Source organism: Pseudomonas sp. GM74, assembly GCF_000282455.1.
Lineage (GTDB): Bacteria > Pseudomonadota > Gammaproteobacteria > Pseudomonadales > Pseudomonadaceae > Aquipseudomonas.
The window spans coordinates 1-42969 of sequence record NZ_AKJG01000118.1 but is presented as its reverse complement, the minus strand read 5'-3'; the positions used below and the strand labels follow the sequence as shown (position 1 = coordinate 42969).

Sequence of the window (42969 nt, the reverse complement as noted above, 5' to 3'; positions counted from 1 at the left end):
GATGAACACCTCCACTCAGCCTGCCGAGGGGGCGGGTAGATCAAGATCAAGAGCTGCAGGCGAGCTAACGCTCGACCTGATGAGTGGTGAGAAGCGGGTGTTCGCAACTCTGCTGTTCTGTGGGAGCTTGCCAGCGATGGCGGCCTGTCAGCCGACCTGATTCTCTCGGATGCCCACCATCCCTGTGGGAGCGGGCTTGCCCGCGAAGGCGTACTGACAGTCAACAACGTTTATCGCCCAAGCCAACCATTCAGACCATTCCCACAAGACTTTCAGGTTGCCTGTCGGAAGCACGATCACTAGCCTCTGACGGTCGCTGCCAATTCAGCGACCGGGACTGCAAGCCCGCCAATAGTTTGTTAGGCGCCAACTTTGGGAGCTTCGCAATGATCAATGACAGTCCAGATCCCTCCGCCTCTGAGTCCGAAAAACAAGCGTCACGCCGCCCCTGCCCAATTTTCACCATCCACCCAGGCGTCGATTCCGAAACCCTGCTGGTCCATGCCTATGAAACTCTCGCTTCAGCCAATGTAATGGCAACCGAACTGTCGTCCATCCTGACCGGCCCAACCTGCAATCTGACACTCGGCATTCAGCAGATGATTGTCTTGGCGCAGCTATCGGTGAATCGCGTGCTGGATCAATTGGATTCGCCTCGATAGCACAACGAAAAAGCCCGCTGAACCTTTGAAGGTCAGCGGGCTTCGGTTGTTGCCGTCAGCTAAAAGTTACAAGGTCCCAAACACCTTCTTCGCCAAACTGGTCGCCGCAGCCTCCGGGTTCTGGCGGATGGTTTCTTCCTGTTTGCCGATCATTTCGAACAAGCCGTTAAGCGCCTGCTCGGTGACGTAATTTTCGACGTTGGCGTTTTTCGCATCCACTACGCCCATGGTCGCCGCTTGCCCTGCGAACGAGTTGTACTGCTGGGCCAGGCCAACCTTGTCGGTGGCTTGCTTGACGATCGGCAGGAACTTGGCGCGGATCTGCTCGCGGCTGGTCTTGTTCAGGTATTGGGTGGCCGAGTCGTTGCCGCCGCTGAGGATGCCCTTGGCATCTTCCACGGTCATTTTCTTCACGGCATCGACGAGGATTGGCTGGGCCTGGGTCACGGCGGTTTCGGCGGCCTTGTTCATGCTGGCTTCCAGTTCATCGACCTGGTCACCCATGCCGAACTGTTTCATTTTGCTGGCGACCTTGCCCAGTTTGCCCGGCAGTTCGATTTTCACCTCCGGGTTGTTGCTGAACCCACCCGGGGTACCCAGTTGTTTTACGGCCAGTTGCGCGCCTTGGGTCAGTGCGTCCTTGAGCCCACCGGTGGCGTCTTTCTGCGACAGGTCGGTGAGGGACAGTGCCAGGGTGTTGGCACAGATCATCAAGCCAGCGCACAGGCCGGCAAAGCGGAGGGTAGGGCGGAGCATGGCAACTTCCTTTTTCAAAGGTATTTAGCGGGCCGCGTCAACGCGGACCTTCAGCGGTTGTGGATCGGTGCCGTCCAGGCGTACAGCGTGATTTTCGGTGGTAATGAACATCAGCTTGCCGTCGACTTCGATACGCGCGCTGACTGAGTAACGATGACCCGGTTTGACCTGTGCCGGATCGTAACTCAGATGGAACGGTAGCGGCACTTGGCCTTTGACCGGGCCGTTCTGTTCGTCGAGGACAATGGCCGGTGCGTCGGCCAGAGACACGTCCTGCAAGCTGACGCTCAGGGTGGCGGTGGGCGGCAGGGCGCTGCGTTGCAGGTAGAAGACTTCACCGTCGAGGCTGGTTTTCGCCGCAGGTTGAATCGACTGACAGGCACCGAGCAGGGTGCTCATTGCCAGGATAGAGAGTTTTTTCATCGGAGATCTCCGTATCGAAGGCGCCGGAAGCAGCCTGGCGCCTGTAGATGTGGGAGCAAGCCCGCTCCCACAGGTTCTGCATCAGGCCTGTGGCGCCGGGACCGCTTGATCCGCCGCATCTTCACTGCGATGCAGCGCCACCTGACGGATCGACAAACGAATCTCCGCCGGTAATACGCGCTTGGCCGCGCCTTCGGCCAGTTCACCGAGCAGTTCGTGGTAGCTCAACTTGCCCGCTTCATCGCGCTTGAGCACGTCGAGGTCGAGCATGGTCTGGATGAAGTGGCGGAACAGGCTCTTGTCGAAGAATTCCGGGGCGTTCAGGCCGTGCAGGATCGACAGGCGCTGGGCCATGACCGTGCACAGGTCTTCCAGTTCTTCGGCGCTGATGCTGTTCTGGCCGCTGTTGAGCAGCAGTGACACGGTCATGTAGAAGCGCTGCAGGGTCTGGGCGATGCTTTTCGATAGCAGCGTCAACAGCACGAAATGCCGCGAGCTTGGCGCCGGGCGCAGGTACACGTTGTTCTCGAAACGCAGCAGGCCTTGCTCGACGAATGCCTCAAGCCATTGGTCGATCACCCCATCCAGTTCGTCCAGCGACCAGCGAATGAACAGTTCCGCTTGCAGGTAGGGATACAGCGCGCGGGTGTAGCGCAGGATCTGTTCGCGGCTCATGCGCGAGGCGCTCTGGAAGAAGCTCGCCAGCAGCGCCGGCAGCGCGAAGATGTGCAGCACGTTGTTGCGGTAGTAGGTCATCAGGACGGCGTTCTGTTCGTCCAGATACAGGATCTTGCCCAGGGCATCGCTCTGTTCGGACAGCAGGTCCATGTCCTTCACGTGCTCGATCAGCGCCCGGCCATCGCCTTCCGGCAGGGTGGTGTGCGGCGAGTACGGCACCTTGCGCAACAGCGCCAGGTACAGATCGAGCACCCGTGCCATGGCGCGGTCGTCCAGGGCCAGGCGGCTGGTGGACAGCAGGGCCAGGGCAACGAGGTTGACCGGGTTGATCGCCGCCGCTTCGTTCAGATGCCGGGCGACCTTCTCGCCGAGGCGGTTGGTGGTTTCGTTGAGCCAGGCGGGTCTGAATTGCGGGCCGAGTTCCTGTTGACGCCAGTCCGGTTGTTCGCCGTCGAGGAATTCCGCCAGTTTGATCGGCTCGCCGAAGTTCACCGCCACCTGGCCGAAGCGCTGTTTGAGCGCGCCGATGACTTTGAAAATATCGAAAATCGACTCCTTCTTCTTGGCCGCACCGCGCAATTCGCCGAGGTAAGTCCGGCCTTCCAGCACGCGCTCGTAGCCGATGTACACCGGCACGAAGACGATGGGCATGCGCGACGAACGCAGGAAACTGCGCAGGGTGATCGCCAGCATCCCGGTCTTCGGTTGCAGCATGCGCCCGGTGCGCGAACGGCCGCCTTCGACGAAGTATTCCACCGGAAAACCCTTGGTGAACAGGGTGTGCAGGTATTCGTTGAACACCGAGGTGTAGAGCGGGTTGCCCTTGAACGTTCGGCGCATGAAGAAGGCGCCGCCGCGACGCAGCAGGCCGCCGATCACCGGCATGTTCAGGTTGATCCCGGCGGCAATGTGCGGCGGGGTCAGGCCGTTACGGAACAGCAGGTAGGACAGCAGCAGATAGTCGATGTGGCTGCGGTGGCACGGCACGTAGATCACTTCGTGACCTTGGGCGACCTTCTGCACGCCTTCGATGTGGTTGACCTTGATGCCGTCGTAGATCTTGTTCCAGAACCAGCTCAGCACCACTTCCATAAAACGGATCGCAGTGTAGGTGTAGTCCGAGGCGATTTCGTTGCCGTAGCGCAGCGCCTGGGCCTTGGCTTTCTCCGGCGAGATGTTCTCGCGCTCGGCTTCGTCGAGGATCGCTTGTTTGACCTGTGGCTGGTTGAGCAGGCCTTTGACCAGGTTACGGCGGTGGGAGATGTCCGGGCCGATCACCGCCGCCTTCAGGTTGCGGAAATGCACCCGCAGGATGCGCTGGGCCATGCGCACGGTGCGCTCGTGGCCCTTGTTGTGCTCGATCAGTTCGCGCAGGTGGATCGGCGCGGAGAACTGCACGCGGGTCTTGCGTCCCAGCACGATGACGCTCAGCAAGCGCCGCAGGCGCCCGGTAACCGCCCAGCTGTCGGCGAACAGGAGTTTCCACGGGCTGTTTTCGCTGTCCGGCGACTGGCCCCAGAACACGCTGACCGGAATGATCTGCGCGTCTTCGGCGGCGTTCTGGCTCAGGGCGCTGACCAGGCGGGTCAGTGTCGGCGGTGCGCCGCGCTTGTCCTGGCGGCCGAGCCAGTCCGGGTCGGGCGTCAGGTAGAAGAACGCGGCCGGTTCCAGCAGGTTGCCCACCGATACCGGCAGTACCGGGCGTGGCAGGCCGGCCTTGCTGCACTCGGTGTCGACCACGGCGAGGTCGGTCAGCGAAGGGTTTTGCAGGACGTAGAACACCGGACGACTGCGGTCGAGGTTGAGGGTGAACGACGACTGGTTGATCGTCTCGGAGCGAACCCAGAGGTACAACAGTCGGCGCAGGGTGCCAAACACAAGACGGCGGAACGGGGAACGGGTCATACGGCTTCTGCATAAGTGAATAAAACCGAGCGTTTGCTCGGGCGCTGGGTAGTGTGCCGGATTCGTCGAAAATCGGCAAAAAAGCGGCGAAGTAAACTGCTATTGAGAGTTTCAGCGTCTGTCATATACTCGGCGCTCTGTCGCCGTTGCCCTCATGGGACCGGTATGCGCAGGCTGACGTTCCCGAGGCTTTCCTGCGAAAAGCCCGATCAATAATAAAAAGGGAGTATGAACAAATGGCAACACGCGAAACCGGCAATGTGAAGTGGTTCAACGACGCCAAGGGCTACGGCTTCATTCAGCGCGAGGACGGGGTGGACGTGTTCGTGCACTACCGCGCGATTCGCGGTGAAGGCCACCGTTCGCTGACCGAAGGCCAGCAGGTTGAATACGCGGTGGTGGAAGGGCAGAAGGGGTTGCAGGCTGAGGATGTTGTAGGTCTGTAACCAAAATCTTCAGAACACCCAAAAATACTGTGGGAGCGAGCTTGCTCGCGATAGCGGGCTGACATTCAACATTGATGTTGACTGAAAGGGCCTCATCGCGAGCAAGCTCGCTCCCACAGGTTCGGTGTGTAGGCTTTTACGCCGTTTTCCAGGTGATCTCTTCTTCACCATCAACGCTGATGCGAATCCAGCGATCGGCAGTCTCTTCACCTTCTTCCTCGACCCAGGTGCCCGGTGCGCAACGCACTTCCACGTTCAGCGCGGCAAACGCGGCGCGGGCGCAGGCGATGTCGTCGTCCCACGGGGTCTGGTCGCTTTCCAGGTACAGGCTGTTCCACTTGCCGACGGCTTTTGGCAGCCAGGTCACTGGCACATTGCCGGCCTTGCACTTGTAGGTCTGGCCCTTCTGGACCCAATCGGTGCACGGGCCCAATGCCGCGCCGAGCCAGGCGGAAATGGCCTTGTGGTCGACGTCGGCGTCTTTCAGGTAAATCTCGATATCGGGTTGGCGCATGGATGTCCTCACTGCGGGTCTGAAAAATCCATTCGCGGATTTAGCCGGTCTCGGGCACTCGCCCGAGACCAAAAGGTTATTGAAGAACGAAATAATCGTAGCGCATCGACACGGTGGTCTCGAACGGCTCGGCCTGTTCGATCACCGCTGCACGACGCTCGGCACTGGCACGCCAGCCGTGGGGTGTCATCGCTAGCAGGTTGGCGCGGTCCTGAGGCTTGTCCAGCGTCAGCTTGAACGTCAGCGTCTCGCTGTGCGCCAGTGCCATGCCTTCGGGCACCAGGTCCAGATGCTTGTCGTCAATGTACTCGCGCACTTCGTCGTACAGCCGTTCACGCAACTCCATCAGGTGGCCGCTGGTCGGTCCGACTTTCATCAGGCCGCCGCCGACGCTGAGCAGACGTTTGGCTTCTTCCCAGTCCAGCGGGCTGAAGACGCTGGCGAGGAACTGGCAACTGCCGGAGGCCAACGGCACCCGCGCCATGCTGGCGATCAACCAGGTGAGCTGCGGGTTGCGTTTGCAGGCGCGTTTGACCGCTTCGCGGGAGATGTCCAGGGCATAACCTTCGGCATCCGGCAAAGCCTCGGCGATTTGCGCGGTGTAATAACCCTCGCCACAGCCGATGTCCAGCCAGCGCCGGGGTGCATAACCAGCAGCCAGCTGCGCCAGACGCTTGGCCACCGGGGCGTAGTGCCCGGCGTTCAAAAAGTCTCGGCGGGCTTCGACCATCGCCTGGTTATCCCCAGGGTCGCGGCTGTTTTTGTGCTGCACCGGCAACAGGTTCAAGTAACCCTGGCGCGCGCGGTCGAAACGATGCCCGGCGGGGCAGGCCACGCCATTGTCCACCGCATTGAGCGGCTCACTGCAGATCGGGCACGCAAGCATCAGGCGAGCAACTTGATCAGGGTCTGGTAGTAGATTTCGGTCAGCACGTCGAGATCGGCTGCCAGCACCCGCTCGTTGACCTGGTGGATGGTCGCGTTGACCGGGCCCAGTTCAACCACTTGGGTGCCCATGGTCGCGATGAAGCGACCATCGGAGGTACCACCGCTGGTGGACGCCTTGGTTTCACGACCAGTGATGTCCTTGATACTCGCCGACACTGCGTCGAGCAGCGCGCCCGGTTCGGTGAGGAACGGCAGGCCGGACAGCGCCCAGTCGATGTGCCAGTCCAGGCCATGCTTGTCGAGGATGTCCGCCACGCGTTTTTGCAGGCCTTCGACTGTCGACTCGGTGGAGAAACGGAAGTTGAACACCGCCACCAGGTCACCCGGGATCACGTTGGTCGCGCCGGTGCCGGAATTGACGTTGGAGATCTGGAAACTGGTCGGCGGGAAGAAATCGTTGCCGTGGTCCCAGTGCTCGGCAGCCAGTTCGGCCAGGGCCGGGGCGGCGAGGTGGATCGGGTTCTTCGCCAGGTGCGGATAGGCCACGTGACCTTGCACGCCGCGCACGGTCAGCTTGGCGCCAAGGGAGCCGCGACGGCCGTTCTTGACCACGTCACCCACCAGGGTGGTGCTCGAAGGCTCGCCGACGATGCACCAGTCCAGACGCTCCTTGCGTGCGGCCAGGCGTTCAACCACCGCCTTGGTGCCGTGGTGCGCCGGGCCTTCTTCGTCGCTGGTGATCAGGAACGCGACTTTGCCCTTGTGATTCGGGTAGTCGGCGACAAAACGCTCGGAGGCGACGGTCATGGCGGCGAGGCTGCCTTTCATGTCGGCGGCGCCACGGCCGCAGAGCATGCCGTGTTCATCGATCAGTGCGTTGAACGGCTCGATCTGCCAGGCCGCCACCGGGCCGGTCGGGACCACGTCGGTGTGGCCGGCGAAGCACAGCACCGGACCGTCGTTCTGGCCGTGGGTGGCCCAGAAGTTATCCACATCTTCGATGCGCATCGGTTCCAGGGTGAAACCGGCATCGCCCAGGCGCTGCATCATCTGCTTCTGGCAATCGGCGTCGATCGGCGTCACGGACGGACGGCGGATCAGGTCGATGGCGAGTTGGAGGGTCGGCGAAAGGTCGGCGTGGGCCGTCATGGAAAACTCCGGAATCATGAGATATGGGCTTGGGCTTTTAATGTGGGAGCGGCGGTTCGACGCTTCGACTTGCTCGCGAATGCGGTGTGTCAGTCAACATACTCCTCGACTGTTACAAAGCATTCGTCGGAATGCCGCCCAGAGCAAGCCCGCTCCCACAGGGATAGGGCCAAGCCCCGCAAAATGGCGGTTATCTTAAAGCAAAACGGCGACCATTGGCCGCCGTTTAGTACATCCGCAGAGATTTAGACCGCTGGTGCCGTTTCAGGCTCGGCGGCCGGTTTCGGTAGCGACGACAGGAACGCCATGATCAGCGCCGCCACGTATGGCAGCGACTGCACCAGCAGCATGGTGACCCAGAAGCGCATGTCGTTGCTCGGCAGGCCCTGCACCAGGAAGATCCCCAGCGCCGCGCCCCACAACAGCAGCATGATGAACATCTCTTCCCGGGCTTCGGAAATCGCCACCCAGAAGCCGTGGTTATCGGCGTTTTTCGGCGTCCGGAAGAACGGAATGCTGCTGGTGAAGAAGCCGTACAGCACCGCTTTGGCGATGGTGTGGGACAGCGCCAGACCGGCCAGCGCCGCGCAGAAGGCATCCTTCAAGTTCACTCCAACCGCACGACGGTAGAGGAAGATGATCTTGGCGACCTTGAACACGAACAGCGCCAATGGCGGGATTGCGAAGATCAGCAGCGGCGGATCGACCCGGTGCGGCACGATGATCATCGCCGCCGACCACAACAGCGCGCCGACGGTGAAGAAGATGTTCATGCCGTCCGCCACCCACGGCAACCAGCCCGCGAGGAAGTGGTAGCGCTGGCCACGGGTCAGCTCGGTGTCCTTGCCGCGCAGCAGGCTGGCGGTGTGGCGCTTGATGATTTGAATCGCTCCGTAGGCCCAGCGGAAACGCTGTTTCTTGAAGTCGATGAAGGTATCGGGCATCAGGCCTTTGCCGTAGCTGGTGTGGTAATACGCCGCCGACAAGCCTTTTTCGAATACCCGCAGGCCCAGCTCGGCGTCTTCACAGATGCACCAGTCGGCCCAGCCCAGTTCTTCGAGCACCGAGCGGCGGGTCATGGTCATGGTGCCGTGCTGGATGATCGCGTCGCGGTCGTTGCGGGTCACCATGCCGATGTGGAAGAAGCCTTTGTATTCCGCGTAGCAGAGCTTCTTGAAGGTGCTTTCGTTCTGGTCGCGATAATCCTGCGGCGATTGCACCACGGCGATTTTCGGGTCGGCGAAGTGCGGCACCATGTGCTTGAGCCAGTTCGGGTGCACGCAGTAATCGGAGTCGATCACCGCGATCACTTCGGCATCCTTGGCGGTGTGCGGGATCAGGTAGTTCAGCGCGCCGCCCTTGAAGCCGGCCAGCGGTGCCACGTGGAAGAACTTGAAGCGCGGGCCGAGGGTTGCGCAGTAATCGCGCACCGGTTCCCAGACCGCCGGGTCCTTGGTGTTGTTGTCGATGATCAGGACTTCGAAGTCCGGATAGTCGAGGTTGGCCAGGGCGTTGAGGGTCTGTTTGACCATCTCCGGCGGCTCGTTGTAGCAGGGCACATGGATCGACACTTTCGGACGGTAGCTGGAGTCGCCTTCCACCGGCAGGAACTCGCGCCGGCGCTTGTGCACCCACACCGCTTCGGCCAGTTCATGGGCTTCGGTCAGCAGCACGATAAACACCCCGAGCGCACCGAGGGCGAGCAAGAAGCCCACCGTCAGGCTGAACCAGGTGCTGTATTGCTGGCTGTAGTCGTAACCGATCCACACCAGCACCGAACCACACAGGAACGCAATGAAGGTCAGGAAGGTACGGCCACGCTGGCGCAGGGCCGAGCCGTCGATCATCAGCAGGGTCAGCGACAACAGCGCCAATACCACCGAGCCAATGGCCAATACGCGCCATTGCGGAATCGCCACCACCGGGCCTTCGAAGTTGAATTTCTGCTGGCGCGCGGCGTTGAACACGCCCCAGTAGGCACCGACGGAGCCTTCGTCGCTGGCTTTCCACGGCTGGTCAAACGCTTCGATCACGAAGTAGTTGAAGCCCTGGCGGTTGAGCTTGTTGACCAGGGTTCGCAGGTAGATCGCCTGGTCCGCCGGGGAGGCATCGGCGCCACCGCGCATGCGGCCGTTGCTCGGCCAGCCCACCTCGGACAGCAGCAGTGGTTTTTTCGGGAACATCTTTTTCAGGTCGCGGGCGCGGTCGAGGACGAACTGCCCGGCCTTGTCCATCGGGACGAACTCCCAGTAAGGCAGGATGTGCGCGGCGATCAGGTCGACGTGCTTGGCCAGTTCCGGATGTTCTTCCCACACGTGCCACTGTTCGGACGTGGTCACCGGCACTTTCACGGCAGCGCGCACGCGATCGAGCATGACGCTGAGTTCCTGGGCGGTGATTTCCTTGCGGTAAATCGCTTCGTTGCCGACCACCACGCGAACCACGCTGCGCGAGGAGTTGGCGATTTCAATGGCGCGGGTGATTTCCCGTTCGTTGCGTTCCTGGTCCGGGCTGATCCAGATCCCCAGGGTCACCCGCAAGCCGAACTCTTCCGCCAGCTTCGGGATGTTTTGCAGCGTGCCATCGACCGAGTAGATGCGGATGTTGTCCGTCAGCTTGCTCATGATCTCCAGGTCGCGACGCATTTGATCGTCGGTCGGGTACTGGTCCTTCTGCGGGAACTGGCCCTGCTGGAATGGCGAGTACGAGAAGCCGGAGATCTGTTCAGGCCAGTTGGGGGCGGTGACCGGGCGGTTGATCAGCGCCCAGAAGCCGGTAAACAAGGCAGCGATGGCGAGCACCACGACCAGGTTGAGTCCAAATTTACGCGATGACATAGTTATTTCGGGTTCCAAAGACTGTGGAACGAAGGAACGGTTGGCGGTCGCCAAGGGGCGCGCATCCTACACCGGGCATTCTCTGGTCGTACAGCGGACAGGGAATTGCCGGACATTGGGCAGTTAACTTTCACATAAGTTCTTACACTTGCAGCTTGAAGCTTAAAACTTGTAGCTGCGTAGCCCTATAATGCGCGCCGGTTTTTGGGGTAATGGTCATGAGTACAGAAGATCCGCGGTTTGCTGGCATCGCCCGTTTGTATGGCATCGAAGGCCTTGAGCGTCTGCGCGCGGCCCATGTGGCGATCGTCGGCGTCGGTGGTGTCGGCTCCTGGGCGGCGGAAGCCATGGCCCGTTGTGGCGTGGGCGAGATTTCGCTGTTCGATCTGGACGACGTCTGCGTCAGCAATGCCAACCGCCAGTTGCACGCGCTGGACAGCACTGTGGGCAAGCCCAAGGTCGAGGTGATGGCCGAGCGTCTGCGCGGGATCAACCCGGAATGCACGGTGCACGCTGTGCCTGACTTCGTCACCCGCGAGACCATGGCCGAGTACATCACGCCGAACATCGATTGTGTGATCGACTGCATCGACAGCGTCAACGCCAAGGCCGCGCTGATCGCCTGGTGCAAGCGGCGCAAGATCCAGATCATCACCACCGGCGGCGCGGGCGGGCAGATCGATCCGACGCTGATTCAGGTTTGCGACCTCAACCGCACGTTCAATGACCCATTGGCTTCGAAAGTGCGTTCCACGCTGCGCCGCGACTACGGCTTCTCACGCACCGTGACCCGCCATTACAGCGTGCCGTGCGTGTTTTCCACCGAACAACTGCGCTACCCGAAACCGGACGGCAGCATTTGCCTGCAGAAGAGTTTTGTCGGTGACGGGGTGAAGCTCGACTGTGCCGGCGGGTTTGGCGCAGTGATGATGGTGACGGCGACGTTCGGCATGGTCGCGGCGACCAAGGCTGTGGACAAGATTGTGGCGGGTGTGCGGCGGCCGGCGGAGCGGGTCAAGCCTCAAGATTGAGGTTGCTGCTGATGGCCTCTTCGCGAGCAAGCCCGCTCCCACATTTGGAATGCATACCCCTGTGGGAGCGAGCTTGCTCGCGATGGGCTGCGAAGCGGCCCCGTTACTGCGCCAACTCCCGCATCCGCTGAAGCACCGCATTCAAGCCATTACTACGGGATTCAGACAACTGCCGCCCCAACCCAAGCTGATTGAACCAGTCCGGCAGATCCACCTGCTGCAACTCAGCCGCGGACAAGCCGTTGACCCGCGCCAGCAGCAACGCCACCAACCCGCGAATCAACCGCGCATCGCTGTTGGCGCTGAATTGCCAGTGGCGATCGCGCAATTCGCCCACCAGCCACACCTGGCTTTCACAGCCGTGCACCCGGTTGGTATCGCACATCTGTGCATCACTCAACGCCGGCAGGCGCTCGCCCCATTGCATCAGCAGGCGTGCGCGTTGTTCCCAGCCGGCGGCTTTCTGAAAGGTGTCCAGTGCCGTCACGGCGTCGGCGGGCAGGTTCATCGCAATAGCTCCAGCGCCTGATCCAGGGCTTCAAAGAACCGCTCCAGGTCTTCGGAATCGTTGTACAGCGCCAACGACACCCGAATCGCTCCGGCCAGTTCGAAGCGTTTGAGTAGCGGCATCGCACAGTGATGGCCGGCACGCACTGCGATCCCTTGTTCGGTCAGCAAATGCGCGAGATCGGAGTTATGCACACCCTCGACGGTGAAACTGGCCAGCGCCACTTGCGGCTTGCCCAGCAGGCGAATGCCGTTGCGCGCCTCCAGGCCCTTGAGCAGACAGGCATGCAGCGCCGCTTCATGGGCGGACACGGCGTCCTGATCGAGCCCGGCGAGATAGTCCAGGGTCGCTCCCAGGCCGATCACGCTGGCAATTGGCGGCGTCCCGGCCTCGAAGCCCAGCGGTGCCGGGCGAAAGCGTGCGTCGTGGTAATTGGCATCGAGCACCATTTCGCCGCCGAATTGCCAGGGACGCAGTTGTTTCAGCGCCGTATGGCGCCCGAACAACACGCCCAGGCCATCGGGGCCGTAAAGCTTGTGGCTGGAGAACACATAAAAATCGCAGCCCAGCGCTTGCACGTCGTGGCGGCCATGGACCACGCCCTGGGCACCATCGATCACGGTCAGGGCGTTGTGCGCCTTGGCCAATGCCAGTAATTCAGGCAGTGGCTGCCATGCGCCAATCACGTTGGACAACTGGCTGACGGCCAACAGACGCGTGCGTGGACTGATCAAACCGGCGGCGGCTTCAAGGTCGATCACGCCGTCGGCATCCAGCGGCAGGATCACCAGTTTCAGCTCGCGACGGTGCGCCAGTTGCTGCCACGGCAGCAGGTTGGCGTGATGCTCCAGGGCGCTGATGACAATCTCGTCGCCCGGATTGAAAAGATGTTCAAGGCCATAGGCCAGGAGATTCAGCGCGGACGTCGCGCCGTGGGTAAAGATGATCTGCCCGCTATCGCCGGCATTGAGCCATTGCGCGACTTTGCGGCGACTGTCTTCGAATGCCTGGGTGGCGTGGGCGCCGGGCAAGTGTTGCGCCCGATGTACGTTGGCCGCGCCGTTGGCGTAGTAATGCGCGAGGGCATCGAGCAGGGCCTGAGGTTTTTGCGTGGTGGCGGCGTTGTCCAGATAGGTCTGGTCTTGCCGTTGCAGGGCGGCGATGGCCGGAAAATCGGCACGCCAGGGAGAGAGAATCATCATGTTATCGGGCCCTGGTGAGGGTACGCCGTACCCTGTGGGAGCGGGCAAGTCGAATCGTCGCACCGCCGCTCCCACAGGTGGTCAATGTGCTGCTTAGTTGTGAGCGTGCAGCGCTTCGTTCAGTTCGATGGCCGATTTGTGGGTTTTGCATTCCACGGCACCGGTCTGCGAATTGCGACGGAACAGCAGGTCGGTCTGGCCGGCCAGATCACGGGCCTTGACCACTTTGACCAGTTGATTGTTCTCGTCCAGCAGCGCGACTTTGGTGCCGGCGGTCAGGTACAGGCCCGACTCGACGGTGTTGCGGTCGCCCAACGGAATACCGATACCGGCATTGGCGCCGATCAGGCAGCCTTCGCCGACCTTGATCACGATGTTGCCGCCGCCCGACAGGGTGCCCATGGTCGAGCAGCCGCCGCCCAGGTCCGAACCCTTGCCGACGAATACGCCAGCGGATACGCGGCCTTCGATCATGCCCGGGCCTTCGGTGCCGGCGTTGAAGTTGATGAAACCTTCGTGCATCACGGTGGTGCCTTCGCCCACGTAAGCGCCCAGGCGCAGACGCGCAGCATCAGCGATGCGCACGCCGGCCGGAACCACGTAGTCGGTCATTTTCGGGAATTTGTCCACAGAGAACACTTCCAGCAGCTCGCCGCGCAGGCGGGCTTCGAGTTGCAGTTCGGCCAGTTCGCTCAGGTCGACCGCGCCCTGGCTGGTCCAGGCCACGTTTGGCAGCAGCGGGAAGATCCCGGCCAGGTTCAGGCCGTGCGGCTTGACCAGGCGATGGCTCAGCAGGTGCAGCTTGAGGTAGGCCTCAGGGGTGGACGACAGCTGGGTGTCTTCAGCCAGCAGGGTCGCGACCAGCGGCTTGTGGCTCTCGGCCAGGCGGGTCAGCAGTGCAGCCTGGGCAGCGTCGACGCCTTTGAGCGCTTCAGCCAGTTGCGAGGCCTGTGCGGTACTGAACGCGATGGCCTGATTGCCTTCGGTGTAGCCCAGGATCGGTGCGATAGCGGCCAGGACTTCAGCCGATGGCTTGAGGACCGGGGCGGCGTAGAACACTTCCAGCCATGCGCCTTGACGGTTTTGAGTGCCGACGCCGAAGGCCAGGCTGAACAGGGTAGCGGACATGTGTATACCTCTAACAAAATTGAACGGGCTGCTTACTTGAGCGCGGCCGCGTAGATATCTGGCTTGAAGCCAATCAGGGTTCGGTCACCGAGATCGAGCACCGGGCGCTTGATCATCGAGGGTTGTGCGAGCATCAGTTCGATGGCTTTCGTCTGGTCGAGATCGGCTTTGCGTTCGTCGTCGAGCTTGCGAAAGGTCGTGCCTGCACGGTTCAACACCACTTCCCAGCCGTGCTCGTTGCACCATTGGGTCAGGTGTTCACGGTCGATACCGACCGCTTTGTAATCATGAAAGTCATAGCTGACAGCGTGTTCATCGAGCCAGGTGCGCGCCTTTTTCATGGTGTCGCAGGCTTTGATGCCGAAAAGGTGCAACGTTTTGCTTGAAACGGTCAAGGAATTGCCCCCTTTGCAGGTGCCGTAAATATAAAGGTGACGGATTATGCCATGGGCATTGAGTTAAAACGCAAAACCTGTGGGAGCTAGCTTGTTCCCACAGGGATTGGCGCGATCCGGGTGCGACATAGGTGCAAGGGCCACTGTTAGTCTAAGCGGCTAATATGGCACTTCAATGCTGTCGATTGCCTGAGAATCCCGCTTTATGCAAACCGCCTACACCGTCCTGATCCTGTTGATGCTGGTCGGCGTTTCGCGCCTGATCGGACGGGTGGTTCCGCTGCCGTTGCCGTTGGTGCAGATTGCCGCCGGTGCCCTGCTTGCCTGGCCGACGCTCGGCCTGCATGTAGCCCTCGATCCCGAACTGTTCCTGTTTCTGTTCCTGCCGCCACTGTTGTTCTCCGACGGCTGGCGCATGCCCAAGCGCGAATTCTGGCACCTGCGTGGCCCGATCCTGACCCTGGCGGTGGGCCTGGTGCTGTTCACGGTGGTCGGCGCCGGGTATTTCATTCATTGGCTGCTGCCTGGTGTGCCGTTGCCGGTGGCGTTTGCCCTCGCGGCCGTGCTGTCACCGACGGACGCGGTGGCGGTGTCGGCCATTTCCCGCAATCGACTGCCGGCCCCGTTGATGCACATCTTGCAGGGCGAGGCGCTGATGAACGATGCCTCGGGCCTGGTAACGTTCAAGTTTGCCCTGGTGGCAGCGGTTACCGGCGTGTTCTCGCTGGCCAATGCCAGCCTGACGTTTGTACTGGTCGCGGTGGGCGGGCTGACCGTCGGGGTGGCCTTGAGCTGGCTGGTCGGTCGTATGCGGGCGTGGATGATCGCGCGGGGCTGGGATGATCCGGCGACGCACGTGGTGTTCATGTTGCTATTGCCGTTTGCGGCCTACGTGCTGGCCGAGCGCATGGAGGTGTCAGGCATCCTGTCAGCGGTGGCGGCGGGGATGATGCAGAGCTGGCTCGACCTGCTGCCGCGCCAGACCAACACACGATTGCTCAATCGAAGTGTCTGGTCATTGCTGGAGTTCGCCTTCAACGGTTTGATCTTCCTGCTGTTGGGGTTGCAGTTGCCGGACATCATCAAGGCGGTGGCCAGCCACGAAACTTCGCTATGGCCGACGTTGCTGTATCGCGGGCTGGACGTGGTGGCGATTTTCCTGGTGCTGCTGGTTTTGCGGTTCGTTTGGGTACAGAGCATCTGGCGGCTGTCAATTCTGCTGCGGCGCTGGCGCGGCAAAGCTGAGCTGACACGGGTGCCCAGCGCGCGTTCCTGCTGGTTGCTGACCGTCGGCGGCGTGCGTGGTGCGGTGACGCTGGCGGGTGTGATGTCGGTGCCGATGCTCATGGGGGCCAGTGCGTTTCCCGAGCGCGACCTGCTGATTTTCATCGCCGCCGGGGTGATTCTGCTGTCGTTGATTGCGGCCTGCATTGCGCTGCCACTGTTGTTGCGCGGCATCGAGGCCAGTCCGGACGACAAGCGACGCAATGAAGTGCGCGACGCCTGGCGCAAGACCGCCGAAGCGGCCATCCATGCGCTTGAGACAGAAGAGGTCAACCCGCAGGACGCCGCCCAGTCCGCGCTGGCCGCCGAACTCAAGGCGCGGATCATGTCCGAGTACCGACACCAGTTGGAGGTGTTCAATGATTCCGCCGAGGCGCAAGCCCTGGCGTTCCAGATGGACTTGCTGGAACGGCGTTTGCGCTTGAAGGCGCTGCGCGCACAACGTCTGGAGTTGTACAGCCTCAGTCGTCATCACCAGATTGGTGATGACGTGTTGCGTGAGGTGTTGGGGGAACTGGATTTGAGTGAAGCAAAGTTAGGGAGGGTTAATTAGCTGGCTGAGCGCTAAAGACTTTATTTTTTGGGGTAGATTGAGCTTATGAAATTGATGTCTTTCTCTGTTAGGGAGAAATTGAACGGCATATCGATTTTGTTCCAGATGAAAGCCTTGGAAAAGCCGTAGTGCATGATTGATTTCGGGTCGTAGGGGGCTGTTGTTGATTTGCTTTTGTCGTTTTTTTTAAAGATATTGAAGTAAGTCTTTTCTTTAGGCCAGCCTAATTGTTTTTCGCATTCCCGATATACCGCGGGTGTATTCCAGTCGATGTTGGCCTCTGGGTGCTGATGCTCGTGTTCCAAACCAAATGCATGACCAAATTCGTGTAAAATAGTGGCTATCCAATGCTCGGTTAGAAACTTTGCGTTCAGGTCGAAGTGCATAGTGGCCTGGTTGCTGGGTACTGACAATGCATCCGTCCCAACATATGACCAGTGTCCGCTTGTCTTGCTGCTAAAGGATATTCGTATGTCTGCTTCTTCGACTTTTTCAACGAATTTAATGTTGAGGTTGATATGGGGTGTCCAGAGCTTTAATGCGGTTTCAATAAATTTCATGAGTTGGGTGTGTTTGGAGAAGTAACCTATCTTTAGTGTTCTATGTTGAGCCCAGAATTTACTGTGCGTGCCGATGCTTTGTATGTTTATTCCGCCCTTTACGCGGTTTGGCTTGTTGGAGTTGTCTTCCTGGGTGGCAAGCTCATAAGAGACTTTGTTGTCGACTGGGTTTATCCCTCCGCACAAATGTAAGGTGTCCATATGGGTAATGTCCCTATAATTAAATTGGGTGCCCTGCGCGATGGCGCAGGCATCATAAGTCGGGTGGTGATGGATTGTTGAAGGTTTCGAGTTGCAGCGAGTCGTGTCTGTTTTGAAAAGAACTACAGGTCGCTTAAAAAGAATAGGGTATTAATATAATAAGTGGCAAGCTAAAGGTAAGTTGCTTGTATTGCTTTTTATTTGTGTGCAGCCGCACGGCATTGCGCCGTGCGGGCATTGGACTTTAAGAACTATGGTGGGTGATAAATTCCCGAATGCGTTCAGCTGCCTCGACACATTCCGTCAGCGGTGCAACCAGTGCCATGCGCACTCGTCCGGCGCCCGGGTTGACGCCATCCACTTCACGGGACAGGTAGGAGCCAGGCACTACCGTCACGTGTTCTTCGGCAAACAGATTCCGACAGAACGCGGCATCATCACCCTTAACGTTCGGCCATAGGTAGAAGCTGCCATCTGGGCGCTGCACATCCATGACTGGTTTCAGAATCTCCAGCACAGCATCAAACTTCTCGCGATACAGCGCCCGGTTGGCGCGTACGTGTACTTCGTCATTCCACGCTGCAACGCTGGCCAGTTGCGTCTGAACCGGCATCGCGCAGCCGTGGTAGGTGCGGTAGAGCAGGAAGCCCTTGAGGACGTCGGCATCACCGGCTACAAAGCCAGAGCGCAGACCTGGCAGGTTCGAGCGCTTGGACAGGCTGTGGAACACCACGCAGCGCTTGAAGTCCTTGCGACCCAGTTCCGCGCAGGCGCTGAGCAGGCCCGGCGGCGGGGTCTGCTCGTCGAAATACAGTTCGCTGTAGCACTCGTCCGCGGCGATCACGAAATCGTGTTCATCGGCCAGGGCAATCAGCTTTTTCAGGGTCTCGACCGGGATCAGGGCACCGGTCGGGTTGCCCGGCGAGCACAGGAACAGAATCTGGCAGCGTTTCCAGATGTCCGCAGAAACCGCGTCGAAGTCCGGGTTGAAGCCGTTTTCGTCCAGGCATGGCAGGTAATGCGGCTTGGCGCCGGCGAGAAAGGCCGCGCCTTCGTAGATCTGGTAGAACGGGTTCGGACTGACCACCAGCGCGTCATCGCCACGGTTGACCACGGTCTGGGTGAAGGCGAACAGGGCCTCGCGGGTGCCGTTGACCGGCAGCACGTTGCGCGCCGGGTCGATCCAGCCCTTTGGGACATCGAAGCGACGTTCGCACCACGCAGCAATGGCTTCACGCAGCTCCGGGATGCCGAGGGTGGTCGGGTACACGGCCATTTTTTCCAGATTGCTGGCCAGGGCCTCGGCGACAAAGCTCGGCGAACGGTGTTTCGGCTCGCCGATGGACAGCGCAATCGGACGTTTGTCCGGGTTGGGCGTCACGCTGCCGAGCAGGGCGCGGAGTTTCTCGAACGGGTAGGGCTGGAGCTGGGACAGAGCGTTGTTCATGGGGGGCCTCGTTCAATGTGGGAGCGGGCTTGCTCGCGAAAGCGGTGTGTCAGCAATGTGGATGTCGACTGACACTTCCGATTCGCGAGCAAGCCCGCTCCCACAGGGGGATTTGTAGATTCAGATGCTGATGCGCGACAGTTTGATATCGGGTTCCTGGTTGACGCTCAGTTGTTCGACGATCGCATCCTGCAGGCGGCTGCACAGCAACGGGTCGGACAACGGCTGATTGTTGGCGTCGGTGATGAAGAACACGTCCTCCACGCGCTCGCCGAGGGTGGCGATCTTGGCGTTCTGCAGCGACAGGTCGAACTCCAGGAAGATCGTGCCGATCCGCGCCAGCAGGCCCGGGCGGTCGGGAGCGGTGAGTTCGAGCACCGTCACCTGGCGCTGGGCATCGTTGTGGATCGTCACCTGTGGCGCAAAGGCGAAATGCTTGAGCTGACGTGGCACCCGGCGCTGGATGATGGTCGGGTAGTCGTCAGGGTTGCGCAGGGCTTCGGTCAGGCCTTCGCGGATCTGTTTGACCCGCGCCGGGTTGTCGCCAATCGAGTCGCCGTCGGTGTCGAGCACGATATAGGTGTCGAGGGTGAACTGGCTGCTGGAGGTGATGACCCGGGCGTCGTGGATGTTCAGGTTGAGCTGGTCCATCGCGGCCACGGTCACGGCAAAGAAGTCGTGCTGGTCGGGGGCATAGATGAAGATCTGCGTGCCACCTTCGAACTCGCGCTGGGTGGTCTCCTTGATCAGCACCAGCGGCCCGCCGTCGGCCGGTTGCTGGAGGATCGCGTCACTGTGCCAGGCCACGTCGCCGGCGGTGTGGCGCAGAAAATAGTCATCACCCAGTTGCGCCCACAACTGCTCGACATCGTCCGGGTCGGTGCCGCCGCGCACCAGGATATCCAGGGCGGCGCTCTGGGTCTGGCGGATCTGCTCTTCGCGATCCACCGGGTTCTCCAGGCCGCGACGCAGGGCGCGCTTGGTCTCGGTGTAGAGCTGACGCAGCAGGCTGGCGCGCCAGGAGTTCCACAGGGTCGGGTTGGTGGCGTTGATGTCGGAGACGGTCAGCACATACAGGTAGTCGAGGCGGGTTTCGTCACCGACGATCTGGGCAAAGTCGTGGATCACCTGCGGGTCGGACAAGTCCTTGCGCTGGGCGGTGGTCGACATCACCAGGTGGTTCTGCACCAGCCACACAATCAGGCGGCTGTCCCACACTGGCAGCTGATGGCGCTGGCAAAACGCCTCGGCATCGACTGCTCCGATGTCCGAGTGGTCGCCATGTCGGCCTTTGCCGATGTCGTGGTAGAGGCCGGCCATGTAGATCAGTTCGGGTTTGGGCAGTTTGCCCATGAGCTTGCTGGCCAGCGGAAATTTTTCCGACACCTGGGTGTACTGCAACTTACGCAGGTGCTTGATCAGGTTCAGGGTATGGGCATCGACTGTATAGATGTGGAACAGGTCATGCTGCATCTGCCCGACGATAAAGCCGAATTCGGGCAGGTAGCGCCCCAGGATGCCGTAACGGTTCATCCGCCGCAGGTTGCGGTGGATGCCGATCTTGCACTTGAACAGCTCGATAAACAGGCTGGTGTTGCGAATATCGTTGCGGAAGTCGTCGTCGATCAGGTGGCGGTGTTCCCGCAGCAGACGAATGGTGTCGGCGCGAACGCCCTTGATTTCCGGCTGCTGGGCCATCAGCACGAAGATTTCGAGCATGGCGAACGGGGTACGGCGGAAAACGTTGTCGTTGCGTGCCTCGATGTAGCCGTCATGCAGCTGGAAACGCGAGTTGATTGGCTGCGGTGGTGATTCGTCTTCAGGTGCGAGGATGACTTCCTCGAAGTGCTGGATGATCAGGTCGCTGAGTTGGGCGATGCTCATGACCACCCGGTAATACTGCTGCATGAAGTTTTCGATGGCTTGCTTGGCGTCGTCGCCTTTGAAGCCTAGCAGTCCGGCAATGGTGCGCTGGTGATCGAACAGCAGGCGATCTTCGGAACGACCGGCGAGCATGTGCAGGGCATAGCGAACCTTCCACAGGAACTCCTGGGAGGAGGCGAGCAGGGCGTTTTCACTTTCGACCAGGAATCCTTCCCCAGCCAGTGCCCGCAGGTTCAGGGTGCCGTACTCGCGACGGGCCACCCACAGAATCGTCTGGATATCCCGCAGGCCGCCGGGTGAGCCTTTGACGTTGGGTTCCAGGTTGTATTCGGTGTCGTTGTACTTGTGGTGGCGGGCCTTTTGTTCGGCACGCTTGGCCAGGAAGAAGTCCTTGCTCGGCCACATGTGCCCGGTGCCGGTGACGTCCAGCATGCGCTGGCGCAGATGCTCGGGGCCTGCGATGGTGCGGCTTTCCATCAGGTTGGTGACGACCGTCAGGTCGGCGCGGGCCTCGACGGCGCATTCGTCGACCGAGCGAACGCTCTGGCCGACCTCCAGGCCAATGTCCCACAACAGCGTCAGAAAACGCTCGATGGAATCGCGGAAAACCTCGTGGTCGGCGCTGTCCAGCAGGATCAGCAAGTCGATATCGGAATAAGGGTGCAATTCGCCACGGCCGTAGCCGCCGACCGCAACCAGCGCGATGTCGGCGTCCTCGCTCCAGCTGAACTGCTCCCAGGCCTTTTGCAGGATGTTATCGACGAACCAGGCGCGATCCTCGATCAGCCGGCGAATGTCCCGGCCATTGCGAAAGCGCGTATCGAGCACTTCGCGGGCCTGGCGGATCGCCTTCTTGAAGGCCGAGATCGGGCTTGCCTTCAGGGCCAGTTCAGCCTGGAACTGGCCGCGGTCGAAGAGTTCGGGATCCACCTGCGGCATCGATTGGCTTTCCTTTCTATAGGCGAGGTTCGGTGGCGGGATCAGGCCGAAACGCGAGGGATGGTGTCATCGCTGCGCAAGGTGAAGATCTCGTAACCGGTTTCGGTCACCAGCAGGGTGTGTTCCCACTGTGCCGAGAGCTTGCGGTCCTTGGTGATCGCGGTCCAGCCGTCGCCCAGTACCTTGGTGTCGGCACGGCCCTGGTTGATCATCGGCTCGATGGTGAAGGTCATGCCGGCCTTGAGTTCCATGCCGGTGCCCGCGCGGCCGTAGTGCAGGATCTGCGGCTCTTCGTGAAATACCTTGCCGATACCATGGCCGCAGAATTCGCGAACCACCGAGAAGCCGTTCCTTTCCGCGTGCTTCTGGATGATTTCGCCGATGTCGCCCAGGCGGCAGCCGGGTTTGACGATCTCGATCGCCTTGTACATGCACTCCTGGGTTACCTGGGACAGACGCTCGGCCCAGACTGGCACGTTGCCGACGTGGAACATGCGGCTGGTGTCGCCGTGGTAACCGTCCTTGATGACAGTGACGTCGATGTTCAGGGTGTCGCCATCCTTGAGCGGCTTGTCGTTCGGGATGCCGTGGCAGACCACATGGTTGATCGACGTGCAGATCGACTTTGGATAGCCCTTGTAGTTGAGCGGGGCAGGGATGGCTTTCTGCTCATTGACGATGTAGTCGTGGCAGATCTGGTTCAGTTGATCGGTGGTAACGCCCGGCTTGACGTATTCGGCAATCATTTCCAGCACATCGGCGGCCAGTTTGCCGGCGATGCGCATCTTGGCGATATCCTCGGGGGTTTTGAGGGTGACGGTCATACAGGCTCTCTCTGCGCCAGGCGGCGCTTTCCAAACGAAAAGGGCATTGCGCGATCGAACTTCGCGGCCCTGAAAAATGCGATTCTACCAGACGATCAGCGCAAATCTGCGCCTGTGTGCATCGCTTCTCTCTATAGAATGGTGCATTCTTGGCGGATTCCAAGGGAAGGAGCAAAACGCTCGCTAGGATTTCAGAATCCGGGTTTCGTTTTGCCTCGTCTTGTGGTATAAAATGCGCCGCTTTCCGGGGATGTCCCGTAAAGCCTAAATCCACACACGTGTCGACACGATGACCTGGGTGCCTTCAGCTGATGCTGCTGGTTGGTCATTGGGATACGTGGAGGCCAAACCCGACTTATTAAGGAACTATCATGTCCCAAGTCAACATGCGCGATATGCTGAAGGCCGGTGTGCACTTCGGTCACCAGACCCGTTACTGGAACCCGAAAATGGGCAAGTACATTTTCGGCGCGCGTAACAAGATCCACATTATCAACCTTGAAAAAACCCTGCCAATGTTCAACGAAGCTCTGACTTTCGTAGAGCGTCTGGCCCAGGGCAAAAACAAGATTCTGTTCGTCGGAACCAAACGTTCCGCTGGCAAGATCGTTGCTGAAGAAGCAGCACGCTGCGGTTCGCCGTACGTCGATCACCGCTGGTTGGGCGGCATGCTGACCAACTTCAAAACCATCCGTGCTTCCATCAAGCGTCTGCGTGACCTTGAAGTTCAAGCCGAAGACGGTACTTTCGCCAAGCTGACCAAGAAAGAAGCGCTGATGCGCACTCGTGACCTGGAAAAGCTGGATCGTTCCCTGGGTGGTATCAAGGACATGGGCGGTCTGCCAGACGCTTTGTTCGTTATCGACGTTGATCACGAGCGCATCGCGATCACCGAAGCCAACAAGCTGGGCATCCCGGTTATCGGCGTAGTCGATACCAACAGCAGCCCGGAAGGCGTTGACTACATCATCCCAGGCAACGATGACGCAATCCGCGCTATCCAGCTGTACATGGGTTCGATGGCTGACGCTGTTATCCGTGGTCGCAACAATGTTGCCGGCGGCACTGTAGAGTTCGCAGCTGAAGAAACTCAGGCTGCAGCTGAGTAATTGACGCCTTGGCGTTGACTCAGTAAGCAAAAAGGGGGCTTGGCCCCCTTTTTGCCACCTCGAAAACCATTTGTCGGCGCCCACTGCTCTATCTGTAACGTGCGGCAGCTAACAAGGGTGGTTCGGGAAGAATTGATCGCCCGTTCGATCGGGTGGAATGGTTGAAAACCTATCCAAGAGGATTTTGAAATGGCAGAGATTACTGCAGCGTTGGTCAAAGAACTGCGCGAGCGTACTGGCGAAGGCATGATGGATTGCAAAAAGGCCTTGACCAAGGCTGGCGGCGACATCGAGAAAGCCATTGATGACATGCGTGCTTCGGGCGCCATCAAGGCTGCCAAGAAAGCCGGCAACGTTGCTGCTGAAGGCGCTATCGCCATCAAGGCTGACGACAAGGCAGCCGTGCTGCTGGAAGTCAACTCGCAGACCGACTTCCTGGCCCTGCAAGACGACTTCAAGAACTTCGTTGCTGCCTGTGTAGAAAAAGCCTTCGACGAAAAACTGACCGACGCAGCTCCGCTGATCGCCGCTCAGGAATCGGCTCGTGAAGCACTGGTTGCCAAAGTAGGCGAGAACGTCAACATTCGTCGCCTGGTACGCGTAGAGGGCGACGTTGTCGGCACCTACCTGCACGGTAACAAGATCGGTGTTGCTGTTGTTCTCAAGGGCGGCGATGTTCAGCTGGCCAAAGAGATCGCCATGCACGTGGCGGCAAGCAACCCTGAGTTCCTGCTGCCATCGCAGGTTTCGCCAGAAGCCATCGAGCGCGAGAAGGGTGTTTTCCTGACCCTGAACGAAGACAAGATGAAAGGCAAGCCAGCTGAAATCGTCGAGAAGATGATCGCCGGCCGCATCACCAAGTTCCTGGCCGAAGCCAGCCTGGTCGAGCAAGCTTTCGTCATGAACCCGGAAGTCACCGTAGGTGCCCTGGCCAAGAAAGCCGGCGCTGAAATCGTTTCCTTCACTTACTTCAAAGTAGGCGAAGGCATCGAGAAGCCAGTGGACAACTTCGCAGAAGAAGTTGCTGCCCAGCTGGCTGCCGCCAAGCAATAAGACGGTTTTTTAACTGTCGCCCAGAAGAGGCTGCCCGCTCACGCGCGCAGCCTCTTTTCAGATGGGGGATCAATTTTTATTTGGTTTCCCTTTGGAACTGGCTTACAAAGCCATGTTCCGATGGCGCTGAAGCAGCGCCAAGCTAGATTGAACGCCAGCTGTAAACAGCTCGCAAAGAATTTTTAAAATACGCCGCAGGAGAGATTCGCAATGGCTCAGCAGGGCAGTGGTTATCAGGCTCGCTATAAACGCATTCTACTCAAGCTTAGCGGCGAGGCCCTGATGGGCTCGGAAGAGTTCGGGATCGATCCGAAAGTTCTGGATCGCATGGCATTGGAAGTTGGCCAGTTGGTCGGCATCGGTGTTCAGGTCGGTCTGGTTATCGGTGGTGGCAACCTGTTCCGCGGTGAAGCGCTGAGCAAGGCTGGCATGGACCGGGTCACCGGCGACCACATGGGCATGCTGGCCACTGTGATGAACGCCCTGGCCATGCGCGACGCCCTCGAGCGCGCCAACATCTCGGCCATCGTGATGTCCGCTATTTCCATGGTTGGCGTGACCGATCACTACGATCGTCGCAAAGCCATGCGTCACCTGAACTCCAAGGACGTGGTGATTTTCGCGGCCGGTACCGGCAACCCGTTCTTTACGACGGATTCGGCTGCCTGCCTGCGTGCAATCGAAATCGATGCCGATGTCGTGCTCAAGGCGACCAAGGTCGATGGCGTCTACACCGCTGACCCGTTCAAAGACCCGCATGCCGAGAAGTTCGATCATCTGACCTACGATGAAGTGCTGGATCGCAAGCTGGGTGTGATGGACCTCACGGCCATTTGCCTGTGCCGCGACCACAAGATGCCGCTGCGCGTATTTAACATGAACAAGCCCGGCGCCCTGCTGAACATCGTGCATGGCGGCGCTGAAGGAACCCTGATCGAGGAAGGCCAACAATGATCAACGAAATCAAGAAAGACGCTAAAGAGCGCATGCAGAAGTCCGTGGAATCGCTGGCGCACAACTTCGGCCGCATTCGTACCGGTCAAGCGCACCCGAGCATCCTGGAAGGCGTGATGGTGCCGTACTACGGCTCCGACACCCCGATCAAGCAAGTGGCCAACATCACCGTCAAAGATGCCCGTACCCTGCAAGTCGTTGCCTTCGAGCGCAACATGCTGGGCGCCGTCGACAAGGCGATCGGCAGCGCAGGTCTGAACCTGAACCCTACCAACCTTGGTGAGCTGCTGCTGATCAGCATGCCGGCCCTGACCGAAGAAACCCGTCGCGGTTTCACCAAGCAGGCTCGTGATGTCGCTGAAGATGCCCGTGTTGCCGTGCGCAACATCCGTCGCGATGCAAACAGCTCGCTGAAGGATCTGGTCAAGGAAAAGGAAATCAGCGAAGACGAAGAGCGTCGCGCCACTGGCGAGATCGACGACCTGACCAAGAAGTTCGTAGCTGAAATCGACGCTAAGTTGGCGGAGAAAGAAAAAGACCTGATGGCCGTATAAGGGTCGCGTTTTCATGGAAAAGACCAAGCAGTCTGCACCGTCCGCGGTGCCGCGCCATGTCGCGATCATCATGGATGGTAACAATCGCTGGGCGAAAAAACGCTTTATGCCGGGTGTCGCCGGGCATAAAGCGGGCGTGGATGCGGTTCGTGCCGTCATTGAAGTTTGTGCCGAGGCCAAGGTCGAAGTGCTGACCCTGTTCGCCTTTTCCAGCGAGAACTGGCAGCGTCCGGCCGATGAGGTCAGCGCTTTGATGGATCTGTTCTTCAAGGCGCTGCGTCGTGAAGCCAAGCGCCTCAACGACAACAACATCAGCCTGCGTATCATTGGCGATCGCTCGCGCTTTCATCCCGAGTTGCAGGCTGCCATGCGTGAAGCCGAGGCCATGACGGCCGGCGCCAATCGTTTTGTCCTGCAGATCGCCGCCAATTACGGCGGCCAGTGGGATATCGCGCAAGCTGCGCAGCGACTGGCGCGAGAGGTCCAGGCCGGACACCTGCGTCCGGAAGACATCACGCCTGATCTGCTGCAGACCTGCCTGGCCACGGGCGACCTGCCGCTGCCGGACCTGTGTATCCGCACCGGTGGCGAGCACCGCATCAGCAACTTCCTGCTCTGGCAGCTGGCCTATGCCGAGCTGTATTTCTCCGACCTGTTCTGGCCGGACTTCAAACACGATGCCATGCGCAATGCGCTGGCCGATTTCGCTTCCCGCCAGCGCCGCTTCGGTAAAACGAGCGAGCAGGTCGAGGCTGGAGCCCGGGTTTAATGCTTAAACAACGAATCATCACCGCACTGGTCCTGCTGCCGATTGCCCTGTGCGGGTTTTTCCTGCTTGAAGGTTCCGGTTTTGCACTGTTCATCGGGCTGGTCGTGACCCTGGGTGCCTGGGAATGGGCGCGTCTGGCGGGTTTCGCCGGTCAGGCGTTCCGCGTGGGCTATGCCGCCGTGGTCGCTCTGGCGCTGTTCCTCATGTACATCCTGCCCGGTCTCGCGCCTTGGGTGTTGGGCGCGTCAGTGCTGTGGTGGGCTGTGGCGACGTATCTGGTGCTGACCTATCCGCGTTCGAGCGAGCACTGGTCCGCTGCGGCGACCAAATTGGTGATCGGCCTGTTGATTCTCCTGCCGGCCTGGCAAGGCCTGGTGCAGATCAAGCAATACCCGCTGGGTAACTGGCTGATCATGGCGGTGATGGTGCTGGTCTGGGGTGCCGATATTGGCGCTTACTTCTCCGGTCGTGCTTTCGGCAAGCGCAAGCTCGCACCGCAGGTCAGTCCGGGAAAAAGTTGGGAGGGCGTGTACGGTGGTCTGGCGCTGAGTCTGGTGATTACCACGATCGTTGCTCTGGTACGCGACTGGACGGTGGCCGAGCTGTTCAAAGGGTTGATCGGTGCCGCGCTGATCGTGTTCATTTCGGTGGTGGGTGATCTCACTGAAAGCATGTTCAAGCGTCAATCCGGGATCAAGGACAGCAGCAATCTGCTTCCGGGTCACGGCGGTGTGCTGGATCGTATCGACAGCCTGACGGCAGCGATTCCGGTGTTTGCGGTACTGCTGTGGATGGCGGCCCCATGAGCCGCCCGCAACTGATTACCGTTCTGGGCGCGACCGGCTCGATTGGCCTGAGTACGCTCGACGTCATCGCCCGTCACCCCGATCGATATCAGGTCTTTGCTTTGACTGGCTTCACTCGCTTGAGTGAATTGCTGGCGCTCTGCGTGCGCCATGTGCCGCGATTTGCCGTGGTGCCTGAAGTCGCAGCTGCCCGCGCCTTGCAGGATGATCTGCGTGCGGCAGGCCTTTCGACCCGTGTTCTGGCGGGTGAAGAGGGTTTGTGTCAGGTCGCTTCCGATCCGGAAGTCGATACGGTTATGGCGGCGATCGTCGGTGCCGCGGGATTGCGTCCGACACTGGCGGCGGTCGAGGCCGGCAAGAAGATCCTCCTGGCCAATAAAGAAGCGCTGGTGATGTCTGGCGCGCTGTTCATGCAGGCTGTACGCAAGAGCGGCTCGGTGTTGCTGCCGATCGATAGCGAGCACAACGCCATTTTCCAGTGCATGCCGCTGGATTATGCGCGCGGCCTTGAGGCGGTCGGTGTGCGCCGGATTTTGCTCACGGCTTCCGGCGGTCCGTTCCGGCAGACGCCCATGGCTGACCTGGCGCATGTTTCTCCCGATCAGGCGTGTGCTCACCCGAACTGGTCCATGGGGCGAAAAATCTCCGTTGACTCGGCCAGCATGATGAACAAGGGGCTTGAGTTGATCGAAGCCTGCTGGCTGTTCGATGCCAGGCCTTCGCAGGTCGAGGTGGTGATTCACCCGCAAAGCGTGATTCATTCGCTGGTCGACTATGTCGATGGTTCTGTCCTCGCGCAGTTGGGTAATCCGGACATGCGCACGCCCATCGCCAATGCCTTGGCGTGGCCTGAGCGGATCGATTCGGGTGTGGCGCCGCTGGATCTGTTTGCCATTGCGCGACTGGACTTCCAGGCGCCCGATGAGGAGCGTTTCCCTTGTCTGCGTCTGGCCCGTCAGGCGGCCGAAGCGGGTAACAGTGCGCCGGCCATGCTCAATGCGGCGAACGAAGTGGCGGTGGCGGCATTTCTCGACGAACGGGTTCGTTACCTGGAAATCGCGAGTATCATCGAGGAAGTACTGAATCTGGAGCCCGTAGTGGCTGTGGATGATCTCGATGCAGTGTTCACGGCGGACGCGAAGGCGCGATTGCTGGCCGGACAATGGTTGAGCCGTCACGGGCGGTAGATGCTGCGGATGGTTGGCCCAGGCAGCAGCGGATAGGATTGCGGAGAAAGTAGATGAGCGCGCTCTATATGATTGTCGGCACCCTGGTTGCACTGGGTGTGCTGGTTACCTTCCACGAGTTCGGCCATTTTTGGGTCGCGCGTCGCTGTGGGGTCAAGGTGCTGCGCTTCTCCGTAGGCTTCGGCATGCCTTTGCTGCGCTGGCACGACAAGCAGGGAACCGAATTCGTCGTTGCCGCCATTCCGTTGGGCGGTTACGTCAAAATGCTCGACGAGCGCGAAGGTGAAGTGCCGCTCGATCAGCTTGGTCAATCCTTCAATCGTAAGTCCGTTCGTCAGCGCATTGCCATCGTAGCGGCGGGACCGATTGCCAACTTCCTTCTGGCATTGGCGTTCTTCTGGGTGTTGGCAATGCTCGGCAGCGAGCAGGTGCGCCCGGTCATCGGTGCTGTCGAGTCCGGCAGTATTGCGGCCAAGGCAGGTTTGAGCCCCGGCCAGGAAATCGTGGCCATTGATGGTGAGGCGACTTCCGGTTGGGCGGCGGTGAACCTGCAACTGGTGCGTCGTCTGGGTGAAAGCGGGTCGTTGCAGATACTGGTGCGCGAGCAAGGCTCCACGACCGATTCTCCTCGTGAACTTGTGCTGGACAAATGGCTCAAAGGGGCCGATGAGCCCGATCCTATCCAATCGTTGGGGATTCGTCCGTGGCGTCCGGCATTGCCGCCGGTCCTGGCCGAACTCGATCCAAAGGGACCGGCCAAGGCTGCCGGCCTGAAGACCGGTGACCGGTTGCTGACACTCGATGGTCGTGCGTTGGATGACTGGCAGCAGGTTGTCGATACCGTCCGTATGCATCCTGATACCAAAATCATGCTGCGGGTTGAGCGCGACGGTGCTCAAATCGACGTCCCGGTAACGCTTGCCGCTCGCGGCGAGAGCAAGTCACCCAGCGGTTATTTGGGGGCAGGGGTGAAGGCGATCGACTGGCCGCCGGAGATGATCCGCGAGGTCAGTTACGGGCCATTGGCAGCAATTGGCGAGGGGGCTCGACGCACCTGGACCATGAGCGTGCTGACCCTCGATTCACTGAAGAAAATGTTGTTCGGCGAGCTCTCGGTAAAAAACTTGAGTGGACCGATAACCATTGCTAAAGTGGCGGGCGCTTCGGCCCAGTCGGGTGTCGCTGATTTCCTGAATTTCCTTGCTTATCTGAGTATTAGCTTGGGCGTTCTGAATTTGTTGCCCATTCCGGTACTGGATGGGGGGCATTTGTTGTTTTATCTGATCGAGTGGGTGCGTGGTCGTCCCTTGTCAGATCGGGTGCAAGGTTGGGGGATACAGATCGGCATCAGTTTGGTGATCGGGGTGATGTTGCTTGCTCTGGTCAATGATCTGGGTCGACTGTAACGCTTCGCTGAATTGCGAATCTGCCGCATTTTGCGGCAGTTTGTTTATTGCCAGTTGGAATAAGAAAGGACTTCATGAAACGTCTGCTGCTAACTGCGGTTCTCACCGTATTGATGATCGCCGAAGTTCACGCCGAGTCCTTCACTATCTCTGATATTCGCGTCAATGGCCTCCAGCGGGTCTCCGCGGGTAGCGTCTTTGGTGCTTTGCCGTTGAACGTCGGTGAACAGGCGGACGATCGTCGCCTGGTGGAATCCACTCGTGCGTTGTTCAAAACCGGTTTCTTTCAAGATATCCAGCTGGGCCGCGATGGCAACGTCCTGGTCATCACGGTAGTCGAGCGCCCGTCGGTCGCCAGTATCGAGATCGAAGGTAACAAGGCGATCTCTACCGAAGACCTGATGAAAGGCCTCAAGCAATCCGGTCTGGCCGAAGGCGAGATCTTCCAGCGTGCCACCCTTGAAGGTGTGCGTAACGAACTGCAACGCCAGTACGTCGCCCAGGGTCGCTACTCGGCTACCGTCGACACCGAAGTGGTGCCACAGCCGCGTAACCGCGTCGGCCTGAAGGTCAACATCAACGAAGGCACCGTTGCGGCTATCCAGCACATCAACGTGGTGGGCAACACGGTCTTCCCTGATGAAGACCTGATCGACCTGTTCGAACTCAAGACCACCAACTGGTTGTCGTTCTTCAAGAACGACGACAAGTACGCCCGTGAAAAACTGTCCGGTGACCTGGAGCGCCTGCGTTCCTATTACCTGGACCGTGGCTATATCAACATGGATATCGCTTCGACCCAGGTCTCCATTACGCCGGACAAGAAGCATGTCTACATCACCGTCAACGTCAACGAAGGCGAGAAGTACACCGTTCGTGACGTCAAGCTCAGCGGTGACCTGAAAGTCCCAGAAGACCAGGTCAAGTCCCTGCTGCTGGTGCAAAAAGGCCAGGTGTTCTCGCGCAAGCTGATGACCACCACCTCCGAACTGATCACCCGTCGCCTGGGTAACGAGGGTTACACCTTCGCCAACGTCAACGGCGTGCCTCAACCGCACGATGAAGATCACACCGTGGACATCCTGTTCGCGGTCGATCCAGGCAAGCGTGCTTACGTAAACCGCATCAACTTCCGCGGCAACACCAAGTCCGAAGACGAAGTGCTGCGTCGTGAAATGCGTCAGATGGAAGGCGGCTGGGCTTCGACCTACCTGATCGACCAATCCAAGACCCGTCTCGAACGTCTGGGCTTCTTCAAGGAAGTCAACGTCGAGACCCCGGCCGTGCCAGGTGTCGATGACCAGGTAGACGTCAACTACAGCGTTGAAGAACAAGCCTCCGGTTCGATTACCGCCAGTGTCGGTTTCGCCCAGAGTGCCGGTCTGATCCTCGGTGGTTCGATCACCCAGAACAACTTCCTGGGTACCGGTAACAAGGTCAGCGTCGGTTTGACCAAAAGCGAATACCAGACCCGTTATAACTTCGGCTTTGTCGACCCCTACTGGACCGCCGACGGCGTGAGCCTGGGTTACAACGCGTTCTACCGCACGACTGACTACGATGAGCTCGATACCGACGTCGCCAGCTACGCCGTGGACAGCCTGGGTGCCGGTGTGAGTGTCGGTTATCCAATCAGCGAGACTTCGCGTCTGACCTTCGGCCTGAATGCGCAGCAGGACACGATCAAGACTGGCGTTTACACCGTCGACGAGATCTTCGACTTCGTTAACCAGGAAGGTGACAAGTACCTGAACTTCAAGGCTTCGGCCGGTTGGTCCGAGTCCACCCTGAACAAAGGCGTTTTGGCGACTCGTGGTCACTCCCAAAGCTTGACGGCGGAAGTCACCGTGCCGGGTAGTGACTTGTCGTTCTTCAAACTCGATTACCGTGGTCAGTTGTTCCAGCCGCTGAGTGAAAACTACACCATGCGCCTGCACACCGAATTGGGTTATGGCGACGGCTACGGTTCGACCGAAGGCTTGCCATTCTATGAAAACTACTATGCTGGTGGTTTCAACTCGGTTCGTGGCTTCAAGGACAGTACACTGGGGCCGCGTAGTACTCCGAGCCGCGGCGCACTCGAAACGGGTAACCCGGGTACTCTTGCTGACCCGGACCAGGATCCACTGCCGTTCGGTGGTAACGTCCTGATCCAGGGTGGTGCAGAAATCCTGTTCCCGCTGCCGTTCGTCAAGGATCAACGATCCCTGCGTACCTCGGTATTCTGGGATGTGGGTAACGTATTCGACTCCAAGTGCGAGCAGACGACCAATACCAACCCAGCGTCGAAGTCCAATACGCAGTGTAACGATGTCAGTCTGAGCAACATGGCCAGTTCCGTCGGTGTGGGAGTGACCTGGGTCACCGCACTGGGGCCTCTGAGTTTCGCCCTGGCCATGCCAGTCAAGAAACCGGATGACGCTGAAACCCAAGTGTTCCAATTCTCTCTCGGCCAGACGTTCTAAGCGTCTGACCCAAGATAACGACAATGAATTTTGTAGGAGTGCATCGTGCGTAAGTTGACTCAATTGGTTCTCCTGGCCAGCGTACTGGTCGCTGGTCCGGCATTCGCCGACATGAAAATTGCTGTTCTGAACTATCAGATGGCTCTGCTGGAGTCCGACGCGGCCAAGAAATACGCCGTGGATGCCGAGAAGAAGTTCGGTCCTCAGCTGACCAAGCTCAAGACGCTGGAAAGCAGCGCCAAGGGCATTCAGGATCGTCTGATGGCCGGTGGCGACAAAATGCAACAGGGCGAGCGCGAGCGTCTGGAGCTTGAATTCAAGCAAAAGGCCCGTGACTTCCAGTTCCAGTCCAAGGAACTGAACGAAGCCAAAGCCGTTGCCGACCGTGAAATGCTGAAGCAGCTCAAGCCGAAACTGGACAGCGCTGTGGAAGAAGTCATCAAGAAAGGTGCTTTTGACCTGGTCTTCGAGCGTGGCGCAGTGATTGATGTCAAGCCTCAGTACGACATCACGCGCCAGGTTATCGAGCGCATGAATCAGCTGAAGTAACCCATGACCGTGACCATTAAGCTCGGCCAATTGGCCGAGTTCCTCGGCGCCACGCTACGTGGCGACCCCGAGAAAGCAATTACTGGGCTAGCCACCTTGCAGGAGGCTGGCCCAGCTCAGTTGAGCTTTCTCGCAAACCCCCAGTATCGTAAATACCTGGCAGGCAGTCAGGCTGCAGCACTGTTGCTCAAAGCTGCTGATGCCGAAGGCTTTTCCGGTAATGCGTTGGTGGTGCCAGACCCGTACGCAGCCTACGCCCGTATTTCTCATTTGTTCGATCCCAAGCCCAAAGCGGCTGCCGGTGTTCATCCGACGGCGGTGATCGCGGCGGATGCGGTGGTTGACCCGACGGCGAGTATCGGTGCTTTTGCAGTCATCGAAAGCGGGGCGCATATTGCTGCCGGTACCGCCGTTGGCGCGCACTGTTTCATCGGTGCCCGTTGTGTGATCGGCGAAGGTGGCTGGCTCGCTCCACGCGTGACCTTGTATCACGACGTGCGCGTCGGCAAGCGTGTGGTGATTCAGTCCGGTGCCGTACTCGGTGGTGAAGGTTTTGGTTTTGCCAACGAGAAAGGCATCTGGCAGAAAATCGCCCAGATTGGTGGCGTTTTGATTGGCGACGATGTGGAAATCGGCGTGAATACCGCCATTGACCGTGGCGCGCTGGCCGACACCATCATTGGTAACGGCGTGAAGCTCGACAACCAGATTCAGATCGCCCACAACGTCCAGGTCGGTGATCACACCGCCATGGCCGCGTGCGTGGGGATTTCCGGCAGCACCAAAATCGGCAAGCACTGCATGCTTGCCGGTGGCGTAGGTCTGGTGGGGCATATCGATATTTGCGACAACGTGTTCATCACCGGGATGACCATGGTGACTCACTCGATCACCGAGCCGGGCGCCTATTCATCCGGTACGGCGATGCAGCCAGCGGCCGAATGGCGCAAAAGCGCGGCACGTCTGCGTCAGCTCGATGACATCGCGCGACGTTTGCGACAGCTGGAAAAGCAAGCAGGGGAAGTGACCCCTGGCGGTAAAGCTTCATCAGATGGCTGATACCATTTCCATATCAAGTGTGCACAGCCGCTAGACTGCGTCCTTGATTTGCTAGAGGAGCGCGCGCCAGTTGCGCGCCCCCAATCTTTACATAGGCTTCCCCCCGAAATGATGGACATCAACGAGATTCGCGAATACCTGCCTCACCGTTACCCGTTCCTGCTGGTGGACCGGGTAGTGGAGCTGGATGTTGAAGGCAAGCGCATTCGCGCCTACAAGAATGTCAGCATCAACGAACCGTTCTTCAATGGTCACTTCCCTGCGCATCCAATCATGCCGGGCGTATTGATCATCGAGGCAATGGCTCAGGCTGCCGGGATCCTTGGTTTCAAAATGCTCGACGTGAAGCCGGCCGATGGCACGCTCTACTACTTCGTCGGTTCCGACAAACTGCGTTTCCGCCAGCCTGTGCTGCCGGGCGATCAGTTGATCCTCGAAGCCAAGTTCATCAGCTGCAAGCGTCAGATCTGGAAGTTCGAATGCCAGGCTTCGGTCGATGGCAAGCCTGTTTGCTCGGCTGAAATCATCTGTGCGGAACGCAAGCTATGAGTTTGATTGACCCTCGTGCAATCATCGATCCGACGGCCATCCTGGCTGACGGAGTCGAGGTCGGCCCGTGGTCGATCGTCGGCGCAGGTGTTGAAATCGGCGAGGGGACAGTCATCGGGCCACACGTGATTCTCAAGGGCCCGACCCGAATCGGTAAGCACAATCGCATCTACCAGTTTTCCTCGGTGGGCGAAGACACCCCCGACCTGAAGTACAAGGGCGAGGAAACCCGCCTGGTGATCGGTGATCACAACGTCATCCGTGAAGGCGTGACGATTCACCGTGGCACTGTCCAGGACCGTTCGGAAACGACCCTGGGCGATCACAACCTGATCATGGCCTACGCCCACATCGGCCACGACAGCGTTATCGGCAACCACTGCATCCTGGTGAACAACACCGCACTGGCGGGCCATGTGCACGTGGAAGACTGGGCGATCCTCTCCGGTTTCACCCTGGTTCACCAGTATTGCCACATTGGTGCCCACAGCTTTTCAGGCATGGGTACGGCGATCGGCAAGGATGTTCCTGCGTATGTCACGGTGTTCGGCAACCCTGCCGAAGCCCGGAGCATGAACTTCGAGGGCATGCGCCGTCGGGGCTTCAGCGAAGATGCGATCCACGCGCTGCGTCGTGCCTACAAAGTGGTCTATCGCCAGGGCCTGACCGTGGAGCAGGCACTCGCCGAACTGGCCGAGCCTTCTGCGCAGTTCCCGGAAGTAGCAGTGTTCCGTGACTCCATCCAGTCTTCGACCCGCGGCATCACCCGCTGACCATGGCCAATCTGCGTATTGCGCTGGTAGCGGGTGAGGCTTCCGGCGACATTCTGGGCGCGGGCCTCATGCGTGCGCTCAAGGCTCGTCACCCGGCTGTCGAGTTCATCGGTGTCGGTGGTCCGTTGATGCAGGCTGAAGGCCTGACCTCGTATTTTCCGATGGAACGTCTGTCCGTCATGGGCCTGGTGGAAGTGCTGGGTCGGTTGCGCGAGCTGCTGGCGCGGCGCAAGAAGCTGGTTGCCGACCTGATCGACGCGAAACCCGATGTGTTCATTGGTATCGACGCGCCGGACTTCAACCTCAATATCGAACTCAAGCTTCGCCAGGCCGGAATCAGGACCGTGCATTACGTCAGCCCATCGGTCTGGGCCTGGCGGCAGAAACGCGTGCTGAAGATTCGCGAAGGCTGCGACCTGATGCTCACGCTGTTCCCGTTCGAAGCCAGATTCTACGAAGAGAAAGGCGTGCCGGTGCGGTTCGTCGGCCATACCCTGGCCGATGCCATTCCACTGCAGGCCGATCGCGCTGTTGCGCGGGCCGAACTCGGTCTGCCCGACGGGCCGCTGGTGGCGTTGATGCCCGGCAGTCGTGGCGGTGAAGTTGGCCGGCTCGGTGCGTTGTTTCTCGATACGGCCCAGCGCTTGCGTGCGCTGCGCCCGGGGGTGCGGTTTGTCATGCCATGCGCCAATGCGCAACGCCGCGCACAGCTTGAAGAACTATTGGTCGGTCGCGATCTGCCCCTGACCCTGCTCGACGGCCAGTCTCATCTGGCCCTGGCAGCCTGTGATGCGGTGTTGATTGCCTCCGGCACTGCAACGCTTGAAGCGCTGCTGTACAAGCGACCGATGGTGGTCGCCTATCGCCTGGCGCCGCTGACCTTCTGGATTCTCAAGCGCATGGTGAAAAGCCCCTACATTTCGTTGCCGAACTTGTTGGCTCAGCGTCTGTTGGTGCCCGAGTTGTTGCAGGACGATGCCACGGTCGAAGCGCTGGCCCGGACCTTGTCGCCGCTGATCGAGGATGGGGAAGAGCAGACCCGCGGTTTTGACGAGATCCACCGGACCCTGCGTCTGGATGCCTCCAACCAGGCTGCGGACGCAGTGCTGAACCTGATCGGCCAAGTAAAATGAGTAAAACGAATATGCAGATGGGGCTGGATTTCACCTTGGTCGCTGAAATCGGGGAGTTGGTTGCCGGTGTCGATGAAGTGGGTCGTGGCCCGCTCTGTGGCGCGGTGGTAACGGCGGCAGTGATCCTTGATCCGAACCGCCCGATCCTCGGTCTGAACGACTCGAAGAAGCTCACCGAAGCCCGTCGCGAAAAGCTCTACGACGAAATCTGCGAAAAAGCCCTGAGCTGGTGCATCGCTCGCGCCGAAGTCGAGGAGATCGATGAACTGAATATCCTGCACGCCACGATGCTGGCCATGCAGCGCGCGGTCGCCGGGCTGCATGTTCAGCCGAAGCTGGCGATGATCGACGGCAACCGTTGCCCGAAACTGCCGATGCGCTCCGAAGCCGTGGTCAAGGGCGATAGCAAGGTTCCCGCCATCGCCGCCGCATCGATCCTGGCCAAGGTCAGCCGTGATCGTGAAATGGCTGCGTTCGAATTGATCTACCCGGGTTACGGCATCGGCGGCCACAAAGGCTATCCGACCCCCGTTCATCTGGAAGCACTGGCACGGCTAGGGCCGACCCCGATTCATCGGCGTTCGTTTGCCCCGGTGCGGCTGGCATATGAGGCGCGCGAAGGTTTGATCGAGAGTTAGCCGCAAGGCTGATGTTTTACTCAAGGCCCGGTACAATCCGGGCCTTGTTGTTTTCATGACTTAACGCAGGATCACTATGCCGGCTTCATTCGTTCACCTACGCCTGCACACTGAATACTCCCTGGTCGACGGTCTGGTGCGGATCAAACCGCTGGTCAAGACCCTGGTCGGCATGAACATGCCCGCCGTGGCGGTCACCGATCAGAACAACATGTGTTCCCTGGTCAAATTCTATAAAAACGCCATGGGTGCCGGGATCAAGCCGATCTGCGGCGCCGACCTGTGGCTGTCGAACAAGGATCCGGACAACCCGCTGAGCCGGATCAGCCTGCTGGTGATGAACGCCGAAGGCTATCGCAACCTTACCGAGCTGATTTCCCGCGGCTTTATCGATGGCCAGCGCAATGGCGCGATCATCATCGAGCGCGAATGGGTCGCTGAAGCCAACGCTGGCTTGATCATGCTGTCGGCGGCCAAAGAGGGCGAGATCGGCCAGGCCATGCTCAGCGGCAACCCCGCCGAGGCCGAAACCCTGGCCCGCGAATGGATGGAAGTGTTTCCGGATCGTTTCTATCTGGAAATCCAGCGCACCAACCGCCCCAACGATGAAGAGCAACTGCACGGCGCCGTGGCCCTGGCCGAGAAGCTCGGTGCGCCGCTGGTGGCGACCAACGATGTGCGCTTCATCAAACAGGAAGATTTCGCCGCCCACGAAACCCGCGTTTGCATCGGTGAGGGCCGCGCCCTCGACGATCCGCGGCGTTCGAAGAATTACAGCGATCAGCAGTACCTCAAAAGCGCCGAGGAAATGGCCGAGCTGTTCAGCGACATTCCCGAGGCACTGGAAAACACCGTCGAGATCGCCAAGCGCTGCAACATTGAAGTGAAGCTGGGCACGCACTTCCTGCCCAACTTCCCGATCCCCGATGGCATGACCATCGACGAATACTTCCGCAAGGTGTCCTTCGACGGCCTGGAAGAGCGCCTTGCCGTTCTGTTGCCCAAGGACACCACCGAAGACTACGAGGCCAAGCGTCAGGTCTATGTCGACCGGCTGAATTTCGAGCTGGATATCATCATCCAGATGGGGTTCCCCGGTTACTTCCTGATCGTGATGGACTTTATCCAGTGGGCCAAGAACAACGGCGTACCGGTGGGCCCGGGCCGTGGGTCGGGTGCCGGCTCGTTGGTGGCCTACGTACAGAAGATCACCGACCTCGACCCGCTGGAATATGACCTGCTGTTCGAACGCTTCCTCAACCCGGAACGGGTATCCATGCCCGACTTCGACGTCGACTTCTGCATGGACGGTCGTGACCGGGTAATCGACTACGTAGCCGAGAAGTACGGCCGCAACGCGGTGAGCCAGATCATCACCTTCGGTTCCATGGCGGCAAAGGCCGTGGTTCGCGACGTGGCGCGGGTGCAGGGCAAGTCCTATGGCCTGGCGGATCGTCTGTCGAAGATGATTCCGTTCGAAGTCGGCATGACCCTGGAAAAGGCCTACGAGCAAGAAGAAATCCTGCGCGACTTCATCAAGGTCGATGAAGAGGCCGCGGAAATCTGGGAGATGGCCCGCAAGCTCGAAGGCGTTGTGCGTAACGTCGGCAAGCACGCCGGTGGTGTGGTGATCGCGCCGACCAAGCTGACCGACTTCTCGCCAATCTATTGCGACGAGGCCGGTGATGGCCTGGTAACCCAGTTCGACAAGGATGACGTCGAGGCGGCTGGCCTTGTGAAGTTCGACTTCCTGGGCCTTCGGACCCTGACGATCATCGACTGGGCGCTGAAAACCATCAACCGCGACCGCGCCAAGGTCAACGAGCCACCGCTGGATATCGCGTTCATCCCGCTGGATGACAAGCCGACCTACACCTTGCTGCAAAAAGCCGAAACCACGGCGGTGTTCCAGCTTGAATCCCGGGGCATGAAGGAGCTGATCAAAAAGCTCAAGCCCGACTGCCTGGAAGACTTGATCGCACTGGTGGCATTGTTCCGTCCGGGGCCGCTGCAATCGGGCATGGTGGACGACTTCATCAACCGCAAGCACGGTCGCGCCGAGCTGGCGTATCCACACTCGGACTACCAGTACGAAGGCCTCAAGCCAGTACTGGCACCGACTTACGGCATCATCCTGTATCAGGAACAGGTGATGCAGATTGCCCAGGTCATGGCCGGCTACACCCTCGGTGGCGCGGACATGCTGCGTCGAGCCATGGGTAAGAAAAAGCCCGAGGAAATGGCCAAGCAGCGCGGTGGCTTCATTGAAGGTTGCGCCACCAACAACATCGATGCGGACCTCGCTGGTAACATTTTTGACCTGGTAGAAAAATTTGCCGGTTACGGCTTCAACAAATCCCACTCCGCGGCCTATGGCCTGGTGTCGTACCAGACTGCTTGGCTGAAGGCGCACTACCCGGCGCCGTTCATGGCCGCGGTACTCTCGGCGGATATGCACAACACCGACAAGGTCGTGACCTTGATCGAAGAAGTGCGGACCATGAAGCTGCGTCTCGACGCACCGGACGTAAATACCTCCGAATTCAAGTTCACGGTGAACGACGAAGGCCGGATCATCTACGGCCTGGGAGCGATCAAGGGCGTGGGTGAGGGGCCGGTCGAGGCCATCACCGAAGCGCGTCTGGCGGGGCCGTTCAAGGATCTGTTCGATTTCTGCGCCCGGGTCGACCTCAAGCGCATCAACAAGCGCACCCTCGACGGTTTGATCCGCAGCGGTGCCCTGGATCGCCTTGGGCCGTACTTCCACGATGAGCAGAAAGCCTACCAGGCCAACATCGACCGCAATCGCGCGGTGCTGCTGACGGCCATGGAAGAAGCGATCAAGGCGGCCGAACAGACCGCGCGCACCCAGGATAGCGGTCACTCGGACCTGTTCGGCGGCCTGTTTGTCGAAGAAGACGCCGACGTCTACGCCAATCACCGCAAGGCCAAGGAGCTGACCCTCAAGGAGCGCCTGAAAGGGGAGAAAGATACCCTCGGCCTGTACCTGACCGGTCACCCGATCGACGAATACGAAGGTGAAATCCGTCGCTTCGCCCGTCAGCGCATCATCGATCTGAAACCGGCGCGCGATACCCAGACCGTCGCCGGAATGATCATCGCCTTGCGGGTGATGAAGAACAAAAAGGGCGACAAGATGGGGTTCATCACCCTCGACGACCGCTCCGGACGGATCGAGGCCTCGCTGTTTTCCGAGGCGTTCCATTCCGCGCAGTCGCTGTTGCAGACGGACGCGATGGTGGTGGTCGAAGGCGAAGTCAGCAACGACGACTTCTCCGGTGGCCTGAAGTTGCGGGTCAAGCGGGTGATGAGCATGGAAGATGCGCGCACCAACCTGGCCGAGAGCCTGCGCCTGAAGTTGCATGCCAAGGACCTCAAGGGCGATCAGTTACGCTGGCTGGGTGAGCTGTTGAAGCGTCACCGCGGCGCGTGCCCGATCACCATGGACTACACCAGCCCCGATGCGAAGGCTTTGTTGCAGTTCGGCGAAGGCTGGCGAATCGATCCGGCGGATGCGTTGATTCAAGCCCTGCGTGACCAGTTCGGGCGAGACAACGTCTTCCTCCAATACCGTTGACGGTCAGTGCTATCAGATTGCCCTGACCAAAACCTGAATTTTTAATCTCGACCTCAACGCGCCTGTCCCTTAAGGTAGGGCGCGAATAGACAACCGGCCGGCCCAAGAACCCTTGGGACTCGACCCAAGACGGACGCCTATGAACCCGAATTTTCTAGATTTCGAACAGCCGATCGCCGACCTGCAAGCCAAGATCGAAGAGTTGCGCTTGGTCGGTAATGACAATTCGCTGAATATCGGCGATGAGATCTCCCGCCTGCAGGACAAGAGCAAAACGCTGACCGAAGACATCTTCGGCAAGCTGACCAGCTGGCAGATCGCACGCCTGGCACGTCACCCGAAACGTCCGTATACCCTGGACTATATCGAACACATCTTCACCGAGTTCGACGAACTGCACGGTGACCGTCACTTCTCCGACGACGCGGCCATCGTTGGCGGTATTGCCCGTCTGGACGACAAGCCGGTGATGATCATCGGTCACCAGAAAGGCCGTGAAGTGCGCGAGAAGGTTCGCCGCAACTTCGGCATGCCGCGTCCGGAAGGCTACCGCAAGGCTTGCCGCCTGATGGAAATGGCCGAACGTTTCAAAATGCCGATCCTGACCTTCATCGACACCCCGGGCGCTTACCCTGGTATCGATGCTGAAGAACGTAACCAGAGCGAGGCGATTGCCTGGAACCTGCGCGTCATGGCCCGCCTGAAAACCCCAATCATCGCCACCGTGATCGGTGAGGGTGGTTCCGGCGGTGCGCTGGCGATCGGTGTCTGCGACCAGTTGAACATGCTGCAATACTCGACCTACGCGGTGATCTCGCCGGAAGGTTGCGCTTCGATTCTGTGGAAAACCGCCGAGAAGGCACCGGATGCCGCCGAAGCGATGGGCATCACCGCCGAACGCCTCAAAGGCCTGGGCATCGTGGACAAGGTGATTGGCGAGCCACTGGGCGGCGCGCACCGTGACCCGGCCGCCGCAGCGGCATCGATCCGTGCCGAGCTGAGTTCGCAACTGGCGATGCTCAAGAAGTTCGATAACAATGCGCTGTTGAAGCGTCGTTATGATCGACTGATGAGCTACGGTCTGTAATCAGCTCTCGCTGTACCCATGTGTGGGAGTGGGCTTGCTCGCGAAAGCGGTATAACAGTCAACGGGTGCGTTGAATGTTGAACCGCTTTCGCGAGCAAGCCCGCTCCCACATTTGATTTGTGCAAAGGGAAAGATATGGATCGGCCCGCGATTGACTTGCCTTCCAGGCTTTTGCTCAATCTGAAACCGTGGCGTAACGCTCCGGCCTGGCGCATCGCCTTCTCCGGCGGCCTGGACTCCGCAGTCCTGCTGCACCTCCTTGCACATCTTGCAAAAACCGAATCCCTGCCGGCGCTGAGCGCCATCCATGTTCATCACGGCCTTCAAGCTGTGGCCGATACGTGGCCGGAACATTGTCGTTCTGTGTGCGCTGCGCTGGGCGTCCCGTTGCAGATCGTTCGGGTGCAGGTGCAGCCCGGTGCCAGTCTGGAGCGTGCGGCGCGGGACGCGCGTTATCACGCGTTCACCGAAGTGACTCGGACCGGTGACGTACTGCTGACAGCCCAGCACCGCGACGATCAGGCAGAAACCCTGCTGTTTCGTTTGTTGCGCGGAGCGGGCGTGCGCGGATTGTCCGGGATGCCGCGTCAGCGCCCGTTGGGCAAGGGCCATCTGCTGCGGCCATTGCTTGATGTCACGCGGGCTGAACTGGAGGCCTATGCCAACGAGCATGGCTTGAGCTGGATCGAAGATCCTTCAAACGAAGATCGGCAGTACTCGCGCAACTATCTGCGGCACCAGGTTTTCCCTGCATTGACCCGGCGCTGGCCACAAGCGGTGGTAACCATGGCCCGCAGCGCGGCGCATTTGACTGAGGCGCAGGGGTTGCTCGAAGAGCTGGCAGACATGGATTTGCGTAACGCCAGCTCCGGCAGTGAATTCGACTGGCTGGGCTTGCGATCCCTTGAGCTGGCGCCCCTTGCGCAATTGTCTGATGCCCGGCAGCGCAATGCCTTGAGTCATTGGCTCGAACCGCTGACCCGCCTGCCGGACACTGACCATTGGTCGGGTTGGGCGGATTTGCGCGACGCCACCGGCGATGCCTGCCCGGTATGGCGGCTGGCCG

Annotated in this window: 37 protein-coding genes; 22 read left to right on the top strand and 15 right to left on the bottom strand. The window is 59.7% G+C overall.

Annotated elements, in window-relative coordinates:
• Window positions 1-386: 386 nt before the first annotated feature.
• Complete coding sequence (locus tag PMI34_RS05545) at window positions 387-662, top strand: DUF6124 family protein (RefSeq protein ID WP_008052805.1); 276 nt, start codon at window positions 387-389, stop codon at window positions 660-662.
• A 66-nt stretch (window positions 663-728) separates the two neighbouring features.
• Here the strand turns inward: PMI34_RS05545 and PMI34_RS05550 are convergent, their stop codons facing one another.
• The 3 genes from PMI34_RS05550 to plsB form a co-directional block, all read right to left on the bottom strand.
• Window positions 729-1418 carry a DUF4197 domain-containing protein gene (locus tag PMI34_RS05550; RefSeq protein ID WP_008052804.1) on the bottom strand — a complete coding sequence of 230 codons (690 nt, stop codon included), beginning with the start codon at window positions 1416-1418 and terminating at the stop codon, window positions 729-731.
• Window positions 1419-1442: 24 nt separating this feature from the next.
• The gene (locus PMI34_RS05555) at window positions 1443-1841 is read right to left on the bottom strand and encodes a YbaY family lipoprotein (protein WP_008052802.1); all 399 of its coding nucleotides are present in this window, start codon (window positions 1839-1841) and stop codon (window positions 1443-1445) included.
• Between the two features lie 81 nt (window positions 1842-1922).
• Window positions 1923-4424 carry a glycerol-3-phosphate 1-O-acyltransferase PlsB gene (gene plsB / locus PMI34_RS05560; protein ID WP_008052801.1) on the bottom strand — a complete coding sequence of 834 codons (2502 nt, stop codon included), beginning with the start codon at window positions 4422-4424 and terminating at the stop codon, window positions 1923-1925.
• A gap of 236 nt (window positions 4425-4660) precedes the next feature.
• On the opposite strand from plsB, the gene PMI34_RS05565 reads away from it, so the two are divergent.
• Entirely contained in the window at window positions 4661-4870 is a 210-nt protein-coding gene (locus PMI34_RS05565; RefSeq protein ID WP_007954750.1) for a cold shock domain-containing protein, read from the top strand.
• 136 nt (window positions 4871-5006) lie between these two features.
• Here PMI34_RS05565 and PMI34_RS05570 read toward each other — a convergent pair whose 3' ends face one another.
• The 4 genes from PMI34_RS05570 to PMI34_RS05585 form a co-directional block, all read right to left on the bottom strand.
• Window positions 5007-5384: a hypothetical protein gene (locus PMI34_RS05570; protein ID WP_008052800.1), complete on the bottom strand. Its 378-nt coding sequence runs from the start codon at window positions 5382-5384 to the stop codon at window positions 5007-5009.
• Between the two features lie 76 nt (window positions 5385-5460).
• Window positions 5461-6270, bottom strand: coding sequence for a putative RNA methyltransferase (locus PMI34_RS05575; RefSeq protein ID WP_008052799.1), 810 nt, complete (start codon window positions 6268-6270; stop codon window positions 5461-5463).
• The gene (gene dapE, locus PMI34_RS05580; RefSeq protein ID WP_008052798.1) at window positions 6270-7421 is read right to left on the bottom strand and encodes a succinyl-diaminopimelate desuccinylase; all 1152 of its coding nucleotides are present in this window, start codon (window positions 7419-7421) and stop codon (window positions 6270-6272) included. The genes PMI34_RS05575 and dapE overlap by 1 nt, the downstream gene beginning before the upstream one ends.
• A 245-nt stretch (window positions 7422-7666) precedes the next feature.
• Window positions 7667-10258, bottom strand: a complete 2592-nt coding sequence (locus tag PMI34_RS05585; RefSeq protein ID WP_008052797.1) for a glycosyltransferase — start codon at window positions 10256-10258, stop codon at window positions 7667-7669.
• A gap of 218 nt (window positions 10259-10476) precedes the next feature.
• On the opposite strand from PMI34_RS05585, the gene tcdA reads away from it, so the two are divergent.
• Window positions 10477-11289, top strand: coding sequence for a tRNA cyclic N6-threonylcarbamoyladenosine(37) synthase TcdA (gene tcdA, locus PMI34_RS05590; RefSeq protein ID WP_443216131.1), 813 nt, complete (start codon window positions 10477-10479; stop codon window positions 11287-11289).
• A 103-nt stretch (window positions 11290-11392) separates the two neighbouring features.
• On the opposite strand, the gene PMI34_RS05595 is transcribed toward tcdA, so the two are convergent.
• The 4 genes from PMI34_RS05595 to PMI34_RS05610 all read right to left on the bottom strand — a co-directional run bounded on the left by PMI34_RS05595 (window position 11393) and on the right by PMI34_RS05610 (window position 14468).
• Window positions 11393-11797: a SufE family protein gene (locus PMI34_RS05595; protein WP_008052795.1), complete on the bottom strand. Its 405-nt coding sequence runs from the start codon at window positions 11795-11797 to the stop codon at window positions 11393-11395.
• Window positions 11794-12999, bottom strand: a complete 1206-nt coding sequence (locus PMI34_RS05600; protein ID WP_008052794.1) for an aminotransferase class V-fold PLP-dependent enzyme — start codon at window positions 12997-12999, stop codon at window positions 11794-11796. Before PMI34_RS05600 ends, PMI34_RS05595 begins: the two co-directional genes overlap by 4 nt.
• 93 nt (window positions 13000-13092) lie before the next feature.
• Window positions 13093-14127 carry a 2,3,4,5-tetrahydropyridine-2,6-dicarboxylate N-succinyltransferase gene (gene dapD / locus PMI34_RS05605; RefSeq protein ID WP_008052793.1) on the bottom strand — a complete coding sequence of 345 codons (1035 nt, stop codon included), beginning with the start codon at window positions 14125-14127 and terminating at the stop codon, window positions 13093-13095.
• Between the two features lie 32 nt (window positions 14128-14159).
• On the bottom strand, window positions 14160-14468 hold the full coding sequence (locus tag PMI34_RS05610) for an arsenate reductase (RefSeq protein WP_238538813.1): 309 nt from the start codon (window positions 14466-14468) through the stop codon (window positions 14160-14162).
• A gap of 259 nt (window positions 14469-14727) precedes the next feature.
• Here PMI34_RS05610 and PMI34_RS05615 point away from each other — a divergent pair, with 259 nt between their 5' ends.
• Window positions 14728-16359: a Na+/H+ antiporter gene (locus PMI34_RS05615; RefSeq protein ID WP_008052789.1), complete on the top strand. Its 1632-nt coding sequence runs from the start codon at window positions 14728-14730 to the stop codon at window positions 16357-16359.
• 20 nt (window positions 16360-16379) lie between these two features.
• On the opposite strand, the gene PMI34_RS05620 is transcribed toward PMI34_RS05615, so the two are convergent.
• From PMI34_RS05620 to map, 4 genes are all read right to left on the bottom strand, one after another.
• Entirely contained in the window at window positions 16380-17120 is a 741-nt protein-coding gene (locus PMI34_RS05620; RefSeq protein ID WP_008052787.1) for a M12 family metallopeptidase, read from the bottom strand.
• A gap of 244 nt (window positions 17121-17364) precedes the next feature.
• Window positions 17365-18567 (bottom strand): succinyldiaminopimelate transaminase, encoded by a 1203-nt coding sequence (dapC, locus tag PMI34_RS05625; RefSeq protein ID WP_008052785.1) that lies wholly within the window; start codon window positions 18565-18567, stop codon window positions 17365-17367.
• Between the two features lie 120 nt (window positions 18568-18687).
• Entirely contained in the window at window positions 18688-21390 is a 2703-nt protein-coding gene (locus PMI34_RS05630) for a [protein-PII] uridylyltransferase (protein ID WP_008052784.1), read from the bottom strand.
• Between the two features lie 41 nt (window positions 21391-21431).
• Window positions 21432-22214 (bottom strand): type I methionyl aminopeptidase, encoded by a 783-nt coding sequence (gene map / locus PMI34_RS05635; protein WP_008052783.1) that lies wholly within the window; start codon window positions 22212-22214, stop codon window positions 21432-21434.
• A gap of 371 nt (window positions 22215-22585) precedes the next feature.
• Here map and rpsB point away from each other — a divergent pair, with 371 nt between their 5' ends.
• From rpsB to tilS, 18 genes are all read left to right on the top strand, one after another.
• On the top strand, window positions 22586-23323 hold the full coding sequence (rpsB, locus tag PMI34_RS05640; RefSeq protein ID WP_008052780.1) for a 30S ribosomal protein S2: 738 nt from the start codon (window positions 22586-22588) through the stop codon (window positions 23321-23323).
• Between the two features lie 189 nt (window positions 23324-23512).
• Window positions 23513-24376 (top strand): translation elongation factor Ts, encoded by an 864-nt coding sequence (tsf, locus tag PMI34_RS05645; protein WP_008052779.1) that lies wholly within the window; start codon window positions 23513-23515, stop codon window positions 24374-24376.
• A gap of 210 nt (window positions 24377-24586) precedes the next feature.
• On the top strand, window positions 24587-25330 hold the full coding sequence (gene pyrH / locus PMI34_RS05650) for a UMP kinase (RefSeq protein ID WP_003222124.1): 744 nt from the start codon (window positions 24587-24589) through the stop codon (window positions 25328-25330).
• The gene (gene frr / locus PMI34_RS05655; RefSeq protein WP_007978385.1) at window positions 25327-25884 is read left to right on the top strand and encodes a ribosome recycling factor; all 558 of its coding nucleotides are present in this window, start codon (window positions 25327-25329) and stop codon (window positions 25882-25884) included. The genes pyrH and frr overlap by 4 nt, the downstream gene beginning before the upstream one ends.
• Before the next feature lie 13 nt (window positions 25885-25897).
• On the top strand, window positions 25898-26653 hold the full coding sequence (gene uppS / locus PMI34_RS05660) for a polyprenyl diphosphate synthase (RefSeq protein WP_008052778.1): 756 nt from the start codon (window positions 25898-25900) through the stop codon (window positions 26651-26653).
• A complete protein-coding gene (locus PMI34_RS05665) occupies window positions 26653-27459 on the top strand; it encodes a phosphatidate cytidylyltransferase (protein ID WP_008052777.1) in 807 nt (268 codons plus the stop codon). Before uppS ends, PMI34_RS05665 begins: the two co-directional genes overlap by 1 nt.
• Window positions 27456-28646 (top strand): 1-deoxy-D-xylulose-5-phosphate reductoisomerase, encoded by a 1191-nt coding sequence (ispC, locus tag PMI34_RS05670; protein WP_008052776.1) that lies wholly within the window; start codon window positions 27456-27458, stop codon window positions 28644-28646. Before PMI34_RS05665 ends, ispC begins: the two co-directional genes overlap by 4 nt.
• A gap of 53 nt (window positions 28647-28699) precedes the next feature.
• Window positions 28700-30052, top strand: a complete 1353-nt coding sequence (rseP, locus tag PMI34_RS05675) for a sigma E protease regulator RseP (RefSeq protein WP_008052774.1) — start codon at window positions 28700-28702, stop codon at window positions 30050-30052.
• Window positions 30053-30126: 74 nt separating this feature from the next.
• Window positions 30127-32517, top strand: coding sequence for an outer membrane protein assembly factor BamA (bamA, locus tag PMI34_RS05680; RefSeq protein ID WP_008052773.1), 2391 nt, complete (start codon window positions 30127-30129; stop codon window positions 32515-32517).
• Window positions 32518-32562: 45 nt separating this feature from the next.
• The gene (locus PMI34_RS05685) at window positions 32563-33066 is read left to right on the top strand and encodes an OmpH family outer membrane protein (RefSeq protein ID WP_007990260.1); all 504 of its coding nucleotides are present in this window, start codon (window positions 32563-32565) and stop codon (window positions 33064-33066) included.
• A gap of 3 nt (window positions 33067-33069) precedes the next feature.
• Window positions 33070-34125 (top strand): UDP-3-O-(3-hydroxymyristoyl)glucosamine N-acyltransferase, encoded by a 1056-nt coding sequence (gene lpxD, locus PMI34_RS05690; RefSeq protein WP_008052772.1) that lies wholly within the window; start codon window positions 33070-33072, stop codon window positions 34123-34125.
• Window positions 34126-34233: 108 nt separating this feature from the next.
• Entirely contained in the window at window positions 34234-34674 is a 441-nt protein-coding gene (gene fabZ / locus PMI34_RS05695) for a 3-hydroxyacyl-ACP dehydratase FabZ (RefSeq protein WP_007978374.1), read from the top strand.
• Entirely contained in the window at window positions 34671-35447 is a 777-nt protein-coding gene (gene lpxA / locus PMI34_RS05700) for an acyl-ACP--UDP-N-acetylglucosamine O-acyltransferase (RefSeq protein ID WP_008052771.1), read from the top strand. Before fabZ ends, lpxA begins: the two co-directional genes overlap by 4 nt.
• 2 nt (window positions 35448-35449) lie before the next feature.
• On the top strand, window positions 35450-36580 hold the full coding sequence (lpxB, locus tag PMI34_RS05705; protein ID WP_008052764.1) for a lipid-A-disaccharide synthase: 1131 nt from the start codon (window positions 35450-35452) through the stop codon (window positions 36578-36580).
• Between the two features lie 11 nt (window positions 36581-36591).
• Window positions 36592-37218, top strand: coding sequence for a ribonuclease HII (rnhB, locus tag PMI34_RS05710; RefSeq protein WP_008052763.1), 627 nt, complete (start codon window positions 36592-36594; stop codon window positions 37216-37218).
• A 76-nt stretch (window positions 37219-37294) separates the two neighbouring features.
• Window positions 37295-40816 (top strand): DNA polymerase III subunit alpha, encoded by a 3522-nt coding sequence (gene dnaE / locus PMI34_RS05715; protein ID WP_008052762.1) that lies wholly within the window; start codon window positions 37295-37297, stop codon window positions 40814-40816.
• 139 nt (window positions 40817-40955) lie between these two features.
• Entirely contained in the window at window positions 40956-41903 is a 948-nt protein-coding gene (locus PMI34_RS05720) for an acetyl-CoA carboxylase carboxyltransferase subunit alpha (RefSeq protein WP_008052761.1), read from the top strand.
• Window positions 41904-42038: 135 nt separating this feature from the next.
• The coding region (tilS, locus tag PMI34_RS05725) for a tRNA lysidine(34) synthetase TilS (protein WP_008052760.1) at window positions 42039-42969 on the top strand (931 nt) is incomplete at its 3' end.

Bases quoted from the DNA above. Each gene is read 5' to 3' on its own strand.
- PMI34_RS05545 (WP_008052805.1), top strand. From the start codon at position 387: ATGATCAATGACAGTCCAGATCCCTCCGCCTCTGAGTCCGAAAAACAA.
- PMI34_RS05550 (WP_008052804.1), bottom strand. From the start codon at position 1,418: ATGCTCCGCCCTACCCTCCGCTTTGCCGGCCTGTGCGCTGGCTTGATG.
- PMI34_RS05555 (WP_008052802.1), bottom strand. From the start codon at position 1,841: ATGAAAAAACTCTCTATCCTGGCAATGAGCACCCTGCTCGGTGCCTGT.
- plsB (WP_008052801.1), bottom strand. From the start codon at position 4,424: ATGACCCGTTCCCCGTTCCGCCGTCTTGTGTTTGGCACCCTGCGCCGA.
- PMI34_RS05565 (WP_007954750.1), top strand. From the start codon at position 4,661: ATGGCAACACGCGAAACCGGCAATGTGAAGTGGTTCAACGACGCCAAG.
- PMI34_RS05570 (WP_008052800.1), bottom strand. From the start codon at position 5,384: ATGCGCCAACCCGATATCGAGATTTACCTGAAAGACGCCGACGTCGAC.
- PMI34_RS05575 (WP_008052799.1), bottom strand. From the start codon at position 6,270: ATGCTTGCGTGCCCGATCTGCAGTGAGCCGCTCAATGCGGTGGACAAT.
- dapE (WP_008052798.1), bottom strand. From the start codon at position 7,421: ATGACGGCCCACGCCGACCTTTCGCCGACCCTCCAACTCGCCATCGAC.
- PMI34_RS05585 (WP_008052797.1), bottom strand. From the start codon at position 10,258: ATGTCATCGCGTAAATTTGGACTCAACCTGGTCGTGGTGCTCGCCATC.
- tcdA (WP_443216131.1), top strand. From the start codon at position 10,477: ATGAGTACAGAAGATCCGCGGTTTGCTGGCATCGCCCGTTTGTATGGC.
- PMI34_RS05595 (WP_008052795.1), bottom strand. From the start codon at position 11,797: ATGAACCTGCCCGCCGACGCCGTGACGGCACTGGACACCTTTCAGAAA.
- PMI34_RS05600 (WP_008052794.1), bottom strand. From the start codon at position 12,999: ATGATGATTCTCTCTCCCTGGCGTGCCGATTTTCCGGCCATCGCCGCC.
- dapD (WP_008052793.1), bottom strand. From the start codon at position 14,127: ATGTCCGCTACCCTGTTCAGCCTGGCCTTCGGCGTCGGCACTCAAAAC.
- PMI34_RS05610 (WP_238538813.1), bottom strand. From the start codon at position 14,468: ATGAAAAAGGCGCGCACCTGGCTCGATGAACACGCTGTCAGCTATGAC.
- PMI34_RS05615 (WP_008052789.1), top strand. From the start codon at position 14,728: ATGCAAACCGCCTACACCGTCCTGATCCTGTTGATGCTGGTCGGCGTT.
- PMI34_RS05620 (WP_008052787.1), bottom strand. From the start codon at position 17,120: ATGGACACCTTACATTTGTGCGGAGGGATAAACCCAGTCGACAACAAA.
- dapC (WP_008052785.1), bottom strand. From the start codon at position 18,567: ATGAACAACGCTCTGTCCCAGCTCCAGCCCTACCCGTTCGAGAAACTC.
- PMI34_RS05630 (WP_008052784.1), bottom strand. From the start codon at position 21,390: ATGCCGCAGGTGGATCCCGAACTCTTCGACCGCGGCCAGTTCCAGGCT.
- map (WP_008052783.1), bottom strand. From the start codon at position 22,214: ATGACCGTCACCCTCAAAACCCCCGAGGATATCGCCAAGATGCGCATC.
- rpsB (WP_008052780.1), top strand. From the start codon at position 22,586: ATGTCCCAAGTCAACATGCGCGATATGCTGAAGGCCGGTGTGCACTTC.
- tsf (WP_008052779.1), top strand. From the start codon at position 23,513: ATGGCAGAGATTACTGCAGCGTTGGTCAAAGAACTGCGCGAGCGTACT.
- pyrH (WP_003222124.1), top strand. From the start codon at position 24,587: ATGGCTCAGCAGGGCAGTGGTTATCAGGCTCGCTATAAACGCATTCTA.
- frr (WP_007978385.1), top strand. From the start codon at position 25,327: ATGATCAACGAAATCAAGAAAGACGCTAAAGAGCGCATGCAGAAGTCC.
- uppS (WP_008052778.1), top strand. From the start codon at position 25,898: ATGGAAAAGACCAAGCAGTCTGCACCGTCCGCGGTGCCGCGCCATGTC.
- PMI34_RS05665 (WP_008052777.1), top strand. From the start codon at position 26,653: ATGCTTAAACAACGAATCATCACCGCACTGGTCCTGCTGCCGATTGCC.
- ispC (WP_008052776.1), top strand. From the start codon at position 27,456: ATGAGCCGCCCGCAACTGATTACCGTTCTGGGCGCGACCGGCTCGATT.
- rseP (WP_008052774.1), top strand. From the start codon at position 28,700: ATGAGCGCGCTCTATATGATTGTCGGCACCCTGGTTGCACTGGGTGTG.
- bamA (WP_008052773.1), top strand. From the start codon at position 30,127: ATGAAACGTCTGCTGCTAACTGCGGTTCTCACCGTATTGATGATCGCC.
- lpxD (WP_008052772.1), top strand. From the start codon at position 33,070: ATGACCGTGACCATTAAGCTCGGCCAATTGGCCGAGTTCCTCGGCGCC.
- fabZ (WP_007978374.1), top strand. From the start codon at position 34,234: ATGATGGACATCAACGAGATTCGCGAATACCTGCCTCACCGTTACCCG.
- lpxA (WP_008052771.1), top strand. From the start codon at position 34,671: ATGAGTTTGATTGACCCTCGTGCAATCATCGATCCGACGGCCATCCTG.
- lpxB (WP_008052764.1), top strand. From the start codon at position 35,450: ATGGCCAATCTGCGTATTGCGCTGGTAGCGGGTGAGGCTTCCGGCGAC.
- rnhB (WP_008052763.1), top strand. From the start codon at position 36,592: ATGCAGATGGGGCTGGATTTCACCTTGGTCGCTGAAATCGGGGAGTTG.
- dnaE (WP_008052762.1), top strand. From the start codon at position 37,295: ATGCCGGCTTCATTCGTTCACCTACGCCTGCACACTGAATACTCCCTG.
- PMI34_RS05720 (WP_008052761.1), top strand. From the start codon at position 40,956: ATGAACCCGAATTTTCTAGATTTCGAACAGCCGATCGCCGACCTGCAA.